Source organism: Paenibacillus sp. ISL-20, assembly GCF_018613005.1.
Classification (GTDB): domain Bacteria; phylum Bacillota; class Bacilli; order Paenibacillales; family Paenibacillaceae; genus Paenibacillus_AQ.
The window spans coordinates 1-57,671 of record NZ_JAGGRD010000035.1 but is presented as its reverse complement, the minus strand read 5'-3'; the positions used below and the strand labels follow the sequence as shown (position 1 = coordinate 57,671).

Sequence of the window (57,671 nt, the reverse complement as noted above, 5' to 3'; positions counted from 1 at the left end):
GGCCAGCCTTTCCAGACAAAGATCTTCATCGTCGCAGTCCTTCGTCATTTTTAAAATGAGGTCGCACCCGTGCTTTCGCACTTCAGCCTCGGCGGCGGCGATGATTCTGGAAGTGTAATCAGATAGATGGGGCATAATGAGTGCGATCTGTCCGAACGGCCTGTCCACACTCGGCGCCGCCTCGATGACCTGGGGAGAAGTTCCTCCCTCGGCCATCAATCCTTCTAGCGGCTGGGCAAGAAAGGTCCCTCTTCGGGGCAGGCGGTACACCAGTCCCTGCTCTGCCAGCTTTTGAAGCGCCAGCTTGCTCGTCATTCGACTCACGCCGAACAGCTTGGCAAGCTCTCCTTCGGATGGAACAGGATCATGCGGCCGCAGCCTACGGCTCTGAATAATCTCAATTACCTGATCAGCCACCCGGTGATATAATTGATTCTGTTTAATCAAACGTACATCTTTCATCAAATTATCCCTCTAATCGTTGAGTCGACTCGTAATCCGCAAGGGATCTAATTTAAACTTAATGAATGTCACTGACATATTCAATGATATATTTGTAAAAGCCTTGTAAATTCTATGTTAAATCTCAATGCTACGGTCCTGAATCAAAAATTATATATCAGTGATATATTAATTCGCTTCATATGTTTGCTTTCAAGGTACCCTACACCATACACGCTATTGCCATTTCCCCGATCAACGAAAAAAAAACCTGCCGGTTAGGTAGGTTTTTTAGAGCTTGATTCTATCGATTCAGGGTTGAGCTTCGTTAATTACGCTATCAAACGTGAATCGGCCTCTTTAGAAACCGCCAAGAATACATATTTCACCTTCGTCTTTAACACATGATTATCGACCAGAAAATCGAGCCTATGAAATACGCTACGAATCGAAAAATTGGTCTAAAGTCACTTTTCTACAAAATAATTGCCGTCAAAAGAAAAAAGCCGCAAAAGATATGCGGCCATCCATGTCTATATGTACGTAAGCATCGTGATTTTCTATTGCTTGTTTTCTTTTGCATGTAGGCTTTCTTCAGCAACCTGCGCTAGCTCCTCAGCTTTGATACTAATCTCATGGATCGTTGTAGAGAATTCCTGAATCGCCCTTGACTGGGTATCGGTTAGGGTGAGGATATCGGAAAAAGCATGATTCAACCGCTGCAAAAATTCCTGAATATTCTTCGTGATACCATTAATCTGGTCCACATTCTCTTTGGAGCTTGTCGCCAGCTTCCGAATCTCATCGGCAACAACCGAGAAGCCCCTTCCGACTTCCCCCGCTCTCGCCGCTTCGATAGAAGCATTAAGGCCTAACATGTTGCTCTGATCCGAAATCTCCTTAACAACGCTGGAAATCTTCCCAATCTGCTGCGCACTGGAGCTGACGTCCGTCATTTGGTTCGTTACGTCGGTCACACGTTCGGTAAGGTGAGCAATCGATTGACTGATATCTCCAATGGATGCGGTGGTCTGTTCGACAATTGCCGAAAAACTCTCGGCCATCTCAAACAGCGCATTCGCTTTTTCGAGACTTGTCCCCATGCCTACGCCGCCGATAACCCTGCCCTGTTCGTCGTGCAGTGGGATCGCGCGTGCAGCCAGCGGAAATCCAAACAGCTCTTTCGGAACGACAGCCGATAAAGCTGTATTATTCCGAATCGCATTGGTGACAATATCGCCCTCAACAAGCGGGTCCCCCGGGCTCACATTCAGCGAGAAGGTTTTGCCCGGAATATTAATGATAAGTTTCTCCGTATCATAAATGCCAATCGTGATATCATCATTCGTTAGACTTTTCAGTAATGGAGCTACCTTTACAAAGGCACTGATCAGCTCATGCTGTGTTTGCTCTTCAGTCACATTATTCATGCCTATCTCCCCCAACCCTTAATACGGGAATTTCCTTTGCCCGTAATGAACCGATATCCACTTCATGGTCGTAAATTCATCCAGGCTCCATTGCCCATTCAGACGCCCCAACCCCGACTGCTTCTCTCCGCCAAATGCTACAATGGGTTCGTCGTTAATCGTTACATCATTCACATGGATCATGCCTGTATGGACCTTCTTCGCCATTTCTACACCACGTTCAAGATTGGAGGTGTGAATAGCCCCGCTAAGGCCAAAACGTGTATCGTTGGCAATGGAAATGCCTTCCTCTTCCGTTTCGAATGGGATGATGCACACAACCGGGCCGAACAACTCCTCTTGTGCTACCTCCATATCCGGTTTGACATTGACAAGGACGGTAGGCTCCACCATTCTGCCGGTGATATTCCCTCGCACCAATGGAACTGCACCTTGCTCAATGCCCTTCTCAATCAGCTTCTGCAGTGTCTCTGCCTGCCGATTGTTGATGACGGGTCCGATAATCGTCTGCGGATCGCTCGGATCACCTGTTGTCAGGGTAGAAACCTTCTCTTTGTATTTATCTACAAACTCCTGATAGATCGACTTCTGGACAAGAATCCGGTTGGCCGACATACAGATCTGGCCTTGATGTGTGAATCTGCTGAATGTCGCCGCTTGTACCGCGTAATCGATATCAGCATCTTCCAGGATAATGAACGCGCTGTTCCCGCCGAGCTCAAGCAGCGGCTTCTTGAAGTACTTGACGGCCAGTTGACCAATATGGCTTCCGACCTTAGTCGAACCTGTGAAAGAAATGATTCTCGGAATCGGATGCTCAACGAACGCATCGCCAATTTCCTTAATATCTGTCACCACAACATTCAACAAGCCCTTCGGTACGCCCGCTTCTTCGAAAATCTTCCCGATCAGGGTTCCGCCCGTAATCGGCGAATCCTCATGTGGCTTCAGCACAACGCCATTGCCAGCACCCAATGCTGGGGCGACAGACTTCATGGACAAGAAGAAAGGAAAGTTAAATGGACTGATAACCCCAACCACGCCAGCCGGGATCCGATACAGGCGGTTCTCCTTGCCAACTTCTGTGGAAGGTAAAATCTTTCCCTCCATTCTAAGGGGGAACGTAGCCGCTTCCTTAATCATATTCTTCACAAGACCGATCTCGAACGCCGCCTTCAGACGTGTTCCGCCCAGCTCCTGCACAATAATGGAGGAAATGTCTTCCTCATGCGATTCAATATATTTAACAGCATTTTCAAGAATGTCTCGTTTCTGGTAAGCATTAACCTTGTCCCATTCCAGCTTAGCTTGATAGGCAGCCTGATATGCGTCATCAATGTCTGCAACGCTTGCGATTTGAAAAGCAGTAATGACCTCATCATTGTATGGATTGATGTCAGGCAGCGTTTTACCACTCTTACCGTCGCGCCATTCCCCGCCTATGAATTGTTTTCCTAATTTCGAGTAATCCATATGAACCCTCCTGTGTCGAATAATTCCAACTGATCAATATAATTATCGACTAAATACAGGTAATTGTTAAGTGAATTTTCTTTGACCTCTTCGACGCTCCATGTACGAATCGTTCCTACCATCGCTGTTGCCCCACATTTCTTGGAATGGTTCTGAGCAAGGACGAAATGTGGGGGCAAAGGCGAGCGCTGTCGCTTGTCCGGAATCGATTCGTCCTCCGGTTTCATACGGAAGTGGCTCTATCGAAGCGAAAGCTGCGAAGGTTGTCCGCTCAAAAAAACATGTACGAAAGCCCAGGGAGACCGGGAAATCACCGTAAGCCTCAAGTAACATCGTTACAAGCAGCAAGCAAGGGAGAACAGCCAATGATCAAAACAGAAGCCATAGCGGTGTGGGATAACATCCTGAGCACCGCCATGGCTTTAATTGACACACTTTCTGTTTATGAGAGCCGTACGTCAAGCAACTAATTCTACTTTTGGGACGGCCCCGTTATTTTTCGTTCGACATTCATCCGATCAGACGTTAATTCACTTTCACGGTCATCATAGTTATACCGCTTGACGAATCCGTTCGAACAAGATGTTGTTTTCCAGATGGATATGCTCGAAGGTGTCCTTTTCAAGCATCGCCAACCGTTGATAGACCAACCGATACGTACCGCAGGCATCCGACGGAAGTTCGAAATCAGCGGTTACTTCCCGGAGCTCCTGAAGCAGTTTGCCTGCTTGAGCATGTTCATGTTCCAGTTCAGACACATGCGGCTTAAGCTCCGCTGCAGCCTGGTGGTTAGGCTCTGCAACAAATTTCAAAATGAGCGGAAATACATACTCGTCTTCATCCTTCGTATGATCCAGCAGCTCTTTTTTCAAATCCGAGAAAAGCTCCTGCACCCGAAGAAGTTCGGGATGATGCTCCCCATGAACGCGGGCTAATTTCGTCACATACGGCGTTAAAGCAGGTAATTCATCCCGCAAGAAGGCATGATGTTTCTGCTGGATGTATTCAATCAGTTCGGATTCCTTCAGTGAAGCCGGACGGCTTTCTTGATAATCTGCAAACTTGCTCTCCACGGACCGAACCTGCTCCAAAACGGCGGCGGGTTCCAAATTGCGCTGTTTAGCCGCCTCTTCTAAAGGCACCTGCCCTCCACAACAAAAATCAATGCGAAGTGATCGGAATAAATCCGCGGTTTGCGGAATGGATGTAACGATATCGGATACCTGACTCTGAAGCGTGAATGAACTCATGTTCAAACCTCCTTAGACTAAATGCGTCTTTGTGAACTATTTCACTCTTACAACCCAAGTATATGAAACTCCTATCTTCGTATATGTGATTGCAGTCATACCAAAATCTAACACTATGTGAACGATCAGGATCGGAGACTACGGGAGCCAAGGCTACATCTTTTTAGACTTCTTCTTTTTGATAAAAATAACAACCAGAGGAAATACTTAATCGAAATATCCAAATGCTGTGACCCCGGTTGAATTAGGAGAGGTGTAAACACAATGTCATTTTCCACATGGGCGGGTTCGAACCAACCCAACGATAGCGATAATCTTTCTGCCAATCCGAATGGGAAGAACTCAGAGGATATGGACATATCGGTAAATCTGGAAGAAACCATATCCGAAATCAAACAGGTTCTGGGAGATAGTGACGATTTTATTGTATTTGGCTTCCATGTGTTCGGGCAGCATCCGGCTGTATTGTTGTATTTCTCCGATATGACGGATCATGCCGTCATCAATAACACGATATTGAAGCCCCTCAAATATGGGCCGCGCCATATCGATGTAAATAATCTCCCGCATGATGCGTTAATGCAAACCATCATGAAAGATACGCTTTATCATAGCGAGGGGTATTCGGAAAGGAAAATCTCTGTTCTGACCGACAACCTGCTAAGGGGGCAATCCGTCGTAGCCATTGAAGGGCTGGACGAGGCGATTATCATTGACACACGTCAGATCACGCAGCGCGCTATTGAGCAGCCGGCGACGGAGCAGGTCATCCGCGGAGCCAGAGAGGGATTTATAGAGTCCCTGGGGACCAATATCTCTCTACTCCGCTATCGGCTGCAAACACCGGATTTTCGCGTGAAATCCATGGAGATCGGAACGAAAACCAAATCCAAAGTTGCCATGTGTTACATGGACGGCATAACCAATCCCGGAATCATCAAAGAAGTACAAAAACGGCTGGATGCCATTGAAATCGACGCCGTTCTGGATTCAGGTTATTTGGAGCAATTCATCGAAGACAACCATTGGTCTCCCTTTCCGCAAATCCAGTATACCGAGCGACCTGACAAAGTCGTGGCGAATCTGCTGGAAGGAAGAGTCGCCATCTTGGTCGATGGCTCCCCTCTGGCCTTGATCGCGCCTACCGTGTTTAGCCAGTTCTATCAGACCGTTGAAGATTATACCGAACGCTTCGTTCTGATGAGTGCGATCCGAATGTCCCGTCTGGTTGCTTTAGTATTTTCATTGGTCTTTCCCGCGCTGTATGTGGCGATTATTTCGTTTAATCCTGAGCTGATCCCCACAGAATTTGCGGTCGCCGTTGCTGGCGGACGTGCGGGCGTACCCTTCCCAGCCGTGATCGAAGTGCTTGTCATTGAAATCTCGATGGAGGTTTTAAGAGAAGCAACCATACGCTTGCCGCAACAGGTAGGCGGGGCTTTATCCATTGTCGGCGTGCTCGTCATCGGGCAGGCCGCGGTAGCGGCCGGGTTCGCGAGCCCGATAACCGTCGTTATTATCGCTTTAACGACCATTGGCTCTTTTGCAACGCCGGCCTACAATGCGGCTCTGGCTCTTCGCCTGCTTCGTTTTCCGCTGATCATTTTAGCCGGTATCTTCGGTTTATATGGCGTCATGGTCGGAATCATTTTGATCGCCAATCATTTATTGTCACTTAAGTCGTTCGGGGTCCCGTACTTAACCCCATTTGTGCCTGGCAACTTTCAAGGCATGCGGGATCTCCTGACCCGTGGCCCGTTGTGGAAGATGAAGAACCGACCTTCCTTCCTCCATCCGATTAGCAAAACAAGACTGGGTGATCAAATGAAGGAACAGGTGGATCATTCTTCATCCCATATTATGGATCCCGTCCATCCTAACGACGAGAAAGGGCGTTAACCATGAATGAACAGCGCCAAATCACTGTCTTGCAGGCTTCTGCCGTTACGATCAGCACCATCGTTGGAGTAGGCGTTCTTGCACTTCCCTTGGCTGCGGTAAAGGCCGCAGATGCAGGAGCTCCGTTAGTCACTTTTTTGGGAATGCTGTTAGCGTTTATCGGACTTTTTTTCATGACCCGGCTTGGTATGCGGTTCCCGAATGACTCTTACATCGAGTATGGCGAGATCATCATCGGCAAATGGCTCGGTAGAATTGGAAGCCTTCTATCGATTGCTTTCTTTGCCGTCTTAAGCTCTCTTGTTGCAAGGGAATTCGGAGAGGTTGTTGTCACAGCCGTTCTGAAAAATACGCCATTGGAGGTGACTGTACTGGTCATGCTGCTCCTGGCTGCTTTTTCTTCACGCCGAAATATCATGACCTTTGCTTGCATTCACTTATTTTACAGCCCCTTTATCCTAATTCCTGCGCTGTTGATCGTCGCCCTGTCGTTAAAAAACGCGGACACCGTCAATGTTCTTCCTGTGATGGGGAATGAAATTCGAGGAATACCGGCAGGCATTATTACGTTATCCACCATGTTCCAAGGATACTTTATTATGATGATGGTCATCCCTGCCATGTGCAAACCCGAAAGAGCAATGCGGTCCAGCATATGGGCGATGCTGATTAGCGGGGTGCTGTATATATTAATCGTCACGGCAACGGTTAGCGTATTTGGGGCAGAAGAGACAAAGAAGCTATTATGGCCGACGCTGGAGCTGGCAAAAGCAACTTCATTACCTGCCAATGTACTGGAACGTTTGGATGCGGTCTTTCTTGCCGTCTGGGTAACGGCTGTCTTTACATCCTTATTCTCTTGCTATTACTTTACGATTTACTCTATAAGCAAGTTATTCCGATTAGCGGATCAAGGGATGCTGTCCTTCTTCATCCTACCCATTCTGTTCGTTCTGGCCATGCTGCCCCAAAGCTTAGTTCAATTGAATGAAGTGAACGGCTTAATCTCCAAATTCGGACTGCTGATAACGATCGTATACCCTGGAGTGCTGCTTATAATCGCCATGCTGCGTAAAAAAAGAGGTGCGTCCAAATGATCGGAAATCTTTACAGCGGTTATTTGGATGTCGCCATCTTGACCTGGGTGTTATCCGGCATGTTCAATCTGATCATCGATAAATATAAGTATGAACAATCGAACATGGCCAAGGAAAAAAGGGTATCTCGTATACTGGGCTGGATCCATATCGTGATCGGAACAGTATTGTTTCTAAGTGTCATACTTGTCAAAGCCCTAGTGTGAGTGAGCATGATTCACAAAGTTTAGGAGGATTTCAATGAGGAAAAGAATAAGCGTTAGCCTAAACGTAAAATTCATGATCGTCCTTCTTCTATCCTGCTCACTCCTGACAAGCTGCTGGGATCGGATGGAGATTGAAGAGCGTGCTGTCGTTCTAGGAATATCGATCGATACAGCTGATAAGGATGCGGAGGCACGTGAGGATGAAATATCTCATCTTCGCGGGAAATACCCTGCTCCGAAACAGGAATTAATCCAACTATCCGTTCAAATTGCGCTTCCCGGAAGAATACCGCTCGGGCCAGGTGAAGGCGGCGGTTCGGGAGAAAGTGAGCAAGAAACCGTGTGGGTGCTTGATGTTGTAGGACACACGCTCGACGACGCCATGATGAATTTACAGCAGCAAATATCTGGAAAATTGTTTTTTGGCCATCTCCGCGTCATTGTCGTATCGGAAGAGTTTGCCAGAAAAGGATTACAGAATTTGAACGACTATCTCCATCGTAACGCGGAAGTTCGCCGTATGGCCTGGTTGATGGTGTCGAAAGGGAAGGCAAAAAATCATATGCAGGCAGCACCAAAATTGGAGCGTGTCCCGGCGCTGTATCTAGCATCCACATTGGACGATGCCGTAAAGCATGGCAAATTTCCGATTAACTACATTGGGACGTTCTGGAGCAATTCTTCGAAGAAAGGTCAGGAAGGATTTCTGCCTTATATCAAAATCATGAAGGGGGAAAACGTGGATATCAGCGGAATGGCTTTTTTTAAAGGAGCCAAAATGGTAGGCGTGACAAAACCGATTGAAATTGCCGGATACCTGGTCATCAAGGGAATCAGTCCGGCATTGCACGCGAGAATGAGCATTCCGTTAAAGAATTATTAATCGGATTAATCCAAAAAACACAAAAAAAAGAATCCGATATATTCGGATTCGGCGAATTGGTAAGAGCCAAAAAACCATCGTATTGGAAAAGCCATGTTAAATCTGCAGAGCAATGGGGTGAAATCTATAAAAACGTAACCTTTGATTATCGTGTGACGTCCAAAGTTCGAAGAATTGGGATGAAGGCAGAATAATGGTGCCAGTCATGGTATTCATCTTCATTTCGTCCAGGCTTCCGGGCCGACATCATGGACGGTAAGCGGAGGATTGGATCGCTGCTTGCCTGGCGCATATTCGTCTGCACCCACGTCAGGTATATAGCGGATCTGGCCATCCATGTCGTCCGCTGCAACGAATGGAGTCAGGGCAGCGTCTACGGCTGGACTATAGACGGATAATCGAATGAGACCGTCCTTACTGCGCACCAAATGAAGCTCTTGTTTGGTCATCCCTCTGTCCACGATGGGGTTGTTAGAAATCGGTGCATTCCCCGAGAGCATATTTCCCTTGTACTCAGCCCGTTCCTGTTCGGGTGCCTGTATCACCGCATCAGTTTCCTGAAATATCGTCCCTGCATGGCTAAATATCAGATTGTTATAAATCTTAGTCCCTACCGGCTGATAGGTTCTGCCGCCCAGATTGAAAGTTGTCGTCTGGTTGCCGACATTCACGATTGTATTGTTGTAAATCTGAACGTTATACTGCCGCCAATGTCCGCGCAAAAGTTCCGTTCTTTGTTCGGCCGGCAGATCGCCAAGCCTTGCCGTTTGCTCTTGGTTTCCACCCCAACGAACGATTGGATTCGTACTGCCTTCCGGTCCGCCATCATGTGTTCCGCCATCAAGACGAATCACTTTGTCCGTAAGACCTTCCATGTAATTGTTATAGATTTTGTGATCGTTGCCGTATATCCGGAACCCGCTGCTGCCTGGTGTCACTCCATCGCCAATCAGATGGTTGCCGTAGAAGCTGTTGCGGTTTCCATGTCGCGACACAATACCGCCGTATGAATCACGAATCGTGTTGTACCGTATGATATTGTCACTGCTCTTCACCGATATCACTTCATCTTCACCGTTAAACCCGTCAAACAAATTGTACTGAACCGTAATATAACCGGAAGAGAGCGAGGTACTGGAAAGTCCAAGCCTGATGGCTTCCAACCCGTTGGTTACCCGGGGACCAATCCCGTGGAAATAGTTATACTCAATGACGTCGTATTGCGATATATGCTGTCCACTATGCCCTTCACCATCATAAATCAGGACTGCGCCAAAGCCCTTCTTCGGACCAATATCATTATAAGCGATCCGGTTATGGCTGCTCGTTCCTTCGACTCGAATATAATGTCTGTGAGTGCCATTATCCGTAATGAGCTTCGGATCTTCAAATGGCGTTAATCCCTTATAAACTTCTCCGTTAGGGTCATACCGATCCTCACTGTACCGGCAGCTGTTCTCCAAATTAAGGAGACACCATACATATCGGTTTTGAGCTTTAAATCGGTAGGGCTGGCCTGTTTCATCCAAAGCAAAGGTGTTGCCCAAAATAGAGATTCGGCTGGAGCTTTCCAGCTGAATCCCTGGATGAACCCCGGTAAGCGCCCGTTGCGCCAATCCACGGTTATTCAAGGTCTGCGTTCCATTCTCATCGCCGATCCCGTTCCGGAACTTGAGTCCGCTGACTTCCACATAACTTGAATTTTCAATGTGTATATAACTATTCCCACTAATGATTGCCTTGCCGGGCTTCCCGGTAATCCGAATCGGATAGGCCGCGGAGCCGTGTTTATCCTTCACAACAAACGACCGTTCTGCTCATAGTTCCCATCCTTCAGTTCAATCAGCGTGCCGGCCACAGCCTGATCCAGTGCCTGCTGCAATTGTTCCGCCGTGCTGACCGAGACGCGCTTCATCTCCGGAAGCTTCACATCTTCCTCCTTCTCTTCGCCAGCGTTTGGAAATACATTCCCAGGCACGTAATTCGTGCCCGGCTGGTAGCTGCTTGCCGTTACCGTGCTCTCGATCCGATTCATACTGCTGCTCCCTTCTGCATCACTCGAAGCCCCTTGGGCTTCTGAAGGCGACATCATCAGTGTACCGATCAAAAGGCTCAAGACGAGACCCATACTTATCGATCTGTGATACCGTTGGTTTAAAGCGTTTAATAACGTTTTCATATCCGTTCACCTCTCTTCGAATATTAACGTCCCATAACCAATCAGAATACGCGATGGACCCAGCCGCGAAGCTTCGCCAGAGCCTCGATGTAATAATAATCCCCATAAATAAGCGACACATCGATATTCGTATCCGCCGGCTTATGGCCGGTTCCGCCAAGCAGGATTCCTTCATGCTCAGGAGCGTGAAAAGCTGCGTACTCCGTCGACAATGCCAGGACGATTCGCTCAGCAGCTTTCCGGTATACAGTCCCCACCTCCGGAGTTGTCAAAGCAGCGAGCTCCAACAATCCGGAGGCGGCAATGGCCGCAGCGGAGGTGTCACGAGGCTCGGTATCGGGATTCGGTACCCGGAAGTCCCATGGGGGTACCCCCTGCCCTTGTAAGGAAGCTATAAAATGATGAGCTACCCGCTCGGCGGCGTACAAATAATCCTTATTGTTCGTATAACGGTAAGCGTTAGCCATCCCATACAGCGCCCACGCATTCCCTCTTGACCAGCAGGAATCCGGGGCATAACCCTGCCAGCCCATATACTGCAGCAGTTCCCCACTTTCCGGATCAAACGAAACAACATGACAGGTGGATCCATCGGCACGGATCATATGCTGCAAAGCCATATTCGCATGGGCATTCGCAACGTGGCGAAATCTTGGGTCTTCTCCTTCCTCGGCAGCCCAGTACAAGAGGGACAGGTTCATCAGGCAATCGATAATAGCCCAGCCCGGTAGATCCTTGTTCCATGCCCTGATGTACTGGCCTGCCAAATTAAATCGTCCGGCCAGAAAGTTAGCTGCCGCAAGCCCTCGCCTTCTACCATCTGCATCGCCGGTTAACTTATATTTCAGTACGGCTGTCGGCAAATACTGAAACCCGACATCATGATGAAAGCGACTCTCTTCCAGAGTCAATCGTTCCATCCGTATATCCCACTCCCACGCCGCTTCCTTGTACTTCGCATCTCCGGTCATATCGTAAAAAATCCACAACATTCCCGGCCAAAACCCTGAAATCCAGTTGTCCAGGGTCAAGCCGTCGTATTCCCCGTCCTTGGCCGCATGCGGAGCAAGCTCAGGCTTTCTAGCCAACATCCGGTCCACCTTCAACTGAGCACCATTCCACCACATATCCAAATCGAGTTCATGTTGAATCTTTAATTTACTCATCATATTCCTCCTGTCGTTATCCTTTAATGGCACCAATTAAAGCACCTTTCACAAAATACTTCTGCAAAAACGGATAGACCAGCAGAATCGGTACCGTCGCAACGATAATGGTCGCATGCTTCAACGTTTCACCGATAACGGCCACCTCCCCTCCGCTCGCTCCGCTTGCCATGGAGCTTGCATCATTCAGAAGCAGCAGCTCCCGCAGGACAAGCTGAAGCGGATACAAGGAACGATCCTGCAAATAGATCATGGCCTGGAACCATGAGTTCCAGTGACTTACACCGTAATACAGCAGCATGACGGCTATGACCGGCATGCACAGCGGCATCATAATCCGGAATAGGATGACGAATTCATTGGCTCCATCGATCTTGGCGGATTCCTCCAGACTATCAGGCACCGCCTCAAAAGCCGTTCTCATGATAATTAGATTAAAAGCAGATATGGCCTGCGGAATAATTAAGGACCACAGCGTATTGGTAAGCTCCAGGCCTTTCACTGTAAAATACAAGGGAATCAAGCCCCCGCTGAAGAACATGGTGAATACGATAAACAGCATCAGCTGCTTACGATATCGCAAACCCTTACGGGAAAGCGCATACGCTCCGAATGCGGTCAATATAATATTGATCACCAAGCCTCCTGATACGATAAGGAACGTATTTAAATATCCTTGAATAATCATCGGATTATCAAACACGAGCCGGTAAGCGTTAAATGTTATATCCAGCGGCTTCCATAAAATCCCCGAATGCTGCATGTAACGGGTAGGATTACTCAAGGAAGCAAACAGCACGTAAATCAATGGGTATAACGTACATAACGTGATTACGGTCAACAAGATGTAATTAAAAACATCAAACAGCTTTTCACCGACCGATCGATTGCCAGCTCTCCATTCCATTCCTTTCACCTCCTACCACAAGCTGGTTTTGTTCATTCTGCGGCTCAGCCAGTTTGAGCCGATGACAAGCGTGAAATTGATGGCGGAATTGAACAGCCCTACTGCCGAACTGAAGCTGTAATTGAATTCCTGCAGCCCGACCCGGTACACATAGGAGCTGATGACGTCTGCGGTATCGTAGATTGAGGGGTTGTAGAGCAGGATGACTTTCTCGCTGCCGACGTTCATCAGCCTGCCGATCTCAAGAATGAACAGGATGATAATCGTAGGCATGATCCCCGGCAAAGTCACATTCAACATCTGCCTCCACCGGTTGGCTCCATCGATCTTCGCGGCTTCGTATTGTTCCTGGTCGATACCGGCCAGGGCGGCAAGGAAGATAATGGTCCCCCAGCCGATGTTCTGCCAAATTCCAGAGGTTACGAAGAGGGTCCGGAAATATTCAGACTCCAGCAGAAGAGAGACCCGTTCCCATCCGAAAAAAGCCAAAATATCGTTGATTAACCCGTCACTCATCGTAAATTCCTTAATAATTCCGCAAACAACGACCAGCGAAATAAAATGCGGCATATACGTTATGGTTTGAACCGTGCGTTTGAATGCGGCTTTTCTCACCTCGTTCAGCAGGAGCGCCAATATAATGGGTGCCGGAAAGCCAAAGAGCAGTTCATAAAAGCTGATTAACAGCGTATTTTTGACGACCCGCCAGAAATAAATGCCGTTAAAAAAAGATTCGAAGTGCTCCCAGCCGGCCCATGGACTTCCGATGATGCCAAGACGTGGAGAGAACTCCTTAAAGGCGATGGATGCCCCGTACATGGGGAAATAATGAAAAACCGCGAAATATAGAAGTACCGGAATTAACATGATGTACAGGAAACGATTTTTACTAATGTCCTTCAGCAAGCCCCAATTCCGAGGATTCAGTCCTGCCGAGTTAGATGGTTTAGAAGGAATTGACGTGCGTGTCGGAGGCGGAATTTTCGCCATGCCGTGCTCACTCCTTATGCTCTGTCTATTGAAGGTTCAAGTTACCGAGGGGGATGAACCCGCTCCATTCCCCTCGGCTCAAGATGTCATTATCGGCTGTTGTATCGATCCAGAGCGCTTTGATAGATTTCAACCGCACGCTCAATCCCCAGCTTCTTGATTTGTTCCACATACTTGTCATAACTCTCCATCGGCTCCTTGCCGACAATAAACTTGACAAACATTTCCTCTTTATAGTTGCTTACTTCAGTTAAAATCTTGCCAAGCTCCTTGCTTTCTTCGGAGGTTGGCGTCAGGAAGCCAGGCAGTGTATGCTTCTCGGCATCCGTTTTCGCCCATACTTTCACGGCCTCATCCTGCTCAGGGAACGTATTCCAGTTCCGACGTTCATCCGCTTCGTATGGTCCATTCGGCTTGGAATACTGCGATACCATCTGCTGCAGACTGTATTTCTCATTGTTTTTAATCAAATCGGTATAGACAGGAGCACCGTTCTCCATCACGTAGCTCTCTCCTTCAATGCCGAAGTTGTAGAGCATCGCGCCCTCATCGCTGTAAGCATAATCAAGCCAGCGTACAATCAGTTCCGGATTTTTCGCAGCGGTTGTGATGGCTTTGCTTGGTCCCGGATTGTACTTGAAATCTCGTTGTCCTATAAAAGGAACTTCGTCTTTAAGGAGTGTTGGATATGGAGCGCCAACCAGCTTGAATTTCGGATCCTGCCCCTTCATGGCATCCATCCATTTTCCCATGCCGCCGCTGAGAAGATGCACTGTAGCGCCGGTCTGCCCGGTCAGAATCTTGTTATCCAACGCTTTGGTATCGGTGAGCGCAAAATCCTTGTCAAACAATCCTTCCGCAAACCACTTGCGGAATAAGGCCAGAAAATCTTTATACTGCGGATCTATGGGTCCATACTTCACCTTTCCTTCATCGTCCACATAGAAGGAGTTTGATGTGCGGTAAGCTCCGATGAAAGCATCGCGGATCTCAAAATTCCCTCCGGTGTAAGTTACACTGAGCGGTGCTTTGGCCCCCTTCTCGTCGTGAAAGGCGATTAACGTCTTCTCCCACTCCTCTATAGTCGTTGGAACTGGAAGACCAAGTTCATCCAGCCAATCCTGACGGATCATGGGGCCACGGAAGACGAGCCCGGACGGATTGCGAATCATGGGAAATACATAATATTTGCCGCTGTCTGTCTTGACCATTTGGTCAAGCGTCGGATCCGCTTCGAGTTTCTTCTTCAGGTTCGGCGCGTATTGATCAATCAGATCATTGAGCTCCAGAATGACGCCGTCCTGAATGGCTTTCTCCGGTCCGCCCGGATAAGAGCCCGCACTTCGTCCGGTCCAATCGTATTCAATGACATCCGGTAGCTCATCGGACGCGATCATCAGATTGAATTGCTCGGCCGTCTGCTGATCATTCGGATGGATATACTCCACCTGAACTCCTGTTTTATCGGCAAGCGCTTTCCCGAACGGCGTTTCTGCAAGGTTAGAATAGAAGGTTACCGCATTCATGTTCAAGATTTCCCACGACGTGATCGATTCGGTTGTGTTTAGCGGATACGATGAACCGATTGCAGTGGATGTACCCTTTCCGGCCTCGTTCGGCTTAGCGTCCGACGTGTTACCCTTACTGCCTGACGAACATCCCGCAAGCACCAGACTTGTTAACAATATGGCGGTCAGTCCTGACTTCAAATTTCGCAACAAGCTGTCTTTGACCAGCAAACGTTGAACCATCATCATTCCCCCGATTGTAAGATAAGGTGTCGGATAGGCCAGCATGTTGCCCTATCCGTTGTCATTGTTCAATAAAACCCGTATCCCTTACCATAGACAAAATCTAAAATCGCAGGCAATTCCTTAAAAATCGATGGTTTTTCATGAAAAATCCGGATTACAGTGCGGCTTTCTGATATTTCCCGGGGGTCACGCCTTCGAATTTTTTAAAGATTCGCAAAAACGTGCTGACATCCGCATAACCGACCCGGCTAGCGATTTCATTGACAGTAAGCTTTTGCAGAACAAGCAGTTCTTTCGCTTTGGACAGACGGAGGCGGTTAATGGTATCCAGTAAGGCTTCTCCTGTAAACTCCTTGTACAGTCTCGATACGTATGAGGGGGTCATCTGAAAAGCGTCGCCAATCATTGAAATATTCAATTTCGGGTCATACAGATGCTCTTGGACATACTGCGAGACATCTTCGATTAAATAACGGTGGTGATTCCGTTTCTCGGCCAGGATCCATTCACAGACCTGCGCAAGCATCTGTTTCATCCGTTCCTTCATCTCCGGCACATGATCGCATTCGAGCAATAGATCCGCATCGATGATATGATCTTCATAGGTTCGCTTGCTGCCCGCTCTCACTTCCTCAAGCGTATTCAGCATCGTGCTTGCCAGGTTGTACATCAGACATTTGGCGAGTGGAACCGAAACCGGGTGCTTGGAAAAGTTGGCTTGGAATATATCATCCAAAATGGCTTCCGCTTTGCCGTAGTTCCCGCTCTTCACCAAGCCTATAAACTGCTGCTCGACACTTAAAGGATAATAAAATTGACGGAATTGCTTGCTCCTGTCCATAAGAGTGTCCGTATACGGGATGAACTGCCCGCTCCCCATCACAATCCGATATTCAAGGGCGGCCTGCGCCTCTTGATAAGAAAGCGCGATGCCGTGCAAATCCGAATGAACCTGACCCACAGCTACTGTAAGCTCTGCTTCGATATGCTTTCGCATGAAATCTTGAACCTGGGCCAGTATTCGATTCAATACGGTTTGCTCCTGCTCCGCTGGCAGGCTTGCTTCGAAATTAACGACACAAGCAAGCGCATCGTTCATTTCTGTTGTAAACACAAGCGCTTCATCGGAAGCCGTATCCTCAAGCACATTCGTTAGTATGAAATAAAGCATTTGCTGCTTCTGATCCGGGAGCCCGCGAATGCCAAACTGCTCAAACTTGCCATAATGATCGATCGATATCAGCAGGACAACAGATCGGTCGGATTGAAACTGTATATCATGTGCAGGCAGCGTTGAATGGAGAGACTGATCATGATCGGCGTATCCCTTTAAGAGTCGCCGCAACAAATGCGCCCGTATTGTATTGCGATGCTTGTGAAGCGCCGTTTGCATATCTGCCTTGTCATGAAAATATTGCTGAATCGTCCCCTGCAGGAACGTGTATTCATTGGCTCCCCCGTCAAACCTCAGTCCGAATTTTTTGGATAAACTTTGCAGCATCACTTGAACCGGCATATAGTTTCTGCGTAAAAACAAAACCGTAACAATACCTCCAATTAATAAGCTCAGGGCGATGCTGATCCATGTCAGTTTGCGTAAATCTTTCATTTTCTCATTGAATAATGCCGCTGGCAGTACGGATACATATTTCCATCCGGTTACTTGCGACGTGATATAGGAAACCGCGAACTGCTCCGCGTCCGAGCCTATATAGATCGTTCCGCTATCGCCTTGCAGCTGCTCATAACTTATACCAGCAGATACAGCCGGATCCTGTCGTGATGCAGCGATATACCGGCTATCCGTATCTATAATGAACATACTGGCATCCTTTTGCCGGGGAGCGCTCTCGATTAGTTTCGAATCCTTGATTAAGAACAGAACCACTGCCGGGGGCTGGGCCGGTGAATTAAATACGAGAGAATGAGCAAATACGACCACCGGGAAGCTTTGAAGGCCATCTTTAAACTCCATAGACTTGTAAACGTTTACATATCTTTGCTCGAACAGTCCCATCCACTTCTCATAGGAGGTTTCGTCATTCTGCCGCAGCTTTTGATAGAGCCCTCTGCCGCTCGTATGACCATACGTCGAAATCACCGTATCACTGTTCAAATACATCACGTAAATATCCTCAATCGAATCGTTTGCATTTTTATAAGTTCGCAGGCTATCCGATATGCTGAACACATCGTAATACTGCTGATCACGAAGCGGTAACTCCACGCTGGAAAATGCCGATATCCCCTTATTTAACGCAATTTCCAGGCTTAAACGCTCCAGACTCTTCAGCTTGCTATCAATGGACATTTCCATCTGCTGAAGAAGCAATTCGTTTGCCCGATGGGTCTCGCTCTTCACTTGATGGTAGGAGAATGAATACAGCACGAAGCTGATCAGAATCGGTACCATTAATACGGTGACATAAGAGAACAGCCATGCCACAATGACGCTGCGGTTATATTTACGAAGGATGTTGAACATGTGATTTTCCTCCTCCTTATTGCCTCCTGTGATAACAAGAGCAGCCTTCATAGGGATAAGGCTGCTCTAAAAACAAGAACGGGTGCAGGTTTTACGAATAACTACGAATTATTGGGGAATCCCATACAATCTCCATGGTTTACGACTGCCAAACAGATTGCATTTGCGCTTCTCAGCAGGGACAGGCGAGATGCGGAATCGAGTGGATCCGCTCCAACGGGCCCTGTAAATGTAAGCTTCCTCACCAGGCTTCAGAGCCAGATCGATCGTCCCATCTGCCTGGATCGGACACTTCCTGGAGATTCCCCCGATGTCAATAAACAGGCCGTCTTCCGCAGATGTAGACATATCTGTTACGATCCGGCAGGGCTCTCCGGCAAGACTGCAAATATGTATCCAAGCGGTGCGCCCCTCTTCCCGAACAGCGCTAACAAGGAAGCCTCCTTCTGTCCGCAGATGATGGAATACCGACTCCGGCCACTCTTTAGGGACTGCAGGGAAAACATAGATCCGCTCCCCTCTGCTCTGCAGCAGCATGTCATGGATCGATTCCGCCCCGGCCAGCGGCGTTTCGATAACCGGTCCCGCTTCTTTATACATCGTGTTCGGCTTAATAAGATGCATCAGACTTCGCAAATACGCGAGAGCTTCATCTCCTAAACCTAACTTGGCTGCGATGGAGGCGGCTCCGGTGAAGCTAAATCCGCGCAAATCTCCTTCAAGGCCGATCCAATGCCGGAGCGAGCGAAGAATCAGCTCCTTCTCCTTTTGAGTATCACCGATGATATGCAGTGGAAAGGCCGCCAGCATATGGCTGAAATGGCGGTGTCCGAATTCCATACGCTGACCCTCGCCGATCATATATCCGGATGAATCCACCGGAAAAGGTACCAGTCGCTCAAGGACTTCCCGCCATCGATCATGCAGCGAGTCATGAACACCAAGCTGATCCGACATGCGGATTAAGGTTTCACATCCCCATCGCAGCAGCGCCAAATCATAATGAGAATCGGCTGTCTTCAGCTGCTTAAAGGACCCATATTCCGGTGAGATTGTGGGAGGTAAATGAAGACGGCCGTCCTGCCCTTCCTCAAGAAGGTGCAAATATAAACCCACACTGCGCCGAAGAAGAGGATATACCAAGCTTCGAAGCATATGATCATCCATGGCATAACGGTAATGACGCCAAGCGTTATGCATGACCCAAGTTAAATTCCCCACCTCATCCGTGACCGGACTGTCCAGATCATAGCTTGAGCTTCGACCGAGGCCTGCGGAGTCCGCACGGTAAGCTTCGGGAACATTACGGATCAGTTGGTTCTGATGCTCCTGCAGGGAACGAATCAGCGACATGCCCAGATGGAGGCGGTTCGCCGTATAAATCGGAGAGTAGCTCATCTGCACGTTCATATTGAACCATAATCCAGGCCATGGCGTAGATGTGAGCCACGGACCTTGATTATCGATAGGGTATGAGTCCCCACGGGTCGCAGAAGCCAGCTTATACATCTGTATCCAATAAAAGCTTTCCAACTGCGTATCCGGTATCGAAATGAAGCTTTCCGGATAGTAATGATGCCACCACCTGCGATGGGCATGAATCCAGGCTTCCCATCCTGAGGTTGAGCTCGGCACAGACCGAAGCTCCCGTACCGCTTGATCACAAACGGCATCTTCCGTGCCATTCATCACGGTTAAGATAACGCTTTGCCGATGCCAGCTTCCCGATTCCTGTTCAGTCTGGTCAGAGCGACGAGTTAGCCAAGCTGTAGTGCAGCCTTCTCCGGTTTCATATTTCTGAACGCCGACTGAAACCTCACCGAATTCCATAAGCTGAACGATGGTTTCGGGAATGTATTGGTTGAGATTAATCCCGTCCGCATTCTTCAAAATAGGATCAACCTCCGAATAGGCGTACCACTTCAGCTTCGCATCGCGTTCACCTTCATCTGCATCCAACTCCACGACAAGTACGGGAGCTAATGCATGCACAAACGCACGAATTCTGACTTCTCCCTTTGTTGTCGGTATAACCGCGCTCAACTCCGCGTTCCATAATTCCAGCCGCATTTCGTAGGGCTGATAAATCCATCCCTCCAGCTCCAATGCAAGCTCGCCAATAGGTACGCGGACCGGGAAAGCCTGTTCACCCGGACGTGATGCAGTTATATCGGATCGTCCAAGCACAAAACGCAGCACATTCCGTTTATCCCGATGTTCTTCGCTGTAGATCATCGCTCCGAGCAGGCCGTTTCCAAGAAAAGCCCCTTCATCCCAGCTGATCGGACGCGTCGTCCACAACATATCGTGTCTGGACATAAACACCGGCCAGTCAATGTCATTCTCTATGCGGGTAGTCACGATATCCCTCCTATTACAATGAAATATTGTTTCTTATGTGCGCCTGCTTGAATTCCGATGGTGTCATCTGCGTATATTTTTTGAACACGTCGGTAAAATATCGGCGCTCCACATAACCAAGCGACTCCGCAATCTCCTGGATTTGCCGATCCTCCAAGAGCAGCCGCTTGGCCACCTCCATCCGTTCTTGAGTGACAAATTGACTGAATGCCATTCCTGTCACTTTCTTGAACAAGCCGGCAAAATAACTTGGGCTCAAGTGAACTCCCTTCGCGCAAGCACTTAGGCTGAGGTCCTGATCCAGATTGGATTTTACATAATGAATGGCTTCCTGGATGATTTGTGCGGCGGCGGAGCGATTCTGATTCTCGATGCGTTCGCAGCCTAGCGTCACGATGCTATGGAGAATCTTCTTCATGTCCGTTAAGGACCTCTCCGAGCTGACCCGCCCTTCCCGAACGATCATGTTTAAATCGGACAGTTCATTCATCGGTACCTTATCTTGAATCGCCCTTAGCATCATGTACGCCAGCTCGTAGTAGAGGCTGATGAAGTATTCCGGCTTGGGAAGCGGCGACCTGTCCGTAAACTCATTCAGGATATGATCGAGCGTCAGTAAGGCTTGGTCGACGTTTCCGGATTGTAAGGCATATACCATTTCCTGCTCTGCGGTCCGTATACTGCGCGGCAAGGACATTTCTGTATTAGCTATATCTTCATATGAAATCACCGCGTTGCCTCCGGTATAGAAATGGTATGACAGGGCATGCAAAGCCTGATCATACGATGAGTACAGTTCATGGATATACGTTACGGGTCTGCCAATTCCGATGGATGTCGTTAATGAAGTATATAATCTAACATGCTGACAGCACGCTTCTGCTATGACTGCCGCTGGAGCTGATAACGGTGTATTCAACACCGCTACCAGGCGGTTAGCCGAATCCCGGAATACCATCCCCTTTGTATACAAAGCGATGGTCTCCTCCGTAATATTCTTCAATGCAAACCGGGCGAGCTCTATTTCATTCATCGGTGACTCTCGGTGCTTGTCAGCAAATCCGTCGATTTCAAGAATCATGACGAGCAGATCCCTGGACTCTAAATCCGGCTTTACATATTCCCACCGCTGCTCCGCCTCCTGTTTATCCACCTTATGATGTAACAATAACGTGAACAATTCCTGACGCAGGAACGGCATACTCTCCTGAACCCGCTGCTCTAATTCAGCGATATGATCCTCTTGGTTTCGTATCGCTTCAATTTCTTTTTTGGCCTTTACAACAATTTCCTCGATATGAGCTAGTGAAAAGGGCTTCGTTATGAAGTCAAACGCCCCAAGCTGAACCGCTTGCCTGGCATATTCAAAATCGCTGAAACCTGTCATCAATATGACTTTGCTGCGAGGCAGCAGCTCTTTGACGCGTCGGGTCAATTCCAGACCATCGAGCTTCGGCATTCGAATATCGGTCACGATGATATCCGGTCTGCACGAGGTGATCAACATGAGTCCGTCTTCTCCATTGATTGCCGTTCCGCTTACGGTTATCCCATGACGTTCCCAGTTGATTTGCTTGGATACGCCATCGACGACACTCTGAATGTCATCTATAAAGCAAATCGTTGTCGTTATTGCGCTCATCTGCTTTTAGTCAACTCCCTTCAAGTCGTGGGTAACGGGGATGATAATCGAAACTCGGGTACATACATTAGGTTCGCTTTCCATGTACAAATCTGCCGAGCTTCCATACTGAAGCTGTAATCGCAATCGGACATTATTTAACGCATAACCCGATGTAGGAGAGGATGCCGGTTGTCGAAGAAGTGGATCAGCTGGATTCTTTTCGTTCAGCCCCATACCGTTATCTTCCACGTTGAAATACAGATAGGTGCTATCCTGTTTCACCTGAATTCGAATGAACCCGCCCTCATTACGATCGTTAAAGCCGTGCAGGATTGAATTTTCAACCAGCGGCTGCAGCATGATTTTTAAGATCGGGTGCTGCATATCCACTAAGGGATCAACCTCGATATTGTAGGTAAACAGCGTTTCATAGCATTTCTGCTGAATGTTTAAATACTGCTCCACGTGGAGCAGCTCATGTTCAAGCGTCGTCATCTCATTGCCGCGATTGAGGCCCAGCTGAAACAGCTGTGATAAGGACAGCACCATTTCCTGCACATCCTCCAATTGATTCAACTGGCACTTCCAGTAAACCGTGTTAAGCGTGTTATATAGAAAATGAGGATCAATTTGAGCTTGCAGGGCTTTCATCTCGGACTGGCGTTTATCCTTCTCTGCCTGCTTCACAACGTCAAACATTTCATTAAGCTCTTCCAGCATCCGGTTAAAGCGATAACCGACCTGCGTAATCTCATCATTGTATTCGCTTTCATAACGTACGTTAAGATCGTTCATCTCCACCCGTTTCATTAGTGATTGCAAGTGGCTTAACGGTCTTATAAGCAAACGGGTTAGCATATTGGCAAAAGCAAACGACACGAGCAAGCATCCCGTAATAACTCCGAGAATGGTCAGCTTGATGCTGTCCATCTGCTTCATCAACTCCGATTTAGGCAGGAAGCTGAATAACGTCCACTCCTTCACTCCACCTAGCTTGGTAAAGTTAACCAGGTACTCATAACCTTGATCCGAATACTCAAAGCTTCCCTGCTCAGCTGTTAAGGCCTCCCTATATTTAGGCTCATGTTTTAGCGTATCCGCGATGATGGAATCGTTTAACAGCACATCACTCCCATCGGATGAGGCCAAGAGATGGAACTGTTTGCGATTTTTATCCTCCGAGGCAATTAAGGATTGGATCGAGTCGATTTTGATATTCGCTACAACGAAAATATCCTCGATGTAATGGGAGGGTATGCCCTCCATCACAAAGGAAATGACGTTCTCCCTGCTGGAAAAGAAACGGTCCTCATGACCGGCCACCCATAATTTGCGCTTCTCGCTTTTGATAAGCGTATACAGCTCCGAGTCATAGAACGAATGGGAGAAGTTACGCTGCTGACTTGTCTGGTAATAGTCACCCTCACGCGTGGCGATAAGAATAGAATCGATAACAGGTTCATACAGCTTGGTCTGCACAAAAGTCGATTGCAGCCCGGACAGATGTGTATAATAATTCTCCGCCTCCGAGTAACTGCTGTCCATCCCTAACGCTCTTCGGTAAGCCGTATTGACCATCATCGAGTAAACCGCTTGCGTGACATGATTCAGTTTCTCATCTAACACCTTCGAAGTTTGATGAATCGTTTCCTGGCTAAGCTGATAGGCATTGTCCTTCACAACTTCCTCCGCGATCATGTAACTTAACGCGCCTGCGGTAGTAACCGCAAAAGTGACAATGAGCATAAACGCGATCCAGATTCGGCGTCTGAACGATAGTCGGTAGAGCATAGATCAACATCCTCCGTCTCTAAATTTCGGCTGTGGCAGCAGTTGTTCATTAGATCAATCACTTAGCCATGAGACATCCTGAGGATGCAGCGGATCAAATGAAGGAATGGCTTGCATATTCACTCTTCCGACGGCCCGTTCCTGATCTAACGCTGCGTTGTAGCGCGCGTTCAGATCCTCAATCAAGGAATCAAGATCTCCGCCGATCATGATGTACTTTACGAATTCGTCCTCCCACTCCTTTCCTTTTGGTTTGAATCCTTGAGGCGATGCAGGCCATATTCCGTCATAATCACCTGGGAGGAAGCTGGTGATGCCGTCGATATCGGGTTTCCTGGCTTTAGCGGCTATCGCATCCACCGATAAAATGCCCAGTCCGGCTTCCTGATACCCGATCAGCACTTCATCGCTATACATATAACGGAGAAATTTCCAAGCTTCCTCCTTGTGCTTCGACTGGCTGCTAATCGATAACCACCTTGTCGCTCCAACTCCCTGATTGATCACTCCTTTATAGGTTCCGTCAATCGATGGGGGAAGTGCAGCTCCCCACTTGATCTTGGCCGGAAACTGAAACTTATAAATGCTGGGTTCCGAAGAATAGGACAGATACATCCCGATCTTCCCGTCGGCAAACTGCGCTCGAAGCGGATCGATGTCCAGGGATTCCGATCCCGGCAGCGTACTGCCGTTCTCCACCATGGTCCGGAACGCGCTAATAATCGGTATAAACCCCGTAAAATCATAGTTGCCTGTTGAAAAGTCATAACCATCGCCGCTGATTCCGCTTATTTCCGCAATCGGAACGGCTGACCGGCCAAGAGCGCTGGCAGGAATTTTATAGGGTAGAGCAAAACCGTAAACGCCATCCGCTTTTCCAATTTCGGTAATCCGGCTCGCCGCTTCCACCAACTCGTCAAGCGATTTCGGAGGTGAAGTTATGTCAGCACGCTCAAAAAGCTCCACATTATAAATAAGTCGCAAGGTTGATCCGCTGTTAGGAAGACTGTATATGAACGGATCAAACACGTTATATCCCTCAATAAAGGCTTGCTTCCCGAACCTGTTTCTGATCTCCGGCGTTAAATATTCGTTTAATGGCTCTACATAGCCTTTTTGAGTCATTTCAGCAAGATCGATCGGGGTGAAGATATCAGGTGATAACTCACTGGCAAATGACAAATCAAGCGATTGGGCAAAATCATCTGCCATAACCGTCATCTCAACCTCAATAAAATCGGAATTCTCTTGGTTATAACGATGAATGACCTCTTTGATATAATTCGCGTCATGGCGCCCCGTTGACCAGAATCTCAGCTTTGTCTTTTCTTCGGCAGCAGCCATATCCGATGTCGTTGAGTACGAAATTAAACGGTCAGAGGCCTGCCCATTGCCACCCTGCATGCACCCTGTTATGGTTATGCTCAAGCACATCAATGCAACCAGCGGTAATCTCCAAGTGATCATGCACACACCCTCCTTGTGCTTGTATCGTAGCATAACCTATTTTGTGGATATAGACAGAACGGTAAAAAAACTGTAAAGGGAAGAATATCGATTCATCTCCCCATACGAAAAAGGCTACCCCAAGCTAATGCCTGGCGGTAGCCTCTTGATCATTGTTATGTCCTGCTTATGTCTTGCTTGAACCTAATTTCAAGCCCACCCCAAGGTCCTAACGCTGGAATGACACATCGGCTGCGATGGGCAGATGATCCGAGGCTTCCGTATGGATCACGCGCTGATTCGAATGCTGAACAGTTGGAGAGGTCAGAATGTAATCGATCGTTGCCGATGGATTGATTACAGGAAACGTATAGGCATCGTCTATTCCCTGAAAGCTGTTCACGAATAAACCGCTGTCGAGCAGCAGCTGAAACTCTGAACTGTCAGGTTCCGCGTTAAAATCGCCCATCAGCAGCATCGGCCCCTCAGAGGCAGAAGCCAGGTCAATGATTTCCTGCGCCTGTGCCGTTCTGCTGGTGACATCCAGTCCAAGATGCGTATTGTACACATCCACGTGGATTCCCTTCAGATTTACGACAGCGTGCAGTACACCGCGCTGCTCCTTCCCGAAGCTGCTTAACAAAACATTCTCGGATCGAAGGATCGGATACTTGCTAACAATGGCAGTTCCGTACTGACGGTTGTTCGTCTGTCCTTCCTCCGGCTCCAAATCAAGATTGGCACCATAAGCATAGTGATATCCGAGCAAACCCGCCAGTTCCTTCGCTTGGTCTTGAAAGTCGCTTCGCTCCCCGTAGTACCGGTCCACTTCCTGAAGGCCGACAATTTCTGCGCCGGAATCACGGATGACATCGGCGATTCTTTGCAGGCTTAACTGCTCATCCAATCCAACCCCGTGATGGATGTTGTAAGACATCACCGTTGTGCTTACTTCTTTACCTTGTCCTTTTCCAGCCGCCAGCACCCCTGTTGTAAACACGGGAACAAACAACAAGCAAGCGATAAATGAGATGACGCTCTTTTTCATGGACGAATCTCCCTTTCATTGTCGAATGCCGAACTAAGCTACCTTTACTGTTGCTACCATTCTCAGCGCCTGACCCGCGTGGAAGTTAATTAAATATGCTGTCCGGAACGTAATACACTTTTTGCGTATCTTTTTTGTTTACCGGGTCCGTCACAATCGTAAAATAAACGTTGCCGTTCTTGGTCTGCACTCCCTCGATTTCATGGTTTCCCACATTTGTGATTTTCACGAGGGTTTTGAATGTCCCTGCGTTTGTCATCATGGCAATCTGCGGGATGTCGCCTTCCGCTCCGCCTGATGTATATATTTTCGTCTGACCCAGCATATCGGCCCCCTGAAAGGAGCCGTTCGGCCTTACGATCCCACTGCCCGACTGCGTAAAGCTGCCAACCGCTGCGTTCACCGCTGCTGCGCTGTCCATCCGCACCTGTTCATTGCTGTCCAGAAGCTTATTGAGTGCGACCGTGTCATAAATGGACCAAGTTACCGTCCCCTCTTTTGTTTGTACGCGGAACACCGTATGAGTACTATTGCCGCCGCCATCCACACGGTAGGTCTCGCCTAGCCTTGCCCCCGTTTTATTGGCGTAATTCATATAAGTGAAACGATGCAAATCCGTATAATCCACAGTTTTGCCAGCTGAATATTGAAGTCTTGCTACCTGCAGCGACCAGTAATAGTCCGTCGAAGGATCTGCCTTCGAACTGAAATAAAAGTAATTGATGCCGTCGTACGTATACATATCCAGCGTTTGGCAGTGGCCGGTATTCGTAACGGTCATTTCATCTACATAAGTAGCGTCTTTCCCGTTAATGAGCAGTCTTGAAAGATAGCAATTTCCCTTCGACCGCTGCGTGACATAGAGATATTTATCCGCGATATAAGCCTTTTGAACTGCCACGTTATGATTAAGTCCCTTTAAATTGTAGGCAAGCGTTGCCGAAGCGTTGAGCGTTTTCTCAGGAGTTGCCGCGAATGCGGGCAATCCGGACATACAAAACACGAGAGCTGCAAGTATTGCGGACGCGAGAATTTTTAAGTGCCTTTTCATATGCCTCAACCCTTGAACGTCAACCATCAATACACCTCCACTAATAGTAGGAATCAAATTGGACTGCCCCCGAATACGTACTAATAATAAGGTTCATGCGGGCATTTTTGCCATGATATGGGATATCTTCCTCCTCTCTTTATACAGAAACACCGCCTCATTCAAATCAAGTTTCTGCTTTATTACAGAAAATGGGGGATCCACTATTGAGTTTACCATGTACCTCAAGAATTTCCCGTGTATAAAATACTTAAAGTTAGACGAACCGTATGGTCCTTTAGCCCTTTTTTTCGTTGGAGCTCAGAAAATGTCGGCAGTGACTTTTATCAAATGTTCATCCAATTCAGTAAAACAAAAAAAACAAAAAGCCACGAATTACCGCCGCTCCTTGGTCTCAAGCAGTTTTGGGATGAAGAATAAAGGATATAACATGAGGTACAGGTTAGGCGCCCACCACAAGATGTCGAAATCGGACTTCATGATCCAAAAAACGATCGCCTGCAGTCCGGAACAAAATGTCAGGATAAGCGATATTAAGGCAAAACTTCTCCACTTTACATTCATGTGATTATGTAAGTAAAGACTGTACATTCCGGTGATGGAAATGAGTATATCCAGCGGGAAGAACGACCAATTCCAAACCACTAACAGCTCATTGGTATAATCCTGATATAAATATTCCTTGGGAATTAACGCAAGCGCGGTGACGACCCAATACAAAATAAATCCGATATCCGTAAATAAGAACAAACCTTTTAATGTTTTACTCAATCCATACCCTCTCTTCTCCTAGTGGACTATCGTTTGCTCAAGCTTCCCGCTTGATGATACCGGCCAAAAGAATCTCTCCCATCTCACGTAGCCCTTCCTGTAGAGTCATGCTGCTCTTGTTTGCTGCCGAGTCCTCGATTAACCGATAAAAGCCCCCTACATACAAATCAATGAATATTTTGGTATTAAAAGGGCGTAACCATCCTTGATTGATTCCTTCATGAAATAGTTCCGTGATGTTGCCCCATTGTTTATTTAGAAATTGATCCAGCGTCTTCCATTGATCAGGATAATAACGCTGGAGCTCGGTTATGAGGTTCAATCCGATAAACTGAAAATCAGTCGGGATGAGGATGAGGCATTGCTTAAGTTTATCGAGTGTAGTCAGGTCAGGATTACCCATGATGTCCTTTTCTTTTTCTTGAAGTTCGACAATGGCCTCATGAAGAATCGTTGCAATAAGTACATCCTTCGAAGGGAAGTATCCGTACAGCGTCTTCGTGCTCATACCCAGTCGTTTGGCAAGGTCACCCATTGTAAATCGTAATCCTCTTCTCATGATTTCATTGCTTGCCGCCTCAACAATTCGGTCTCTCAATAGGTACACTTCCTTGTTCGGAAAATAATAAAACGATAAGGTTTTCCTTGATTTCTAAAATCATATCCCAATTCCTTCTTCATGTCAACGAAAGCGCTCATTCACGACAAAAAGAGACAGCCATAAATGCTGCCTCCAAATGATCGATGTTCCGTACTAATGTATAAGAATATCCTTCTTCTGTTTCAGCTTCGTTTTAGGACTTTAACCTTAATTTAACAACGCCGGTTTCCCAATCCGAATGAGCTCCCGCAACGATGTTGACTCTGCAAGGGACCACTTCGAATTCCATGTTTCGATTCCAAATAGCCAACTCCTCGAAGCCGAGCTCGAACGTGACGGTGGTTACATCACCAGGCTCCAGCGCTACCTTTTTGAATCCCTTCAATTCCCGTAAACGGCGGGTTATTCCTGATTGATCGGCTTGTATGTAGAGCTGAACAACTTCATCTCCCTTCATCTTTCCGGTGTTCTTCACCTCCACGCATACTTCGACAAGACCTCCGGATCGAAGCTCGTCAAGCGTCATTTCTTTCTGCGAGATGGTCGGAGAACCGTATTCGAACGTGCTGTAACTCAAACCGAATCCGAACGGATATAACGGTTTGGACGGCATATCGACATAAGGGCGAGGGCGCCCTGCATTTTTCTGATTATAATAAACCGGCAATTGACCCACGGAGCGCGGGATCGAAACGGGCAGTTTGCCGCTCGGGTTCACCTGGCCGAACAGGATCTCTCCGATGGCACGGCCGCCTTCACTGCCGGGATACCAAGCGCACAGCAAGGCATCGCTGAGCTCGGCCACCTCGCCGACGGCGAGCGGACGCCCCTGAATAAGCACGGTGATCACCGGTTTGCCGATCGCGTGAATTTCCCGAACCAACTGCTCCTGTATCCCGCCTAAACGCAGTTCGGCAAGATCGAGACCTTCGCCGCAATCCATCTCCGTCGGATCCCCTTCCGCTACGATCGCTGCACCATTACTATCAAACGTATCTCCGAATTGACGGGCGCTGCTGCCTCCGAGTACGAGCACGACCGCGTCCGCGGAACGGGCGGCTTCGATCGCTTCAGGCAAGCCCTTCGCGGACATGCCTCGGACGCTGCATCCGGGAGCGAAGACGATGTCTGTATCTGCGGGAGCAGCCATTCGAATGCCTTGAAGCGCCGTAACTCCGCTACCCTCGCGCTGAACGCTGGTGTAGTCCCCAAGCTGGTTGTAAAGCCTGTCCGCGTTAGGTCCGATAACCGCCAGTCGTTTGATGCTGCCGCCATTCAGCGGCAGTACGTCTTTGTCGTTCTTAAGCAGCACAACCGCTTCTCTCGCGACGGATGCATTCAAGTGTTTAGCGGCTGCATTGTTGACGGTTGTAGCTGCCAAACCTTCGTCAACGTATGGCTTCTCGAACAGTCCCAATCGGAATTTAAGCCGAAGTACTCGAGCCACCGCGCGGTCAATGCTCTCCATATCGGACTTCCCTTGTTTCACCGCTTGTTCAAGCGTGGTGAAGGACTTGTCCCACAAACTAAGATCAACCCCGGATGACAGGGCTAGACCCGCCGCGGATTCATAGTCTCCCGTAATGGACACCAACCGGTCGATGGCCGTTCCATCCGCCATGACAATTCCATCAAATCCCCATTCATCTCTCAGAATGCCGGTTAACAGCTTATCATTGGCATGACACGGAATGCCGTCGAGCTCATTATAGGCCGCCATGACGCCAGCCGCTCCTGCCTTGATCCCCGCCTCCGCGGCAGGCAAATGAATTTCGCGAAGCTCCCGCTCGCCAACGGGAACAGGTCCTGCATTGCGACCGCCCTGCCCTGCTCCCTGTGCGCATAAATGCTTGAGCACGGCAGCCGCTCTGTCCGGTTTCTTCCACTCTTCCAGGTCTCTTCCCTGTAGGCCATGGACAACGGCCTCCGTCATCCGTGCAGCCAAGTAAGGATCCTCCCCGTAACATTCCTCGGAACGTCCCCACCGCGGATCCTGCAGGATGTCGAGTACCGAGACCAACCCTAAATGCGCGCCTCGGCTGCGGATCTCGGAGGCTACCTGGGAATAGGCTTGTTCAATTAATTCGGGATTCCAGGTTGAACCGATGGCCGTATTGACGGGCAGAAGCGTTCCGTCGAGCGCCTGATGACCATGGGGACATTCCTCCGAGAGCAGCACGGGAATGCCCAGCCGGCTATGTTCGATTACATAACGCTGGATGGCATTCGCTACCTTCGCGTTGTCTTGCGTAGGAACCCCGTTCTCATAAGTCACGCCGGACCAGGGATCCGCCCGGAACAGTCCGTACAGCGCCCCCATGCCGGCTCCCCACTCGACATGATCCTTGAATAAGTCGGTCAGTTCAAACTCCGTTTCGGTTCCTTCGCTTCGGCGATATGCCATCCAGCCGTACAAGTGCTGGTTCAGCTGCCCGACCTTCTCCCTCAGCGTCATTCTGGATAACAAATCCTCTACACGCTCGTCTACGGGGAGCGCAGTATTACGAAATTTCTCCATATTCCCATACTCCTACCATCCTGGTTGTCATACTTCTGATCATTCTTTGATATTCAAGACCCGATATTTCTTGGGCGTCATGCCCGTGTACAGTTTGAAGACGGATACAAAATACTTGTATTCTTTGTAGCCGACTCGGTCCGCAATCTCAAACACCTTGTCCTGCGTCGTCAGCAGCAGCTTTCTCGCCTCGTTGATGCGCAATTCGTTCATGTATTCGCTGAAGCTTTTTCCCGTGCTTTGTTTGAAAATATTGCTGAAGTAGCTTGGCGTAATCTTTAAATACGCCGCCACTTCCGATGCTTTCAGGTCGCTCAAATAATGTTCCGTCATATACTTTTTGGCCTTCTCAATGATCCAGAACGATCTGTCGATGCCAACCTTGTCGATCAACTGCAGCAGGTCAAACACTTCCGTGGATATCGCCTGCCGGATCGCATCGGGATGATTGGAGACCTCCAGGTCGATCGCCCTCTCCAGGCCATGCTCAAGCTGGGTCAGCCCGCTTTGTCGAAGGCGCTGCCGCAGCATGATGGATAATTCATCACACACTTTGACCATATCCCTCAACAGGTAGCGCTGATCCAGGAATAATCGGAACATGCCGTCGATAAGCTCTTCCAGCATATCGGCATCCTGCTTGAATAATGCCACGGACAGTTTCGATACCATGTCCGCACTGTCGAAATCGTGTAATGCCCGGCCATTATCCACCTCGGCCTTATATTCGCGATCCAGCAAGGAGCGCTGCTCCAAGGCATAATAAGGCAGTAACGCGCGCACATCGGCGCATATGGCTGCCGTTTGGTCCAGGGAAGCGTAAGCATCCGATACCGCGCCATATATGCGATGATCTTCTGGCCAAGCATCCAGCGTCGTTTGCAGGATTTCATCCCATTGCCGCTTCGAGCGCGGTTGATCCGTCATCAGCAGGGTCAACAGCAAATTTTTATGCACAAACACGGATACTTGACGGATGGCGCTAGCTTCTAGGTTTTCGCGTATCGTATGCAGCCACAATTGCTGAAGTCTCACATAATCCTGTTCATTCACGGAAGCCGCAAGGTTCGAGAACTTCTCCAGCTGCGTGGCTATGAGTTTATACTCGGCACTGTTTAACAAATATAGAGGTATCGACTTGGCTAATGAAGTTTCATAATGCGCGGCCATCTCGGAAAGCCAAAGCTCCGCATCCTTCGTTGGACTGTTGACACGGGTATTCTTGATGCGAATGTCTTCCACGATTCCGGTTACGGCCGCCACCAATTCGTCGATATCGACGGGCTTCAGCAAGTAATCGGTTACATCAAGCTTGATGGCTTGGCGCGCATATTCGAATTCCTCATAACCGCTGATCATGATGACCCGAACCTCAGGGTGGCAGCGCTTCAGCTCCTTAGCAAGCTGAAGCCCGTCCATTCCCTCCATCCGGATGTCCGTCAAAACCAGATCAATCTCGTGTTCTTGCACCACCTGCAAAGCTTCATGGCCGTCATAAGCTTCCGCAACGACTTCGACTCCATAGTCCGCCCAGTCAATGGTATAATGCAAGCCTTGACAGATCACGGGTTCATCGTCAACGATCAGCATTTTTACTGTCTTCACGTGTTGCATCGTATGATTCACCACCGTAGGTTTCAGAATATGGGAGCTTGAGGCGAATCAAGGTTCCTTGAGGTGAAGCCTCGATCACTTCCAGTCCGTAGCGTTCTCCGAAATATAGGTATAGACGTTCATGAATGTTGCTGAGCGCACCTCGTTTGCGACCGGCTTGAACCCCGTTTCGAAGAGATTCCCGAACTTCCTCTAAAGTAAGATCGTCCATTCCGCGGCCGTTATCCTGCACGTCGATCCAAATCTCATCCTCCCGCTTATACGCTATGACCGATATTCTGGCTGCCAGCTCGCGCCGATCTATGCCATGTTTAAGAAAATTCTCAACCAAAGGCTGAATGGTAGCCTTCAAAGTAAGCGAATTCGCCAGATCATATTCCATATAAAGCGCGTATTTCAGTTTTTGACCCAGCCGCCTCTGCTGCAAATACAAATAGGAGCGTACGAACTCCATTTCCTTAGCGAGACTGGTCTCGTAATGACCATTGTTCAGACTGGAACGCAGGAATCGGGACAAAATTTCGATGAGCTGGCTGGACTCACTGGCCTTCTCCAGCCTGGCAGTCCAGCGGATCATATCGAGCGTATTATAGAGAAAATGCGGGTCCATCTGCTCCTGCAGCAAACGCAGTTCGGATTCGCGCTCCCGCAGTTCCAGCTTGTATTTATGCTCGATCAGTTCCTGAATCGTGGATACCATATCGTTAAACCTGCGATTCAGTTCGGAAATCTCGTCCTTGGAACGAATAGGTACTCTCGCGGAGAAATCGCCGAGTTTTACGCGATTGGTCTCAATCTTCAAGCGCAGAATCGGCCTGATGATCGTATAGTGGAAGCCGATCAAGGCCGATAAACCCAATAGGAGAATCCCGACAAGAATGACCTGCATCAGAATTCTTACGCCGCGTATATCCTGATCAAGCGCAGCCTTGGGCACCATGGAAACGATATACCAATCGGTTTTCTCCATCCGCTGATGAAAGGTCAAATACGTTTCCCCGCCGTGACGGTAAGTGGATGTGCCCATCGTCCTAGCGGTTACGATATCCGTGAACGCTGCCTCATCGCCGATATTCAAGGGAAACCTATCTTTGGAAGGCAGAACAGGTTGACCTTTGGAATCCACGATGAATACCATCCCCTCGTCCCGCGTCAAACCCCGCTGAAGCTGTTTTAATATACTGGCTTCATCCATGCGGATCACGAGCCGGGCAAGCGGCAGCGTGATCTCGTCGTATGAATTCAGTACCCGGAACAAGGAAACGAGGCTTACTTCTCCATACCAGCCGCTGGTGGACGGATAGCTGCTGCTCCAGACGATCCCGCCTTTATGCTCGTCCGCGAGCCGGTTCCATGATTCTTCGTTGCCGTGAATCGGTTCGCCCATTTCGATGGAATTACCGTTAAAACCGGTGATTGATATCGATTTGATGTAATTTTTGGACATCAACTGAAACGTCAGAAATCCTTCGAGATTTTGCTTCAACTGCTCTGCCCTCCCGCTCTCGGGCGGTGGGTCAAGGCGCAGGTATTGGCGCATGTCATTGCTGAGGATCAAATAATCGGCAATATCCTCAATCATGGTCGTTTGCTCTTCCAGCTGGTTCGTTACGATCTCAAGGCTGCGCTGGCTTGATTGGATAAATTGGCTGCGCAGCACTTCGTTCAGTTTGTCTTGGGCCAGGACGCCGACCCCAAGCGTAGGTAGAATGACAAAAAAGAGGAAAATGACCAGAGCCTTCTGTTTCAGACCATAATTCCCGATCCAGCCAAAACTGCTGCGCATGTCCATTCCCTCTTTCGATGTCCTCATGATGTTGAACGAAACCCGTTTAACCTTTAACTGCTCCTGCCGTCATGCCGTTAACCAATTGCTTTTGCAGCAGCAAGTAAAAAATAATGATCGGAATAAGCGCGATCGTCAGTGCAGCCATTTGCAGCGTCAGGCTGGCCGTCTCAATGCCGACAAAGTTGGCGAGCCCCAGCGGCAGTGTTTTTAGCGACGATGAACTGATCAAGACGAGCGCAAATAAATACTCGTTCCAGTTATATATAAAGTTCAAGATCACGACAGTTGAAATGGCAGGACGCGTGATCGGCAAAATGATCGACCAGAAAATTTTGAATACGCCCGCGCCGTCCATGACGCCAGATTCTTCGAGATCCTTCGGGAATCCTCTCATGAATCCTTCCAGAATAAAGATCGTCAACGACAAATGGAAGGCCGTGTAAGGAAGAATCAGCGATAAGTGGGTATCCAGCAAATGCAGATTCCGCATGATCAAGAAGATCGGAATCAAGGTCGCATGGATCGGAACGACCATGCCCAGCAGAAATATCGCGTATGTCGCACCGCGCAGCTTAAAATTGAACCGGGCTAAAAAGTAAGCCGCAAGCGATCCGAGAAGAACCGTCACGATCAATGACACCACCGTTACGATGATGCTGTTAAGGAAGTAGGTATCCATATTCGCCACTTCCCACGCCTTTGCGTAATTGGTGAATTGCAGTTTAGTCGGTATGGAGAACGGGTTCGCCGCATATTCCTGCTCGGTTTTGAACGAATCTACGATCATCCAAAAGAAAGGGATTATATTAATAATAGCGAATATCCCCAAGAAAGTGTATGCCGATAAATGGAACCATTTCGTTTGTCTGTACATCTCCTCCCTCTCCCTTCTATTCTTTTTCTCTAGCGATTCGATTCACGATCGTGATGACGATGAGACTAAACAGCAAAATCAATACGGATACCGCGCTGCCGTAGCCGAATCTCATATTCATAAACGAGTTGTTATACATATAGACGGTCATAACCTCCGTCGCATGTGCCGGTCCTCCGCCGGTCATGATCTGAATCAGATCGAATACGCGGAACGAATTGCTGATGCTGTAGACAACGGAGACGAGCAATGTTCCTCGGATCATCGGAATGGTAATCCGCATGATCCGGCTTAGTCCGGTTGCCCCATCCAGGGCAGCAGCCTCATTGACTTCGTCGGGGATGTTCTGCAAAGCTGCCAAAAGAATAATCATATACAATCCGCAGTTTTGCCATATATAAGCGATGCTGATAGAAATCATGGACCAAAACGGATCGCCCAGCCAATTCTGCTGCCAGCTCTCAAGTCCCAAAACGCCGAGCAGGTTATTTAGCATTCCGTATTCTGTGTTGTACACCATGCCCCAGATCAGGGATACCATGACCGATGAAATGACCACGGGCAGGAATCCGATGGTCCGGAAGAAACTGGAGCCCTTGAGCCCTCGATTCAGAAGCAGGGCAAGCAGCAGGCCAAGCGGAATTTGTCCCGCTATCCCGGTAAACATGATAATGATGTTGTTTTTAACCGACAGCCAAAAAATGTCGTCCTTGAAAATATCAACGAAATTCTCCAGCCCGACAAAACGCATGGGCGTGATCCCATCCCAGTTCATCAAAGAATAATAAACCGATAAGCCGATGGGAAATATGGCAATACATATATATATAATGAGTGCTGGCGCCAAGCCGAAGAAAATAGCCCATTTCGTATGCTTAAGCGTATGCATTGGCGTAACTCCTTTCTTTCTGCCTTTAATAAGAAAAACCCGCTGCCGGGTTTTTCTTTGTGCCATCATGATCTTGACTTAGGGAAATCCGTCGCGCTTACTTCATGCTGTCGAAAGCTTCCTGCACTTCTTGGGCGAGCTCCTCCGGCGTACCTCTGCCAATCGTCAGAGCCTGCAATCCGTTCTGCATGACGTCGGTAACTTGCGTGGGAATGACACTGTCGAACACCGGCGCCGTTCCCTTGTTGGTCAGCTCCATCATTTCCTTGAGATACGGGCTCGCATCTTCAGGAATTTCCACGTTGGCCGGTACGACAACGCCTTTACTGATCAGATCTTTGTATAAGTCCTCATTGACAAAAAACTTGATGAATTCCTCGGCAGCCGCTTTCTTTTCATCGCTCAACCCTTTTTTAATGGCTATGCCGTACTGAACGACGCCCGCGCTTTTCACCGGATCACCGGAACCGCCCGGAACGCTTGGGAAGAGCGCAATACCGAATTTGTCCCCTTCCTCGTTGTTGATGCGGATTCTCCCGTCAACGGTAGAAGAAGAGATATGCATCGCTGCTTTGCCTTGAATGAAGTAATCCTGACCCTGTACGGAATCCATGTTGTTCGCATCGGTATTGAATGCCTCCAGCTTGGCCAGTTCGTCAATGACGGCAATCGCTTTCACATATTCGGGATCGGTAAATTTGGCTTCCTTGTTCAGGATTTTCTGCAAGAAATCACTGCCTACGTAACGGTCCCCGATAATCGATAAGAAGGACGATTGCAGCGGCCATTTCTCTTTATTGCCCAAGGAGATCGGCGTAATGCCGGCTTCCTTCAGCTTTTTCACCGCATCGATGAACTCTTCGTAAGTAGCCGGAAATTGGTCGTAACCGACCTCTGCGAACATCTCTTTGTTGTAATAAATAATATCCACGAAGGTTTGTTTGGTTGGCACGGCAAATTGACTGTTGTTCTGGTTAAACCCGGCCAAAGCGTCCTCCGGCAAAATATCCTTCCAGTTGTCCATCAGGCCATCCAGCGGCATCAGCAGATCTCCGGCTACCAGAGGCGCCAGATCGGCACCGGGCCATACTACATTGATATCCGACAGGTTGTTGGCAGCAGCCAGCGTGCGCAGCTTCGTTTTATACTCGGTTGCCGCTACCCCGTCCTGTTTGATGATGATGTCGGGATGCTGTTTTTCGAACTCGGCGATCCGCTCTTTGTACACCTCGTTATCCACGTTCGGCGAGGTCCATGGATGCATGATGTTCAAGGTAACCTTTTCCGGTTCTGCAGCATCTTTCTCTCCGGAGCCGCAGGCCACCGTTGACATGAGCAGCAGTGCGGCTGTTCCAGTGAGCAGCATCGTTCTAAGCTTCTTAGACGTTTTCATATTCGTATACCCCTCTCTATATATGTTACATATAATGTTCTTATATTTGACAATATAAGATATAATGATTATACAATCGGGCTGCAGATCCCAATATCCATTAAAAAAACGATTTCATCTAATTTTTTTAAGTCATTTTGAATAGGTGGAATTTATATAATGCACAATTCTGTTGACAGGCGTTAATTTTGTTGACATTAACTTCACGAATTTCCAAATTAATGGTATCGCTTACATATTGGGTTCTATAGAAAGCGTGGCAGAGAAACCAATTTTAACTCTGCCACGCCTTAACCCTGCGTTATTGCGGTTCGTTCAAAATATAATCTACCAACTGATCCAGAGGAACCGTTGCGAGCGCGATCGCCGTATCCGTCACACCATAATAGATATAGAGAAGCCCGTCCTTGACTACATTGCCTGTCGGGAAAACGACGTTCGGAATCTGATAGCCGAACTTCTCATAATACGTCTCCGGCTCCATAATGAACCGGCGGGTTCTGGCGATGATTTTTTCCGGATTTTCCAGATCCAGCAGCAAGGCCCCTACGCGATACACCGTATCTTGGTCTACGCCGTGATAAAGCACCAGCCAACCCTTGTCCGTTCGTACCGGAGGCGTCGAGCCGCCGATTTTTTTGTACTCCCAGTCGTTGTTTTCGGCTTTTGCCAGCAGCTTGGGCTCGTCCCAATGCACCAAATCATCGGAGTAGCTGATCCACATCGCTGCTTTTTCGGTGCCGTACTCCTCCCCTACATATTCTTCCGGTCTGCGAAGCAGCACATACTTGCCGTTGATTTTCTCCGGGAACAGAATGTTGTCGCGATCATTAATATCAAGCGGCGTCGTATCGCATAGGTATTCCCAGTGAATGAGATCCTTGGAGGTCAATATCCCGGAGCGCGTCAGCCAATGGCCTTCCTCTTCGCCCCAGCCGTCCGGATATTCGGGAATCGAACGTTCAGGGATGCCGGCTCCCGTCGGGTAATAGTTCATGGCGCACGGACGCAATGCATAGTTCAAATAAAAGGTATCGTCGATTTTGACGATCCGCGGGTCCTGGATGCTGCCGTAAGGAAATCCCAGCTGATCCGGCGTTACGACAGGCTCGTCCAGCACATGGGTAAAATGCACGCCGTCCGTGCTCTCCAGGAGACCCAAGTAGTTTTTGCAGGGAGTCAGGGATCCCGCCGTCCGTTCAATCATATAAAATTTTCCGTTATCGATAATGACGGCCGGATTGAATACCGTCACTTTTCTCCAATCGTAGAGTCCAGGCACTACGATCGGATTTTCCGGATGCCGGGTAATTTTCATGAATAAGCCTCCTATGATCGTTATGTAAGTGTTATCAATTTCTTTACTTTATTATAAGAGGCTTAGCCAATTCATAATATCCTGCAAACTTTCAATATTATCCGAAATATTGTTATCTGTGATGTCCTGGCAGTTATATAACACAAAAAAGCGGTTCAATGAATGAACCGCTCGGATCTTTGGCCATTTGGCCGATACGTATATGGAATTATCCTTATTAGTGCATTATCCAGTAACAGCGGGATGCGTCTTTTAATTGCCGCCTTTTACTGTCTAGTATTAGCTATACACGAGTTCTTTTAAGCTTAAACCTAGCGCTTGGGCAGTTGATTCTTGAATTTCCTCGAATAGGGCTGGGTTGTTCGCAAGAGACATGCCGTAAGAAGGAATCATTTCTTTTATTTTCGGCTCCCACTCTTTCATCTGTTGCGGGAAGCATTTCTCTAATACTTCAAGCATAACGTGAACGGCCGTCGAAGCGCCAGGGGAAGCACCGAGCAAGGCAGCGACCGAGCCATCCGCGGCACTAACCACTTCCGTCCCAAATTGAAGCGTTCCTTTCCCCTTAGGAGTATCCTTAATGACTTGTACGCGTTGGCCCGCCACGACGATTTCCCAATCCTCGCTTTTGGCGTTAGGAATAAACTCGCGTAATTCTTCCATGCGTTTTTCATTCGAAAGCATCACTTGCTGGATCAAGTATTTGGTCAATGCCATCTCTTTTACTCCGGCGGCAAGCATGGTAAAAAGATTATTCGGTTTGACAGAGCTTATCAAATCAAAATTCGAACCCGTTTTTAAGAACTTAGGCGAGAAGCCGGCAAACGGACCAAAGAGCAATGCTTTTTGATTGTCAATATATCTTGTGTCCAAGTGGGGAACCGACATCGGAGGGGCGCCAACCTTGGCTTTTCCGTATACTTTGGCATGATGCTGCGCTACCACTTCCGGATTCTTACATACCATGAATAGTCCGCTTACTGGGAATCCTCCGATATGTTTTGACTCGGGAATACCGGTTTTTTGCAATAAATGCAGACTTCCGCCGCCGCCGCCGATAAAGACGAACTTGGCCGTATGATATTCGGTTTTACCGTTCTCGATATCATGCACTTTCACTTTCCACGAACCATCTTGTGTACGTTTAATATCCTTGACGCTATGATTGTAGCTGATCTCGGTACATTTGCTCTTCAAGTGGTCAAACAGCATGCGCGTTAAAGCGCCAAAGTTAATGTCCGTCCCGGAGTCGATTTTGGTTGCCGCAAACGGCTCATTCGCTGTACGCCCTTCCATAATAAGCGGAATCCATTCCTTCAGCTGATCCGGATCGTCGGAATATTCCATCCCTTGAAAGAGCGGGTTGTTTGACAGCGCTTCAAAACGTTTTTTCAAAAAAGCCACGTCTTTTTCGCCTTGCACTAAACTCATATGAGGAATAGGCATGATAAAGTCCTGCGGATTGCGAATCAGATTGCTGCTTACCAGATAAGACCAGAACTGTCTTGAAACCTGAAACTGTTCGTTAATATTGATCGCTTTGCTGATGTCGATAGATCCGTCAGGTTTTTCGGATGTATAGTTAAGCTCGCACAGTGCGGAGTGGCCGGTCCCCGCGTTATTCCATTCATTGGAGCTTTCTTCCCCCGCGCTTGCGAGCTTCTCAAACACTTTGATCTCCCATTCAGGTACTAACTCTTTCAGTAAGGCTCCCAATGTCGCGCTCATGACGCCGGCACCAATTAAGATTACGTCTGTTTTCTTCTCCATGTTGCTCATTATAAACCTTCCTTATCCCATATATTTGAAAAAAGAGTAGACATCCCTGCTAATAATGTCATTAAAAAGCAAGGCGTCCCCTGAAAACACACCTTTTCTGTGTCAATTATCACCATATTATAGTCTATTATAAATATTGATAGATTAAAATATCTACTATTATCTAATCATTATAAACTATTTAAAGTTGTTAACAAAGTGAGAAGATCCTCCACAAAAAAAGCCGCAAGAATCGCGACTTCTTATGCATTGATATCCAATGTGTAGAGGTTTATGTATTACTCTTCCCTTAAAGAAGAATTTAAAAAAGCGCCATGCCCATACGGACAAAGCGCTTTGGTTATTAGTGAGGGGCCATTTTGCCAGGCATTTGCGACTGCATCGGGGCAGTGCCGTAACTATTTTGCATGTACTGCATATCTTGCTGAGGCAGCTGTGGTACTTGGTAGTAACCATGCTTATTTTGATAAAGCGAAATCTCATAAGCCATTTCAATGCAGTTGGGAAGGGAATCGGCAAGCACGCGGCGTACTACCGGATTTGTAGATTCCATGGCAGCATTGGTTTTCATCGTAGCACCCGATTTCACTGCGTTTAACATGCTGAGTGCAATGGTTTCATCGTTGATCTCGGCTGTGGACTGCATCGGTTTTTTCGGTTGACCTGGCTTCATGCCGTAAATAAAGTCATTGTCCTGCTTCATTTTATAGCTTTGCGTTGGCTTTGATGGATCTTGTCCTGATTTAAAGCACTCTAAGGTGATGTTGTACTCATCTGTCATAAATTGCTTCTGGCGCTGCAGGATATCTCGAAGCTCCGGATCCTGTACATGCCCGCTCAGTATGGTATACGTGTTCAAGGTGTTGATTGCCCCTGCCAATACTTCGTGGACATCAAACATTTCATGACCGCCATGGTTCATTTGCGGTGGAATCATACCTGTTTCCATGTTTTGATGATTTTGTGATTGTTCGAATTGCATTCTCGTACCTCCTAAAGTTATTATACGCCCTTCATATTGTGGGTTCTTTTGTCCAGAATATACGGACGATTTGGCGATTTTTATGAAACCGCAAGATCACGGCTTCTTTACTTGCGCTATAGCAATCATCATGCTTTATTCCAAGTTCATTAGAGAACTGGTGGATGCTGTATTCACCATCAGGTTACGCTATGGATCAGTTTCTCAATCCACGTCAATTCTCCTTTAACCTGGGAGATCGAATACTGCAGAACTTCGTCCCGAAATAACGCCTCCCCACCTTCATTCAGTCTTCTCTCGATATCAGACAGCAGCGCTTCCAAGTCCTTCTTTCTCCTATGTAATATTCGAATTCGGTCCTCCTGTGAAATACGCTCGAACAGGGACACTCTTACCATGAATTCAATTTGATGTTTTGCATCTTTTTCGGTGAATTCATTAATGAGGTTTGCGATTTTTCCCCTGCCTGCTTCTGTAATTTCATATATATACTGATTCGGTCTGCCTTCCTGCTCATTTCTATGTTTGTGTACAAATCCCTCATCTGTAAATTTTCGCAATGTCGGGTATAACATATTGTGATTGACGTCCATCAAATAACCGAGATCCTTTTGTATTTCTTTTTTTATTTCATAACCGTGTTTCGGGGATTTTTCGATTTGGATCAGAATGAGAAGTTCAAGATACATGATGGTTCAGGCCTTTCGTCAACGGATTTGGCAAAATCGCTGCATCGAAGCAGCACACCTCTAGAGTATATGTTCTACTAAAATCCGACAAGGACGAATATAAACGGAACTTTGGACATGGGTCATTGGAAACTATGACCAGCTGTGGCATTATGTTAAATTAACATATGGTATATTACACTAGTATTGGAGGGAATGTAATGAATCATGATATCATCTCTTTAGAGGAAATCACGCAATTCCATTCACCGACCGAAGAATTCAATCCTTATGATTGGTACAAGCACAAATTGCAGCATGAGCCCATCGTTTATAACCAGGCAACCCATACATGGAACGTCTTCCGCTACAATGACGTCAAGAGGGTTCTCAAGGATCATGAATATTTCTCTAGTGCAAGAACCCGAACAACGATTAGCGTTGGCGCTGACAATGCTGAAGGCCAGAAGATGAGTAAAATCAACCTTCAATCCGATCCGCCGGAGCACCAAAAAAGTCGAGCATTGATTTCAGCCGCTTTTACCCCTCGCAGTTTAAAGCTCTGGGAGCCGCGCATTCAAGAGATTGCGGACCAGCTTCTGAACGAATTGGGAGACGCCGATGTCATTGATATCGTTCAAAATTACGCGAGTGCGCTGCCGACCATCGTCATAGCCGATCTGCTCGGCGTCCCTTCGGAAGACCGCCTGTTGTTTAAGGAATGGGTCAACCATTTATTCCTCCCCTTGCCCAAAGACCATTCGGAAGATGTACAGGAACTGAAGCGTCATGCAGCCAAGGAATATTACAATTATCTCTACCCTCATATCGTGCAAAAAAGAGCAAATCTATCTGACGATATCATCTCCGACCTCATTCAAGCCGAGGTGGATGGAGATCGATTATCGGATGACGAGATCGTCAGAACGACGATGTTCATCCTCGGTGCGGGTATTGAAACGACGACGCATATGTTAGCCAATACGTTCTATTCCTTCTTATATGATAACAACCAAATTTATGGCGAAATTCGGGCCAACCGCGAGCTTCTTCCTAATGCCGTAGAGGAAATGCTCCGCTATCGGTTTAACATTGCCAAAATGGACCGGACCGTAAAACAAGATAACAATATACTCGGCGTGGATTTGAAGCAGGGCGACGTCGTCGTCGCATGGATGAGCGCCGCCAATATGGATGAGGAGGTATTCGAGGACCCCTTCACTTTGAACATCCACCGAGCCAATAACAAAAAGCATTTAACTTTTGGTAACGGCGCACACTTCTGCCTGGGAGCTCCGCTGGCACGACTTGAAGCAAATATTGCGATCAGCAGATTTATGGATTACTTCCCGCGAATTGAGCCGATGGCCGATTTTAAACTGGAGGATAACCTGAGTCCGTCTGCAGCAGGACAAATGCTGACGCAGCTTCCAATCCGCGTTCATCGATCATAATAGCCTATTAAAGTTCATATTCTACAAGCAAAAAAGCCCTTCACACGCAAGGGCCCAAGCCGTATCGAGAACCCCTGTGCTTTACCTAAAAGCACAGGGGTTCTCATTTTTTAAGTCCAGCTATCTTTCTCGTTCATACCAATAACCGGGCCGCCCGTTGTTTAAACGCTTGAGCGCTTCTAGAAAGAAATAATCCCCCCATAACAATATCGTCCGGAGCGATCCCTCCCCTGACAACATACGAACCATACCGCAGAAAACCTTCTTCATCCGGTAGCACATTCATGGGCCCACTCTCCCTGCATCGTTGGGTGGCTTTACTATAATCCTGCCTGTTTTTCGATGTCAATCGGCATTTTGCGATAATAAAGCCGTCCCTTCCCCCTCTTCTTCCTTCTTCTGCCGCAACATCTGCCGATACGCGCCGGGCGTCATGCCAAGCTTGGCGGTAAACAAGCGCGTCATGTAATTCGAATCGCGGATTCCCACCCTTTCCGCGATCTCGGAAATGCCAAGCACCGTGCCGCCGAGGAGTTTTTTGGCTTCCTCCAAGCGAAGATGAAGTACGTACTGCAGCGGCGTTTTGCCGATATGCTTTTTCATGCATCTGGCGATATAACTTGCCTGGAAATGCAGCTTCTCCTCCAATGCCACCCGTTCAAACGGCTCCCTCCAGTGTTCGTTCAAATAAGCAGCGGCGGCTTGTGCCAGTCGGCTGGAAGGCTCGGGTTCGGTCATTCGTGCGCAGTCAGCCTGCAGCGCGGCGAACAGCTCGGCTTGCAATACATGGAGCTTGAGCGCATTCTCTCCGTTCAGCCGGTTGTGGATATCATTCAACTCGCGCAGCATCGGTTCTACGGTCTGTACATCGACGGAGGCGAACTTCGGCAGGTACATGCGCTGCTGCGTGGGCGGCTCGACATCCTCGACCGTTCCTTTGGACAGCAGGGCGGACCAGGGAATATCCTCCTGCGAGATGTACGCAGTCGGATGTCCATTGATGAAATACACCCAATAAATCTCCGTATCCTCCAAGCAGGCCTGATGCCCGAAATGCCGCAGGCCCGCTTCCAGCACGAGCAGCTTTCCGGCACAGACCTCATATTCGGTCTGTTCCTCCGTCATATAGAGCGTTCCCCTCGTTACCAGCAGCAGGTCATAGACACCGAAGGTGCGGGCGAAATGCTGGTCTCCCGGCTTCCAGACGGCATGTCCGGCCGTTACGAATTGCGGCAACGGCGGAATGGCGAATTCAAAGCACAGCATGGCATCTCTCTCCTTTTCGCAAGTCCATTTTGTGCTAATTAAAGTCTATATTATCACTGGTTACTCATGTACAAAAGAGGTACATTGAACAAAAGAAACCGTTCTCATCAGGCGGCAAAGGAGGCTGTTCACACATGCGATTTCGTCAGGTTCATCTCGACTTTCATACGTCCGAGGCCATCCCGGGCATCGGAAGCCAGTTTTCAAAAATCCAGTTTCAGAACATGCTGCGTGCCGGGCATGTCGATTCCATTACCGTTTTCTCTAAATGTCATCACGGCTGGGCTTATCACCCGAGCGAAGCCAATGAAACGCACCCGCATCTTTCGTTTGATCTGCTAGGCGAAATGATTGCAGCCGCCCACGAAATCGGCGTCAAAACGCCTGTGTACTTGTCCGCCGGCCTTGACGAAAAGCTGGCGCGTCGCCATCCCGAATGGCTGATCCGAGATGCGGAAGATCGTACGCGATGGGCCAAAGATTTCATGACGCCCGGGTACCATGAGTTTTGCTTCAACACGCCTTACCTGGACCTCTTGCTGGCGCAAATCCGCGAGGTGGTTTCCCGCTATGATGCGGACGGCATATTCCTTGATATCGTCGGAATCCGAAAATGTCATTGCCAGCATTGCGTGGCAGCGCTGCGATCAGCCGGCCAAGATCCTCGGGATGCAGCGGCCATTGCCGCCTTGGGCGAGGCGACCTACCTGAACTATGCCCGCCGCGTACGGGAAACGGTGGACGAGATCAAGCCCGGTCTGCCGGTCTTTCATAACAGCGGGCATCAACGTCGCGGCCGCCGCGACCTCGCCCATGTCAACAGCCATTTGGAACTGGAGTCCCTGCCAACCGGGGGCTGGGGTTACGATCACTTTCCGCTCTCGGCGCGCTACGCGCAGACGCTGGGTATGGATTTTCTCGGCATGACGGGCAAATTCCACACCTCTTGGGGCGAATTCGGCGGGTACAAACATCCGAACGCGCTGCGATTCGAAACGGCGCTCAGCCTCGCGCACGGCGCCAAGTGCTCGATCGGCGACCAGCTTCACCCGTCAGGTCTGATGGATGAAGCGACCTACGCCTTGATCGGAACCGCCTACGCGGAGGTAGAAGCAAAGGAGCCATGGTGCGGTGAAACGACGTCCGTGGCGGACATCGCCGTCTTGTCGCTGGAGGCTGCTTGGGAGGCATGTTTGGAAGTACGGAAATCGGATGACCGGAACAATCTGGCGGATGCCGGAGCGGTACGCATCCTGACCGAAGGACATTACTTATACGACATCGTGGATGCCGATGCGGATTTCGGTCGTTACAAGGTGCTGATATTGCCGGACGATGTGCCGGTATGGCCGGCATTGGGAGAAGCCATCCGCACATTTACCGCAAGCGGCGGCAAGGTTCTGGCCACGGGTCGCTCGGGTTTGGATCCAGCCGGCAGCGCGTTTGCGCTTGATCTTGGACTGAACTGGAGAGGCGCCAGCCCTTACCGTCCGTCGTATTTCCGTCCGGACTTTACTCCAGGTTCCCTTCTACCCGCTGCGTTTGTCATGTACGGCGAGGGACAGCAAGTTGAATTGAACGGCGGCCGTGCTCTTGGCAGCCGGGAGAATCCATACTTTAACCGGGACGTGTTCACGTTCTGCTCGCATCAGCACACGCCAAGCGCCGGAGAAGACGTCGGCCCGGGTATGATTGAAAGCACAGGCGGAATTTACATCGCTTGGAATGTGTTCGGCGACTATGCAGATAACGGCCACCTCATTCTGAAAGAGATGGTGTTGCACGCGCTCGCCCGGCTCCTGCCACAGCCTTCCCTGCGCTGCGATTTGCCTGCACGAGGCATCGCGACGCTGCAGTATCAGGCTGTGGACAATCGCTATGTTCATCACCTCCTGTATGCTTCCCCCGTACTTAAGGGCCGCGTGGAAGTCATCGAGGATATCGTACCTCTGCGGGACGTTTCCGTCAGCTTGCGACTCCCTTCAACGCCTTCAATCTGGCGGGTCTATTTGGCCCCCTCGATGGAAGAGCTTCCTTATTCCGTCGGGAATCAAGGCGAAATCATCTACACGGTTCCTTATTTGGATAATCACCAAATGGTTGTGCTGGAGTTGGCGTAGTTATCCTGCTAGCCACATAAGTGTGATGGCAAACAACTCTGCCTATAGAAAATGCCGCAGTCCAGGGACTGCGGCATTTTCACTTTTTATCATTTAGATCTTGGTTCGCATTTACATTGCTGGAAAGGATGGTCTACAACGGATATAGAGGTTATTCAGCAATGTACATCGAAGTCGTCAGCAAGAGATGTTAGACTTCGCGCAAGCGAAATACTGCAGCACTGCGGCTGTCGATCAATTGCTCTAGAAAATCAGCGAATGTCGGAGCGTACTCCTCGATCAGACCGTTCATAAGATCATAGCGTATGACAGCGAACTCCCCCTGCTCGTCCTTGGTGGAAGTATCGAAATAATACAGCTCATCCTCGTCAGGGACGAACAGATCCAGCCTGTTCGGATACTGCTCCCGCCACTTCTCATCAGCCTGATTCAATCGATGTTTGTATAGAATATCCGTATCGGCATACTCCCTCACGTCCGGAGGAGCAAGCATGAGAATCCCCGTACCGCTCAGCGTGGCACTGCCGTAGTTCTTGAGCCACCAGCGATAGGAGGGTGGCAGGCTGAATCCCAGCTCCGCTTCGGCCTCAACGATCCATTCCTCTTTCACGCCGCGTCCGGGATACCATTTCAAGGCAGTCGTGCTTTCCAGTTTCTGTGCCAGTCGTTCATACATAACGAGAACTCGCTTCTTCCCTCATGAAACGTTACATTCAGTTGCTGCTCTGCATGCGCGATTTCCTAATTGGGTTGCCGGACTTCCTACGAGTGAGGCCCGATCCTGCCTTAACAGGAATTTCTGTAATCTTTCCATTAATGCTTCATTCATAGGATCATTCCCTCCCTGCCAATGAATCAAAACCCTCTCACGATTTATCTAGCCAGCGGAATGACCATATTCCAGGTGTGCGTGAAATCCCAGGCACGTGTACCCGTACCGGTTGCTGCAAACAAATGGGTTGGGACTCCGTCTTCAAATAATAGGTAGGGGCGCTCGAGGTTGCACATTTCTTTAACCGTGCCGTCATCCCATGCAACTGTCCGGGAATACGCCTTGGGCTCGGGATGAATCTTCCAGTCTAGGCAATCCGTACTCGTGGCATATACGCCAGCTCCCCATTCTCCCGTCAAGCCCTCAGACCCGTTCTTGGAATCATCCTTGATCAGGAGGTGGAATCGTTCGCCGTCATGCCAGAGAAACGGGTCCTCCACATGTTTATCCGGATCGGCGAAATTCAATATCGGGTGATCGGATAACCGCTCGAAAGGACCGGATGGGCATTCCGCTACCGCTACGCCCAACTGAAGTGTGGATCCGCTATACTCCCGCGATTTATAGATCATATAGGTATGGCCATCTGCCAGAATTGCAACGGCTGGGTTGGTTGTGACGGTGCCGTCCCACTGTCCCAGGCGGGGAAGCAGAAGAGGTTCGTCCGACCTTTCCCAAGGTCCGAATACCGATCGGGATGTCGCGAGACCAATTCTTTTATTATTCCAGACTTCCGTGCCTCGCTCAGAGGAAACGACGTCTCCTGGCCCAGGTATCGGCCCCCCGTACGTTGTTCCCATATAATAGAGGTAATACGTACCGTTCCAGTATTGAATATGAGGATTGTGCTGGTTCATCCCATCAAAATAGCCGCGCTCTCGACGACCGAGCACAACTTCCTCAAATCGGTAAGGACCTTCCGGCACCGGGCTGGCTGCCCTTACGATCTCACAATTGAATAGCCAATGGACCCCGAATCCAAGCTCCTTCCTCCACCGAGAGGCGAACAGATGATAACGACCGTCCTCCCCCTTAACACATGACCCGCACCAGATAAAATAATCTTCTTCACAATATCCGCCGTTCACTGGCGCAGGCTGTAATCTCGCATTAATCGGATTATTCAATAATAATGACCTCCCGTGAGCATGGTTTGGCTATCCTTTCTCGCAACCGCCCTCATTTCCCTTACATGAGATATTCTAGCAGAACGGGAAGGCCGTGAGAATCATAAGGTTTCGCCATGATCGTGACTATAGCGTTACGGCTTATTCATTCAACCATTCACGGTTATGCGGTTCTTATCTAATCTCTGCACTTTTAGCTGCAATCTAAGCGCATTCGCAACAACAAGCACGGAGCTTGCCGCCATGCCGATGCAAGCGATGCGCGGGTCCAAATAACCACATGCAGCCAATGGCACGGTAATGGCGTTATACAGCAGAGCAAATAGCAAATTCTGATGAACATTCCGCATCGTTTGGCGGCTCCATGTATAAGCATCAATAATATTGAAGAGTTTGTTTCCGATCAGCACGATGTCGCCAGCCTGTTTAGCCGCATCCGCTCCCCCGCCCATCGCCATGCCGACATCTGCTACAGCAAGCGCAGCTGCATCGTTTATGCCATCGCCAATCATGGCAACGGATCGGCCTTGATGTTGAAGCTCGCGAATGAACGCCAGCTTGTCTTCAGGAAGCATGCCCGCACGCATCTGCTCGATCCCTGCCGCGGCCGCCACCACCACGGCGGCCTGTTCCTCATCACCGGTTACCATCCACACATCAGCTCTGCGCTTTAACTCCTGAACAATCTTCCGGGCATCTTTTCTAAGCTTGTCAATCAATACAAGCGATCCGATGCACTTCCCGTTCACGGCGACATAAAGCCTTGTATAGCCAGGTTGATCTGGTTGGATTTCCAGCTGTATGCCCTGCTCCAGCAGCCATTTCCGATTTCCCACGCATACGTGCTCTCCTTTGACATAGCCTTCCATCCCTTTCCCAACCCGCTCTTGGAATTTTTGTGCTTCCAAGAGTGGGGAATGTTTGTCTTGGGCGGCTCGAACGATGGCTTGTGCTAACGGGTGAGCGGACCGGGAAGCCAGCGCTGCCGACATGGATAGCGCGTAGGCAGCGTTGCTGCCGTTCGCAGTGTGAATCGCTGTGAGCTGAGGTCTTCCTTCCGTCAACGTGCCTGTCTTATCCAACAATACAACATCGGTTCTACGCAAACCCTCTAGAGACCGGCCGTCTTTGAATAGAACGCCTCTTTGGGCGGACGATCCGGTTGCGATCAGGATGGATACAGGCGTAGCCAAACCAAGCGCACAGGGACAGGCGATCAGTAAAACAGACAGCGCGTGGCGCATCGCCGTTTCGGATGCATCGGGAGCTTGGGAAAACCAGAGCCATCCCGCATAAGTAAGTGCAGCACAACCAATCATCATGGGAACAAAAATCGCCGCTATACGGTCAACGGCTAGCTGAATGGCCGGTTTCCCCTGTTGTGCGGACTCGATAAGCCCAATCATTTGAGATAGACGGGTTTCGCCATGATTCTTATCAACCACGACGTCCAAATGTCCGACCAGACAACGCGTTCCGGCGTAAACCCGATCCCTCGTGCCCTTAGCCACCGCTGTGCTTTCACCTGTCAGCATAGATTCATCGGCATCCGCCGATCCCGACTGAACAAAGCCGTCAATGGAGATCCATTCTCCATGGTTCACTCGGATCCGGTCCCCAATCTGCACTTGATCCGCAGAAATCCATTCTTCCCCATGACTGCGGACGGCTCGAACCCGTTTAACCTGAAGCTCATATAAGGCACTAAGTTGTTTCAATGCTCTGCCCTTGGCCATGGTCTCAAGCCACTTGCCCAGCAATACCGCTGTCATCACCATGGCAATCGTATCAAAATAAAGCGTTGGATGCGTTAGGCTGTGCCTAGATTCAAACATGACATAGTGGCTGTAGAAATAAGCTACCGAGGTGCTTAACGCAACAAGGGTATCCATGTTTGCCGTACGATGGATCATAGCCTGGTAAGCTCCGTAATAGAAAGGATATCCGACGCCAAACTGAAGCAACGTAGCGAGCACCCATTGAAATACAGGCTCCATCAGCAAATTCGGCATCCATTGTGCAGGCAAATCGGCAACATGCGCCATCATCGCCCACAGGAGTGGGACCGATAAACAAGCGGCGATGATGAACCGAATGCGATAAGCCCCCGTCTCCGCCTCGATTCCTGCCTGCGGATGCGACAGCTTGTCGGTCGCTCTATAGCCAAGCTTTTCGATTTTCCCCATGATCATGTCTAATCCAATCTGCGTCGGTTCATAATGAATCGTGGCCTGAGATAAGGCGAGGCTGACACGGGCAGATTGAACGCCTTCCACTTTCCGAAGAACTTTTTCGATCCGGGCTGCACAAGCTGTGCAAGTCATGCCCGTCACATGGATTTGATGCAGCTTCACAACGGTTCCTCCCCACTCTCTGCTTATTTCTGCTTTCGCTTGTCCATACATTGTATGAAAATATACGTAACATCAGAATGGTTAAGAAGAGCCATCTATTGCGGTTTTTGCCTGAAAGAAATGTGCAGTAACCATAAAAGCCCCGAAGCGGAGAGGACGAATCGATTCCGGACAAGCGACAGCGATGGGAGGAACGATTCGTACATGGAGCATCTTCTAACAGCAAGAAGGGGCCTTCCGCAAGATCTAAGATCTTTTAGGACAGCCCCTTCATATTTAGTCGATGATCGCCGGGATGATGTGTTCTTTAATTAGTGTCCATCGATCCCGAGGATTGACGGTAAATGCCGATGCAATGGCGACAACCAACTCTTTTTGGGGAATGCAGCAAATGATATTGCCGCCATCGCCTACTGCCGAGAATGCAGATACCCCATCCTCGTCCCGCAGCCACCACAGATATCCATAATGGTTAGAATTCATTGCCGTTGATTGGTCAATCCATGCCCCCGATATAATCGGTTGATTTTCCCATGTGCCGCGGTTCAGATAAAGAAAGCCAAAACGAGCCATATCTCGAGGACTTAACGTAAGCCCCCACCCTCCAGTAGAGTTACCGGCCGGGTCTTTGACCCATCCCCTGACGTCTTTTCCGAATAAATCATCAAATCCGAATGAGCTCATGTCATAATCCGGAATTTCGTTCATGCCGATTGGTTTAAACAAGTGTTCGTTAGCAAACGCGCGGGCGCTTGTTCCCGTGCTCCGAGTTATGATCGCTGAAAGGAGATGCACCCCTGCAGTAGAATACTTAAATGCTCCCAGGCTTCCACCGATGCCCAGCATATCCAGCGTATAATGTACCCAATCTGATTGCATGCACAGTTTGTCCAAGGGTTCGTGCCAGTCCTCAAATGGATAAGGAGCGGTCATCGTGAGAAGATGGCGTATCGTAATTTCTTGTTTTGGTCGATGGGCAGTCTCTTGTTCATATTCAGGAAAAAAATCCAGCACCTTCTGATCTACATGTTGAATATAACCTGCATCTATAGCAATGCCTATAAGTGCGGAAATGATACTTTTCGTAACCGATGCAACGTGGTGCCTATCCTCCGGACCATATCCATGATTATATTTTTCATACACGATAGCTCCATTTCTAACCATGACAATACCATTCATTTCGGGATATTCGGTTTTGATCAATGAATCCAGCCCAGATAGCTTGTCAGCGTTCATTCCCAAGGTCGCCGGGGCTAAGGTATGCCATGCTGTTGTTGGCCAGTAGTTTCTTTTCATTATAAATACCTCGCAAAATTCATTATTTAAGCCATATGGTAAATGTACATCTCTTATTTCTTCGCCACGGGAAAATACACCTCGGTAACCAGTTCCTCGGCAGTCAAGGCCTGGTATGGGTCGGTTACATAGACTTCATAGGGAGATTGAGTCAATGCATATCCTTCATTCTCTACCCATTCCCTTAGCTTGGCATATACCGATGTCAAATTAGAATAAGCCCCCTTTAAAACAGACCTCGCACAAAGGCCCCCGCACAAATCTCTCGTTCCCTTTACAGCCTCCTTGATCGGGAGGGCAAACTCTGTGTCATTGCCTGCAGGATTAAATTCCGGGCTGTGATATATCGTCATGGGCGTTCCAACCAAGGTGAGTTTCTCCCTAGCAATCTTTTCATATAACCTGCTGTAATACCTGCCGTATCCTAAAGCATAGTCATCACTGCTCATCATCTGACGCATGTAAAGGATATTCATAGACCCCGTTTCAACAAGCTGTACTTCAATATCATCCAGGTATGACATCAGGTGTATACCCTGCTCCAAATTCAAGATATCCTGGTTCATTTGCTTTAGGGTATATTCATATGCGTTTAACTTCTCATGAATTTCCCGACGTTTGCGATGAAGGGCGAGGCGAAGCTTCTCTTCGGATTGATCCGCTTCACCTTCCAGAATCTCTTTGATTTCTTCAAGCGAAAAATGATAGGACTTCAAACGGTTGATATAGAGCATTGTCTTTAATTGACTGATGGAATAATAGCGATAACCGTTTTCCGGATTGATCTGATCCGGATGAATTAACCCGATTTCATCGTAATATCGAAGCGTCTTTGTAGATACTTCGCATATTTTGGAGAATTCTCCGATCGACAGCAAAGGTGCACCTCTTTTCTGGTTTCGGATCTTGGTTCAAGATCAATATACACCTTGCCCTAAGGGCAAAGTCTACAGCAAATTATGAGGAGGGGTTGGGCCTGCCAGTCCCACTATAAATGAGAAGTACCTTCCGGAATTGTACCGGTGTTAAGCCAATGTTCCACTACCCGATTAAACAGCGCCGGATCGGCAAGCGGTATGCCGTGCCCAACACCGGGAAAGATGATCCCGTCAGAGCTTTCGCTCAGCTGCACGAGATCCTCAGCCGATTTCTTAACACTGCCTCTCTCCTTCTCCCCAACCGTCACCAATAGCTTCGTTGTTGATTCTTGAATCCTTGGAGAGATTGAATAGGACATATTCTCCTTCAGCACCGAAACCAATAGCTCCCGCTTCATACGTAGAGTTTCCGTGTAATACTGTTCAAAATCAACCTCATTCACGTACAGCGCGCTTGCCTGCCATCTGGAAAACCATCTGTATCTTGTTAGCGGGAAGCTTAATCGAACAGAAGGTTCAATCAGCTTAAGCGCTGCCGGCATCGGCCTCAGCAATGCGCTGTTTACAATGGCATAATCAATAAGGTGGGGTCGTTGACATATCATCTCCACGAGAATTTGCGCCCCTAGTGAAAAGCCAAAAACAACAATCTCTCGTCCGTCAGCTTTAGTTGAAATCAGCTCGTTAAGCTGCTCCGCGGTGCGGCTTATGGAAAAAGGCGGTTTGCCGGGGCTGCGCCCATGTCCGGGCAAGTCAGGAATCAGGCAGAAGCTGTCTTCAAAATAGGTAAGCTGCTTGTTCCACATCCAGCCGCTCACACCACCGCCATGTAAAAATACGATCATCCTTGCTGCTTGCTTGTTTCCGCTCTCCTTGATGTATAGATTCAGTCTCCTCATCCCCTGTCACATATATGTTTATACCATTATGAACTAAGAAGTATATATAATGATAGATTTATGTCTGCTATAACTACAATAATTATACTTTATTTTAGTCAAAAGTATAAAACAATGTGATTTCTTCTCAGATATTCAATCTCCCTAGACCAAAGTCGAGGCCCGGCTCCTTCCAAAGAGCCAGCTGAAACTCATTCTGCGGACCGTTCTTCCTTCTACCTCCATCGACTACCATTAAGTGGAAATGTAATATGATTGACAAGGAGAGGAACCCATGAAGCCAAATAAACAAAGCAAATCTAGAACCATTCGTGTACTGGCAGCCTCCGTGCTGTCCGCTAGCCTGCTGGCTTTCCCTGCCGATATCTTTGCCGATACGGCAAAACCCGCCTCAGGTACAATCGCAACACAGCATGCGGGGACACCGATACTGAGCTCCAAAGAAGTCAAGGCGTTCACCGATGCCTATTTTGCCAAGCCTCATGTTTCGGACATGCTGGCTGGTGCGCTTGTTGTGATTGTAAAAGACGACAAGGTGCTGCTGAATACGGGCTACGGCTATGCCGACCTTGAATCCAAGAAAAAGATTGATCCTGATCGAACCTTGTTCCGCATGGCCTCGATATCCAAATCGATAACCGCGACGGCGATCATGCAACTGGTAGAGGAGGGAAAAATCGACCTGAAGCAAGACATAACCGATTATATGCCAGATGTTAAAATCACCAACAACACCGGGACGCCCGTCACCGTTGAGCATTTATTGACCCATACGACAGGCTTTGACTATACGGACAGCTCCTCGGTTCCGCCGCATATCGTTCAGAAGGGCGAGGTTCCGCTCGCCGACTTTATCCGGTTCAATGCGCCAGCTGTGGTTCGCACGCCCGGGGAGGTTTACCGGTATGATAATCTGGCCTCCTCCATGCAGGGCTACATTGTCGAGCGGGTATCAGGGGAACCGTTTGAGAATTATGTAAAAAAGCATATTTTCACCCCGCTAAAAATGGAACTCGCTGCATTTCGGATGGATGATGAAATCATCGCGAACCTTGCCACAGGCTACAATGCCGAACGTCATCCGTATAAGCCATATCCGAACATACCTACTATCGCGCCGGAAGGCGGCATGTTTGCCAGTGGTACCGATATGGCCAATTTCATTACCGCCCACCTAAACAAAGGCCAGTTTGGATCTTCCCGCATCCTGAAGGAAGAAACGATGCGCTTGATGCATCAGACGCATTATGATGCAGCCGGCCTTCCGTTGATGTCATACGGTTTCGAGTCGTTTATGCACAGCAGCCACAACGGCCAAACCCTGATTGGCAAAGGTGGCGATTTGGATGGCTATCATTCCTGGCTTTGGCTCCTTCCCGACCAGAATGTCGGAGCCATGATTGTTGTTAACAGTGACGCGAGCACATCGATCCGAGCCGAATTTTTCACCGCATTCATGGATCATTTTTATCCGAAGAAACAGGTTCAGGAGAATGACTTCCTGCTCAATCAGGAGCAGCTCAAGAAATTCGAGGGCATATTCAGGAGCTTAAGAACACCGATTATCGCCACACAGGTGAAGGCTGGCCAAGGTGAGTTATTGGTCTTGGATGCATTGGGCGAACATAAACTCACGCCGGTGGGTCCGCTGCGATTCGTGGATGAGAACGGTACGCCGGCCGCCTTCAAGGAAGATGATAACGGCAATGTGGCGTATATGTATTACACGGCGATAGACAGCATGTCCGAGAAGCTCGAGGAGCCTGCTGCTTACAACGACGTCCCGGAAGGGAGTCCTTATGCCAAGGATATCTACTTTGTTCAGTCCCTCAAGGCTTTTGACGAGAATGAGCAATCCAGCTTCCGACCGAATGAACCGATCACGCGGGCAGAGTTTGTCAGTGCGATCAGCCGACTGGCCGGGATGAAGCCTAGCGAAGGCACGAATTCATTTAAGGATATGCAAGGGCACCCACTCGCTGGTTATGTGCAGAATGTCGCGGACATGGGGGGCGTCACCGGCACGCCGACCCAGAACTTTGAACCCGATCAGCCAATCACGCGCCAAGAGGCTGCTGCTATAATATGGCGTGTGGCACACAACACGCTTGGCGCCAAGGCGGTTCCGGCTAAACTCAGCTCAAAACCGGCTGCCTGGGCAGATGAAGCCGTACAGTTCATGGTCGGAACCGGGATGCATGGACCCGAGGTGACAAAAGACGCAAACGGGGCCGTGGATTACCGGCCGTCCGATAAACTTCTGCGTAAGGAAGCTGCCGCCATTTATGCCAGACTGATTCAACAGGCTTTTGGTTTTTAATGAAGAAGGGGCCGTCCCCAAAGTAGATTTAGTTGCTTGACGTACAGCTCTCATAAACAAAAATGTGTCAAATAAAGCCATGGCGGTTCTCAGGATGTTATTCCCACACCGCTATGGCTTCTGTATTGACCATTGGCCGAACCGACAAACACATGCCCTCCTCGCTTCGAAGCTTCTCCCTTGCTTGCTGCTTGTAACGAAGTTACTTGAGACGCCTTTGCCCCCACATTTCGTCCTTCCTCAGAACCATTCCAAGAAATGCGGGGGCAACAGTTATTATGAACGAGACAGACTCCCCGTATTGCAACATCTTAGGTTAATTTTGGGGATAATGGTGTAGTAGAAGCTAAACCAAAACCAAAATCAGAGCTAAATTGCAAAGGAGAGTCTGTACTATGAAGGATACCATAAAATATGTTGGATTAGACGTATCTAAAGAACATATTGCCGTAGCTGTGGCTGATCCAGGCAGAGAAAGTGCTCCGTACTTAGGTGCGGTTCCTCA

44 protein-coding genes and 2 pseudogenes (1 of these 46 running past the window's edge) are annotated in these 57,671 nt (G+C 48.7%); 9 read left to right on the top strand and 37 right to left on the bottom strand.

The window, feature by feature from the left end; translation table 11 throughout:
* The 3 genes from J7E85_RS20085 to yfmT form a co-directional block, all read right to left on the bottom strand.
* A protein-coding gene (locus J7E85_RS20085; protein WP_215160799.1) for a GntR family transcriptional regulator crosses the window boundary here: on the bottom strand, positions 1-462 show its 5' end (the start). 690 nt of this gene lie to the left of the window's left edge; 462 of the gene's 1,152 nt are visible here — the first part of the coding sequence; the start codon lies at positions 460-462; its stop codon lies beyond the left edge, outside the window.
* Positions 463-1,001: 539 nt separating this feature from the next.
* Positions 1,002-1,871 carry a methyl-accepting chemotaxis protein gene (locus tag J7E85_RS20080; protein WP_215160798.1) on the bottom strand — a complete coding sequence of 290 codons (870 nt, stop codon included), beginning with the start codon at positions 1,869-1,871 and terminating at the stop codon, positions 1,002-1,004.
* Between the two features lie 18 nt (positions 1,872-1,889).
* Positions 1,890-3,344, bottom strand: a complete 1,455-nt coding sequence (yfmT, locus tag J7E85_RS20075) for a benzaldehyde dehydrogenase (RefSeq protein ID WP_215160796.1) — start codon at positions 3,342-3,344, stop codon at positions 1,890-1,892.
* Between the two features lie 240 nt (positions 3,345-3,584).
* On the opposite strand from yfmT, the pseudogene J7E85_RS35160 reads away from it, so the two are divergent.
* Positions 3,585-3,671: pseudogene (locus tag J7E85_RS35160) on the top strand (transposase); the annotation flags it as partial.
* A 224-nt stretch (positions 3,672-3,895) separates the two neighbouring features.
* Here the strand turns inward: J7E85_RS35160 and ric are convergent.
* Positions 3,896-4,594 (bottom strand): iron-sulfur cluster repair di-iron protein, encoded by a 699-nt coding sequence (gene ric, locus J7E85_RS20065; RefSeq protein WP_215160794.1) that lies wholly within the window; start codon positions 4,592-4,594, stop codon positions 3,896-3,898.
* 264 nt (positions 4,595-4,858) lie between these two features.
* Between ric and J7E85_RS20060 the strand changes: the two genes are divergently transcribed.
* The 5 genes from J7E85_RS20060 to J7E85_RS34155 are packed head-to-tail and all read left to right on the top strand — an operon-like array spanning position 4,859 to position 8,873.
* Positions 4,859-6,493 (top strand): spore germination protein, encoded by a 1,635-nt coding sequence (locus tag J7E85_RS20060; protein WP_215160792.1) that lies wholly within the window; start codon positions 4,859-4,861, stop codon positions 6,491-6,493.
* A 2-nt stretch (positions 6,494-6,495) separates the two neighbouring features.
* A complete protein-coding gene (locus J7E85_RS20055; RefSeq protein WP_215160790.1) occupies positions 6,496-7,590 on the top strand; it encodes a GerAB/ArcD/ProY family transporter in 1,095 nt (364 codons plus the stop codon).
* Entirely contained in the window at positions 7,587-7,796 is a 210-nt protein-coding gene (locus tag J7E85_RS20050; protein WP_215160788.1) for a CLC_0170 family protein, read from the top strand. Before J7E85_RS20055 ends, J7E85_RS20050 begins: the two co-directional genes overlap by 4 nt.
* A gap of 34 nt (positions 7,797-7,830) precedes the next feature.
* A complete protein-coding gene (locus J7E85_RS20045) occupies positions 7,831-8,679 on the top strand; it encodes a Ger(x)C family spore germination protein (protein ID WP_251035874.1) in 849 nt (282 codons plus the stop codon).
* Positions 8,610-8,873, top strand: coding sequence for a Ger(x)C family spore germination C-terminal domain-containing protein (locus J7E85_RS34155; protein ID WP_353049538.1), 264 nt, complete (start codon positions 8,610-8,612; stop codon positions 8,871-8,873). Before J7E85_RS20045 ends, J7E85_RS34155 begins: the two co-directional genes overlap by 70 nt.
* Positions 8,874-8,897: 24 nt before the next feature.
* Here the strand turns inward: J7E85_RS34155 and J7E85_RS20040 are convergent, their stop codons facing one another.
* From J7E85_RS20040 to J7E85_RS19920, 25 genes are all read right to left on the bottom strand, one after another.
* The gene (locus J7E85_RS20040) at positions 8,898-10,478 is read right to left on the bottom strand and encodes a chondroitinase-B domain-containing protein (RefSeq protein ID WP_215160786.1); all 1,581 of its coding nucleotides are present in this window, start codon (positions 10,476-10,478) and stop codon (positions 8,898-8,900) included.
* Positions 10,475-10,858 carry a hypothetical protein gene (locus tag J7E85_RS20035; protein ID WP_215160784.1) on the bottom strand — a complete coding sequence of 128 codons (384 nt, stop codon included), beginning with the start codon at positions 10,856-10,858 and terminating at the stop codon, positions 10,475-10,477. The genes J7E85_RS20040 and J7E85_RS20035 overlap by 4 nt, the downstream gene beginning before the upstream one ends.
* 41 nt (positions 10,859-10,899) lie before the next feature.
* Positions 10,900-12,024, bottom strand: coding sequence for a glycoside hydrolase family 88 protein (locus J7E85_RS20030; RefSeq protein WP_251035873.1), 1,125 nt, complete (start codon positions 12,022-12,024; stop codon positions 10,900-10,902).
* Positions 12,025-12,040: 16 nt separating this feature from the next.
* Positions 12,041-12,931, bottom strand: coding sequence for a carbohydrate ABC transporter permease (locus J7E85_RS20025; RefSeq protein WP_215160780.1), 891 nt, complete (start codon positions 12,929-12,931; stop codon positions 12,041-12,043).
* 12 nt (positions 12,932-12,943) lie between these two features.
* Positions 12,944-13,921 carry an ABC transporter permease gene (locus J7E85_RS20020; protein ID WP_215160778.1) on the bottom strand — a complete coding sequence of 326 codons (978 nt, stop codon included), beginning with the start codon at positions 13,919-13,921 and terminating at the stop codon, positions 12,944-12,946.
* A gap of 89 nt (positions 13,922-14,010) precedes the next feature.
* Positions 14,011-15,672, bottom strand: coding sequence for an extracellular solute-binding protein (locus J7E85_RS20015; protein ID WP_251035872.1), 1,662 nt, complete (start codon positions 15,670-15,672; stop codon positions 14,011-14,013).
* 157 nt (positions 15,673-15,829) lie between these two features.
* Complete coding sequence (locus tag J7E85_RS20010; protein WP_215160776.1) at positions 15,830-18,160, bottom strand: helix-turn-helix domain-containing protein; 2,331 nt, start codon at positions 18,158-18,160, stop codon at positions 15,830-15,832.
* 108 nt (positions 18,161-18,268) lie between these two features.
* Positions 18,269-20,521: a glycosyl hydrolase family 95 catalytic domain-containing protein gene (locus J7E85_RS20005; RefSeq protein ID WP_215160774.1), complete on the bottom strand. Its 2,253-nt coding sequence runs from the start codon at positions 20,519-20,521 to the stop codon at positions 18,269-18,271.
* 13 nt (positions 20,522-20,534) lie between these two features.
* Positions 20,535-22,163 (bottom strand): response regulator, encoded by a 1,629-nt coding sequence (locus J7E85_RS20000; protein ID WP_215160772.1) that lies wholly within the window; start codon positions 22,161-22,163, stop codon positions 20,535-20,537.
* Between the two features lie 6 nt (positions 22,164-22,169).
* A complete protein-coding gene (locus J7E85_RS19995) occupies positions 22,170-23,936 on the bottom strand; it encodes a sensor histidine kinase (protein ID WP_215160770.1) in 1,767 nt (588 codons plus the stop codon).
* Between the two features lie 54 nt (positions 23,937-23,990).
* Positions 23,991-25,403 carry an ABC transporter substrate-binding protein gene (locus J7E85_RS19990; RefSeq protein WP_215160768.1) on the bottom strand — a complete coding sequence of 471 codons (1,413 nt, stop codon included), beginning with the start codon at positions 25,401-25,403 and terminating at the stop codon, positions 23,991-23,993.
* A gap of 208 nt (positions 25,404-25,611) precedes the next feature.
* Entirely contained in the window at positions 25,612-26,430 is an 819-nt protein-coding gene (locus J7E85_RS19985) for an endonuclease/exonuclease/phosphatase family protein (protein ID WP_215160766.1), read from the bottom strand.
* An 85-nt stretch (positions 26,431-26,515) separates the two neighbouring features.
* The gene (locus tag J7E85_RS19980) at positions 26,516-27,508 is read right to left on the bottom strand and encodes a helveticin J family class III bacteriocin (protein ID WP_215160764.1); all 993 of its coding nucleotides are present in this window, start codon (positions 27,506-27,508) and stop codon (positions 26,516-26,518) included.
* A 348-nt stretch (positions 27,509-27,856) separates the two neighbouring features.
* Positions 27,857-28,252, bottom strand: coding sequence for a YvaD family protein (locus J7E85_RS19975; RefSeq protein WP_215160762.1), 396 nt, complete (start codon positions 28,250-28,252; stop codon positions 27,857-27,859).
* Positions 28,253-28,289: 37 nt separating this feature from the next.
* Positions 28,290-28,859, bottom strand: a complete 570-nt coding sequence (locus J7E85_RS19970) for a TetR/AcrR family transcriptional regulator (protein WP_353049535.1) — start codon at positions 28,857-28,859, stop codon at positions 28,290-28,292.
* A 187-nt stretch (positions 28,860-29,046) separates the two neighbouring features.
* The gene (locus J7E85_RS19965; RefSeq protein WP_215160758.1) at positions 29,047-31,371 is read right to left on the bottom strand and encodes a glycoside hydrolase family 3 N-terminal domain-containing protein; all 2,325 of its coding nucleotides are present in this window, start codon (positions 31,369-31,371) and stop codon (positions 29,047-29,049) included.
* Between the two features lie 39 nt (positions 31,372-31,410).
* Positions 31,411-32,985 carry a response regulator gene (locus J7E85_RS19960; RefSeq protein ID WP_215160756.1) on the bottom strand — a complete coding sequence of 525 codons (1,575 nt, stop codon included), beginning with the start codon at positions 32,983-32,985 and terminating at the stop codon, positions 31,411-31,413.
* Positions 32,948-34,798: a sensor histidine kinase gene (locus tag J7E85_RS19955; RefSeq protein ID WP_251035871.1), complete on the bottom strand. Its 1,851-nt coding sequence runs from the start codon at positions 34,796-34,798 to the stop codon at positions 32,948-32,950. The genes J7E85_RS19960 and J7E85_RS19955 overlap by 38 nt, the downstream gene beginning before the upstream one ends.
* A gap of 19 nt (positions 34,799-34,817) precedes the next feature.
* Positions 34,818-35,648, bottom strand: a complete 831-nt coding sequence (locus tag J7E85_RS19950; protein WP_215160754.1) for a carbohydrate ABC transporter permease — start codon at positions 35,646-35,648, stop codon at positions 34,818-34,820.
* A gap of 16 nt (positions 35,649-35,664) precedes the next feature.
* Positions 35,665-36,537, bottom strand: coding sequence for a carbohydrate ABC transporter permease (locus J7E85_RS19945; RefSeq protein WP_215161070.1), 873 nt, complete (start codon positions 36,535-36,537; stop codon positions 35,665-35,667).
* 97 nt (positions 36,538-36,634) lie between these two features.
* On the bottom strand, positions 36,635-37,930 hold the full coding sequence (locus J7E85_RS19940; protein WP_215160752.1) for an extracellular solute-binding protein: 1,296 nt from the start codon (positions 37,928-37,930) through the stop codon (positions 36,635-36,637).
* A 301-nt stretch (positions 37,931-38,231) separates the two neighbouring features.
* On the bottom strand, positions 38,232-39,248 hold the full coding sequence (locus J7E85_RS19935) for a glycoside hydrolase family 130 protein (RefSeq protein WP_215160750.1): 1,017 nt from the start codon (positions 39,246-39,248) through the stop codon (positions 38,232-38,234).
* 279 nt (positions 39,249-39,527) lie between these two features.
* On the bottom strand, positions 39,528-41,027 hold the full coding sequence (locus J7E85_RS19930) for a malate:quinone oxidoreductase (protein WP_215160748.1): 1,500 nt from the start codon (positions 41,025-41,027) through the stop codon (positions 39,528-39,530).
* Positions 41,028-41,370: 343 nt separating this feature from the next.
* On the bottom strand, positions 41,371-42,009 hold the full coding sequence (locus J7E85_RS19925) for a spore coat protein (RefSeq protein WP_215160746.1): 639 nt from the start codon (positions 42,007-42,009) through the stop codon (positions 41,371-41,373).
* Positions 42,010-42,188: 179 nt separating this feature from the next.
* Positions 42,189-42,698, bottom strand: a complete 510-nt coding sequence (locus tag J7E85_RS19920) for a PadR family transcriptional regulator (protein ID WP_215160744.1) — start codon at positions 42,696-42,698, stop codon at positions 42,189-42,191.
* Positions 42,699-42,898: 200 nt separating this feature from the next.
* On the opposite strand from J7E85_RS19920, the gene J7E85_RS19915 reads away from it, so the two are divergent.
* Positions 42,899-44,131 carry a cytochrome P450 gene (locus tag J7E85_RS19915; RefSeq protein ID WP_215160742.1) on the top strand — a complete coding sequence of 411 codons (1,233 nt, stop codon included), beginning with the start codon at positions 42,899-42,901 and terminating at the stop codon, positions 44,129-44,131.
* A 120-nt stretch (positions 44,132-44,251) separates the two neighbouring features.
* Here the strand turns inward: J7E85_RS19915 and J7E85_RS19910 are convergent.
* Positions 44,252-44,402, bottom strand: a pseudogene (locus J7E85_RS19910) (glycoside hydrolase family 88 protein); the annotation flags it as partial.
* Positions 44,403-44,476: 74 nt separating this feature from the next.
* Positions 44,477-45,397: an AraC family transcriptional regulator gene (locus J7E85_RS19905; protein ID WP_215160740.1), complete on the bottom strand. Its 921-nt coding sequence runs from the start codon at positions 45,395-45,397 to the stop codon at positions 44,477-44,479.
* 134 nt (positions 45,398-45,531) lie between these two features.
* Between J7E85_RS19905 and J7E85_RS19900 the strand changes: the two genes are divergently transcribed.
* Positions 45,532-47,517, top strand: coding sequence for a beta-galactosidase trimerization domain-containing protein (locus J7E85_RS19900; protein WP_215160738.1), 1,986 nt, complete (start codon positions 45,532-45,534; stop codon positions 47,515-47,517).
* A 190-nt stretch (positions 47,518-47,707) separates the two neighbouring features.
* Here J7E85_RS19900 and J7E85_RS19895 read toward each other — a convergent pair whose 3' ends face one another.
* The 6 genes from J7E85_RS19895 to J7E85_RS19870 all read right to left on the bottom strand — a co-directional run bounded on the left by J7E85_RS19895 (position 47,708) and on the right by J7E85_RS19870 (position 54,846).
* Complete coding sequence (locus J7E85_RS19895; protein ID WP_215160736.1) at positions 47,708-48,193, bottom strand: SMI1/KNR4 family protein; 486 nt, start codon at positions 48,191-48,193, stop codon at positions 47,708-47,710.
* A gap of 197 nt (positions 48,194-48,390) precedes the next feature.
* Positions 48,391-49,416 carry a glycoside hydrolase family protein gene (locus J7E85_RS19890; RefSeq protein ID WP_251035869.1) on the bottom strand — a complete coding sequence of 342 codons (1,026 nt, stop codon included), beginning with the start codon at positions 49,414-49,416 and terminating at the stop codon, positions 48,391-48,393.
* 149 nt (positions 49,417-49,565) lie between these two features.
* Positions 49,566-51,770, bottom strand: coding sequence for a heavy metal translocating P-type ATPase (locus J7E85_RS19885; RefSeq protein ID WP_215160734.1), 2,205 nt, complete (start codon positions 51,768-51,770; stop codon positions 49,566-49,568).
* 276 nt (positions 51,771-52,046) lie between these two features.
* On the bottom strand, positions 52,047-53,069 hold the full coding sequence (locus J7E85_RS19880; protein WP_215160733.1) for a serine hydrolase domain-containing protein: 1,023 nt from the start codon (positions 53,067-53,069) through the stop codon (positions 52,047-52,049).
* 53 nt (positions 53,070-53,122) lie between these two features.
* Positions 53,123-53,947: a MerR family transcriptional regulator gene (locus tag J7E85_RS19875; RefSeq protein ID WP_215160731.1), complete on the bottom strand. Its 825-nt coding sequence runs from the start codon at positions 53,945-53,947 to the stop codon at positions 53,123-53,125.
* Positions 53,948-54,057: 110 nt separating this feature from the next.
* Positions 54,058-54,846, bottom strand: a complete 789-nt coding sequence (locus tag J7E85_RS19870; RefSeq protein WP_251035868.1) for an alpha/beta fold hydrolase — start codon at positions 54,844-54,846, stop codon at positions 54,058-54,060.
* A gap of 274 nt (positions 54,847-55,120) precedes the next feature.
* Here J7E85_RS19870 and J7E85_RS19865 point away from each other — a divergent pair, with 274 nt between their 5' ends.
* Entirely contained in the window at positions 55,121-57,166 is a 2,046-nt protein-coding gene (locus J7E85_RS19865; protein WP_215160729.1) for a serine hydrolase domain-containing protein, read from the top strand.
* Positions 57,167-57,671: the final 505 nt, after the last annotated feature.

Bases quoted from the DNA above. Each gene is read 5' to 3' on its own strand.
- yfmT (WP_215160796.1), bottom strand. From the start codon at position 3,344: ATGGATTACTCGAAATTAGGAAAACAATTCATAGGCGGGGAATGGCGC.
- J7E85_RS20050 (WP_215160788.1), top strand. From the start codon at position 7,587: ATGATCGGAAATCTTTACAGCGGTTATTTGGATGTCGCCATCTTGACC.
- J7E85_RS20045 (WP_251035874.1), top strand. From the start codon at position 7,831: ATGAGGAAAAGAATAAGCGTTAGCCTAAACGTAAAATTCATGATCGTC.
- J7E85_RS19925 (WP_215160746.1), bottom strand. From the start codon at position 42,009: ATGCAATTCGAACAATCACAAAATCATCAAAACATGGAAACAGGTATG.
- J7E85_RS19930 (WP_215160748.1), bottom strand. From the start codon at position 41,027: ATGAGCAACATGGAGAAGAAAACAGACGTAATCTTAATTGGTGCCGGC.
- J7E85_RS19900 (WP_215160738.1), top strand. From the start codon at position 45,532: ATGCGATTTCGTCAGGTTCATCTCGACTTTCATACGTCCGAGGCCATC.
- J7E85_RS20030 (WP_251035873.1), bottom strand. From the start codon at position 12,024: ATGAGTAAATTAAAGATTCAACATGAACTCGATTTGGATATGTGGTGG.
- J7E85_RS20010 (WP_215160776.1), bottom strand. From the start codon at position 18,160: ATGTTCAACATCCTTCGTAAATATAACCGCAGCGTCATTGTGGCATGG.
- ric (WP_215160794.1), bottom strand. From the start codon at position 4,594: ATGAGTTCATTCACGCTTCAGAGTCAGGTATCCGATATCGTTACATCC.
- J7E85_RS19880 (WP_215160733.1), bottom strand. From the start codon at position 53,069: ATGAAAAGAAACTACTGGCCAACAACAGCATGGCATACCTTAGCCCCG.
- J7E85_RS19965 (WP_215160758.1), bottom strand. From the start codon at position 31,371: ATGGAGAAATTTCGTAATACTGCGCTCCCCGTAGACGAGCGTGTAGAG.
- J7E85_RS19935 (WP_215160750.1), bottom strand. From the start codon at position 39,248: ATGAAAATTACCCGGCATCCGGAAAATCCGATCGTAGTGCCTGGACTC.
- J7E85_RS20080 (WP_215160798.1), bottom strand. From the start codon at position 1,871: ATGAATAATGTGACTGAAGAGCAAACACAGCATGAGCTGATCAGTGCC.
- J7E85_RS19985 (WP_215160766.1), bottom strand. From the start codon at position 26,430: ATGAAAAAGAGCGTCATCTCATTTATCGCTTGCTTGTTGTTTGTTCCC.
- J7E85_RS20020 (WP_215160778.1), bottom strand. From the start codon at position 13,921: ATGGCGAAAATTCCGCCTCCGACACGCACGTCAATTCCTTCTAAACCA.
- J7E85_RS19980 (WP_215160764.1), bottom strand. From the start codon at position 27,508: ATGGTTGACGTTCAAGGGTTGAGGCATATGAAAAGGCACTTAAAAATT.
- J7E85_RS20000 (WP_215160772.1), bottom strand. From the start codon at position 22,163: ATGAGCGCAATAACGACAACGATTTGCTTTATAGATGACATTCAGAGT.
- J7E85_RS19950 (WP_215160754.1), bottom strand. From the start codon at position 35,648: ATGTACAGACAAACGAAATGGTTCCATTTATCGGCATACACTTTCTTG.
- J7E85_RS19990 (WP_215160768.1), bottom strand. From the start codon at position 25,403: ATGATCACTTGGAGATTACCGCTGGTTGCATTGATGTGCTTGAGCATA.
- J7E85_RS20035 (WP_215160784.1), bottom strand. From the start codon at position 10,858: ATGAAAACGTTATTAAACGCTTTAAACCAACGGTATCACAGATCGATA.
- J7E85_RS19995 (WP_215160770.1), bottom strand. From the start codon at position 23,936: ATGCTCTACCGACTATCGTTCAGACGCCGAATCTGGATCGCGTTTATG.
- J7E85_RS19940 (WP_215160752.1), bottom strand. From the start codon at position 37,930: ATGAAAACGTCTAAGAAGCTTAGAACGATGCTGCTCACTGGAACAGCC.
- J7E85_RS19945 (WP_215161070.1), bottom strand. From the start codon at position 36,537: ATGCATACGCTTAAGCATACGAAATGGGCTATTTTCTTCGGCTTGGCG.
- J7E85_RS19905 (WP_215160740.1), bottom strand. From the start codon at position 45,397: ATGCTGTGCTTTGAATTCGCCATTCCGCCGTTGCCGCAATTCGTAACG.
- J7E85_RS20055 (WP_215160790.1), top strand. From the start codon at position 6,496: ATGAATGAACAGCGCCAAATCACTGTCTTGCAGGCTTCTGCCGTTACG.
- J7E85_RS19870 (WP_251035868.1), bottom strand. From the start codon at position 54,846: ATGAGGAGACTGAATCTATACATCAAGGAGAGCGGAAACAAGCAAGCA.
- J7E85_RS19955 (WP_251035871.1), bottom strand. From the start codon at position 34,798: ATGAGGACATCGAAAGAGGGAATGGACATGCGCAGCAGTTTTGGCTGG.
- J7E85_RS19915 (WP_215160742.1), top strand. From the start codon at position 42,899: ATGAATCATGATATCATCTCTTTAGAGGAAATCACGCAATTCCATTCA.
- J7E85_RS19960 (WP_215160756.1), bottom strand. From the start codon at position 32,985: ATGCAACACGTGAAGACAGTAAAAATGCTGATCGTTGACGATGAACCC.
- J7E85_RS19865 (WP_215160729.1), top strand. From the start codon at position 55,121: ATGAAGCCAAATAAACAAAGCAAATCTAGAACCATTCGTGTACTGGCA.
- J7E85_RS20060 (WP_215160792.1), top strand. From the start codon at position 4,859: ATGTCATTTTCCACATGGGCGGGTTCGAACCAACCCAACGATAGCGAT.
- J7E85_RS19895 (WP_215160736.1), bottom strand. From the start codon at position 48,193: ATGTATGAACGACTGGCACAGAAACTGGAAAGCACGACTGCCTTGAAA.
- J7E85_RS19920 (WP_215160744.1), bottom strand. From the start codon at position 42,698: ATGTATCTTGAACTTCTCATTCTGATCCAAATCGAAAAATCCCCGAAA.
- J7E85_RS20015 (WP_251035872.1), bottom strand. From the start codon at position 15,672: ATGGTTCAACGTTTGCTGGTCAAAGACAGCTTGTTGCGAAATTTGAAG.
- J7E85_RS20025 (WP_215160780.1), bottom strand. From the start codon at position 12,931: ATGGAATGGAGAGCTGGCAATCGATCGGTCGGTGAAAAGCTGTTTGAT.